The sequence below is a fragment of the Actinoplanes auranticolor genome (assembly GCF_018332655.1).
Taxonomy (GTDB): domain Bacteria; phylum Actinomycetota; class Actinomycetes; order Mycobacteriales; family Micromonosporaceae; genus Actinoplanes; species Actinoplanes auranticolor.
In genome coordinates this window covers 54,459-112,129 of record NZ_BOQL01000029.1, presented here as the reverse complement: position 1 = coordinate 112,129, position 57,671 = coordinate 54,459, and the positions used below count along the sequence as shown (strand labels likewise).

Here is a 57,671-nt window from a genome sequence, read left to right as displayed (position 1 = left end):
CACCGCGCCGCCCGCGGTGGGCGAGGTCGTCCGGCTGACCGGGTACGGCCTTACCGCCGGGGACGGCTCCGAGCCGGCGAAACGCCTCCAGACCGGGCAGTTCGTCATCGGTCCGACGAGTGATTCGCTCATCGAGACTTCCGGCAAGGCCCCGCGTGCGGATACCAGCCCGTGCCCCCACGACTCCGGGGGCCCGTACTTCCGGCAGCAGAGGGACGGGACCGCGGTCCTGGTGGCCGTGGTCAGCGGCGGGCCCCGGTGCCCTCACCCGGGGCCGGACTTCAGTGCCCGTACCGACAATCTCGCCGGCTGGATCGCCGGCACGATCAGCGGGCCCGGCTCGGGTGAGCGTCGCCTGACCTACTACGGCCTGAGCGCCCTCGTCGCGCTGGCGGCCGTCGTCGTGGTGCTCCTGGCGCGGCGGCGCCGGCCGGCGAGCCGGTGGTCACCGAGGTCAACGCCTTCCCGGGGATGACGGCCGAGTCCCCAGTTCCCGCAGGTCCGGCACCGGGCCGGCATCCCGTTCGCCGCCCTGCGGGGCTTTCTGGTCGCCGGCGTCACCCGGCCGCGGACCACCGGAGCCGGAGGTTAGGCTAACCTAATCCCGCGTCGGTGACGCGCGCCCTCGGGGCGTTCCACATCGGAGGTGCGGGACAGATGACGGCAGGGCTGCAGGGTGTCGAGGAGCTTCTCGCGCGGTGGAACAACCACACCCGTCCGGAGACGACTTCGACGGCGGTCGCTGATTTCGTCGCGCAGGCCCGGCGTACCCCCGATGCCCTGGCCCTGGTCGCCGGGGAGACCCGGCTCACCTACCGGGAGCTGAGCGGCCGGGTCTTCGCGGTCGCGCGGCACCTGCGTGAGCAGGGCGTCCGGGCCGAGGACGTCGTCGGCATCGGGATGCCGCGGTCCGCCGACATGGTCATCGCCGTCCTCGGTGTCATGGTCGCCGGGGGCGCGTTCGTCCCGGTGGACCCCGCCTGGCCGGCGCAGCGCCGCGAGCAGGTGCTGGCCGAGGCCCGGGCCCGGCTCGTGCTGACCGACCTGCCGCCGGGCGTGGCCGGGGACCCGGGAATCCCCGTGGCGCCCGGGCAGCTGGCCTACGTCATCTTCACCTCGGGCTCGACCGGCACGCCGAAGGGCGCGATGATCCGGCACGAGGCCATCGCCGAGCGGCTGCGCTGGCAGGTCGAGCACGTGCTGCACTTCGGCCCGGGCGACGCCTCGCTGTTCAAGGCCCCGCTGTCCTTCGACATCAGCGTCAACGAGATCCTGCTGCCGCTGGTCTCCGGCGGCTACGTGGTGGTGGCCGAGCCCGGCGGGGAGCGCGATCCGCAGTATCTGCTCGACCTGATCGCCACCGAGGGTGTGACCTTCGTCTACCTGGTCTCGTCCATGCTGGACGTCCTGCTGCAGCTGGCCCGCGGCACCCACCTGCTGGACGGCCTCAAGCACGTCTGGTGCGGCGGCGAGGTCCTCACCCCGGAACTGTTCGACCGGTTCCGCGCCCAGCTCAGCACCACGCTCTACCACGGCTACGGTCCCGCCGAGGCCACCATCGGCGTCTCGCACGTGATCTACCGCGACTCGGCCGAGCGGATCGCCACCTCGATCGGCCGGCCCAACCCGCACACCCAGCTCTACGTCCTCGACGACGAGCTGAACCCGGTCGGCGTCGGCGTCACCGGCGAGCTCTACGCCGCCGGCTTCCTGCTGGGCCGCGGCTACGTCAACGCGCCCGCGCTGACCGGCGCCCGGTTCGTCGCCAATCCCTTCGGTGCGGCGGGCGAGCGGATGTACCGCACCGGTGACCTGGCCCGGTGGCACGGCGACGGGACTCTGGAGTTCGTCGGCCGGGCCGACAACCAGGTCAAGATCCGCGGCATGCGGCTCGAGCTGGAGGAGGTCGAGGCGATCGCCGCGACGCATCCGGCGGTGCGCCAGGCCGTCGTGGTCGTGCACGACCGGCACCTGATCGGGTACGCCGTCACGACCACCCCCGTGACCCCGGACGAGCTGCGCGGCTGGTGCGCGGACCGGCTCCCGGAGTACATGGTCCCGTCCGCGTTCGTGCTGCTCGACGCGTTCCCGCTGACCGCCAACGGCAAGGTGGACCGGCGCGCGCTGCCGGCACCCGTCCTGGCCGGACCGTCCTCCCGGGCGCCGCGTACGCCCACCGAGGCCGCCCTCTGCGAGGTCTTCGCCACCGTGCTGGGCCTGGACACCGTCGGCGCCGAGGACGACTTCTTCGCGCTCGGCGGGGACAGCATCGTCGCCATCGGGGCCGTCCGCGCGGCTCGGCGGGCCGGCTTCACGCTGCGCGCCCGGGACCTGTTCGCCCACCCCACGCCGGCCGCGCTCGCCCTGGTCGTGGCCTCCGCGGCCGAGCCCGAGGCCACCACCGTGGACCGGGCCGGGCCGGTCCCGCCGACGCCGATCGTCGCCTGGCTGGACGAGGTCGGTTCGGCCACCGACGGCTTCTTCCAGGCCGTCACGCTGCCCATGCCGGAGGGCCTGACGCTGCCGGAGCTGTACGAGCTGGTGGACGGGCTGCTGGCCGCGCACGACGTGTTGCGCGCCTCGCTCGACGGCGCGGTGCTGACCGTCGCCCCGGCCGGGTCGGTCACTGCCGGCGACGTCGTCCGGGTCGGCGAGGACCTGGACGCGACCGCTGCGCGCCTGAGCACCGACCGGATGGTGGCCTTCTCCTACCAGGAGCAGGCCCGGCAGCTCATCGTGGCTGTACACCACGTCGTCGTGGACGGGGTCTCGCTGCGCGTGCTGGCCGAGGATCTGCGGACCGGGCTGCCGATCGCGCCCGCGCCGACCTCGTACCGGCAGTGGGCCACGGCTCTGTCCGGAGCGGACTTCAGTGCCGACGAGGCGCACTGGGCGACGGTGGCGGCCGAGCCGGTGCCGTTGCTCGGCAGCCGGGCGCTGGACCCGGCCCGGGACACCGTGGCCACCGAGGAGACGCTGACCGTCACGCTGCCGCCCGGCGTCACCGAGCGGCTGCTCAGCACCGTGCCCGCGGCCATCCACGGCGGCGTCAACGACGCGCTCGTGGCCGCCCTGGCGCTGGCGCTCTCCCCGGACGCGCCGTTGCTGCTGGAGCTGGAGGGGCACGGCCGCGAGGAGGACGTGGTCGACCTGGACCTGTCCCGCACCTTCGGCTGGTTCACCACGCTCTTCCCGGTCCGGCTGGACGTCACCGGGCTCTCCCTCGCGGCCGCGGTGAAGGCGGTCAAGGAGCAGCTGCGTGCGGTGCCGGCGAACGGCCTGTCCTACGGCGGTCTGCGGTATCTGGCGCCCCGGCCGGAGCTCGCCGTGCAGCCGCAGGTGCTCTTCAACTACCTGGGCCGGTTCGGGGCGGACGAGGAAGTGGTCGAGCGGCGAGACCCGCGCATGCCGTTGCCGCGGGCGCTGGAGGTCAACGCCGTCACCGTCGACACCGCGCTCTCCGCCACCTTCAGCTGGGCCGGCGGCGTGCTGACCAGGGCGCGGGTCCAGGAGATCGCCGGTCGCTGGGTCGAGCTGCTCACCGCGATCGCCGCTGACCCCGGCATCAGCGGGCACACGCCGTCAGACTTCCCCCTGGTGGGCCTGAGCCAGGCCGATGTGGACGCGCTCGGTGCGGACGTGACCGACGTGCTGCCGTTGACCCCGCTGCAGGCCGGCCTCTACTTCCACGCCACCTATGCGCCCGGCGCCGACCCGTACGTGGTGCAGCAGCTCATCGAGCTGGACGGGCCGCTGGACGAGGAACGGCTGCGCCGCGCCGCCGGGGAGCTCTTCGACCGGTATCCCAACCTGGGCGCCGCGTTCCGCCCGGTCGGCGACGGCGAGGTGGTGGCCGTCGTCGGCCCCCGCCCCGAGCTGCCGTGGCGGCTGGTGGTCACCGATGACGTCGACACCGTGGCCGCCGCCGAGCGCGCGCAGCCCTTCGACCTGGCCCGCCCGCCCGGCATGCGCTACGCGCTGGTCCGGCTGGCGGCCGACCGGCACGTGCTGGTGCAGACCGTGCACCACATCGTGGCCGACGGCTGGTCCGTCCCGCTGATCCTCAACGACCTGCTCGCCCGGTACGCCGGCCAGCCCCTGCCGCCCGCCCCGGCCTACCGCGACTTCCTGGCCCACCGCGGCACCGGCGACCCGGACGCCTTCGCGCGCCTGCTCGACGGCGTGGACGAGCCGACTCTGCTGGCCCCCGGCGCCGGCGCCCCCGCCGCCCGCCTCTCGGTGACCGTCGACGGCACCGGTGTGCAGGCCGTCGCCCGCGCGTACGGGATCACCGCCAGCAACGTGCTCGCCGCCGCCTGGGGTGTGCTCGTCGGCCGGGTGACCGGCCGCACCGACGTGGTCTTCGGCTCGACGGTCTCCGGCCGCGGCGGCGAGCTGCCCGGCATCGACGGGATCGCCGGCCTGCTGATCAACACCGTGCCGGCCCGGGTCCGCTGGACCGGCGCCGACAGCCTCGCCGACGTGCTGCGTGGTTTCGCGGCGAGCCAGCGTGAGGTGGTCGAGCACGAGCAGACCGCGCTGGCCGAGGTTCAGCGCCGGGTGGGTCTGCCCGAGCTGTTCGACACCCTGGTCGTGGTCGAGAACTACCCGGCCGCGGCCGCACCCTCGGACGGGGACCTGCGGATCGCCGGGATGCGCGTGATCGAGGCGCCGCACTACCCGGTCACGCTGATGGTCAGGCCGGGCGACACCATCGCCGTCGACCTCACCCACCGCCTCGCCCCGGCAACCGCGGAGCTGCTGCTGGAGCAGTACGTGCGGGTACTGACGGCGATCGCCGCCGACGCGTCCCGCCCGGTCGCCGCCCTCGACCTGCTCTCCGCCGATCAGCGGGCGGCCGCGCTGGCCCTGGGTCTCGGGGCGCCCGCGCCGGCCACCGGCACCGTGCCCGACATGATCGCGGCCGTCGACCCGGCCCGGACCGCCGTGCGGGGTGGCGCGGTGGAGCTCACCTACGCCGAGCTGTGGTCCCGCGCGGGCGAGGTGGCGGGCGCTCTGCACGCGGCCGGAGTGCGTCGCGGCGACGTCGTCGCGGTCGCCACCCGGCGCACTGCCGAGTTGCCGGTCGCGCTGCTCGGCGTGCTGCGCGCCGGGGCCGCGTACCTGCCGGTGGACCCGGGCTATCCGGCCGCCCGCATCGAATTCATGCTGGAGGACGCGGCGCCCGTCTGCGTGCTCGTCGACGACCCGAGCGCGCGGACGCTGCCCCCGCACGATCTGCCGACCGTCCGGGTCCGGACCGCTCGTGGCGCTGCGCCGGCTGTGACGCTGGAAGGGGACGACGCCGCGTCGGTGGTCTACACCTCCGGTTCCACCGGGCGGCCCAAGGCCGTCGTCGGCACCCACGCCGGCCTGGCCAACCGGCTGGCCTGGGCCCGCGACGCCTGGGACGGCGAGGTGCGGGTGGCGAAGAGCTCGATGAGCTTCATCGACGGCACCACCGAACTGCTCGGCGGGCTGGTCGCCGGGGCCACCGTCGTCGTCGCGGACGAGACCGCGGCGGCCGACGGCGCGGCCCTGGCCCGGCTCGTCGCCGAGTCCGGCGCGACCCAGCTGCTCGCCGTGCCGAGCCTGGCCGCCGCCCTGGCCGAGACCGCCCCGGACCAGGTCCGCGGGCTGCACCGGTGGATCACCAGCGGTGAGGCCCTGGACGCGGATACGGTCGCCGCGCTGGTGGCGGCCTCGCCCGGCGCCACGGTCGTCAACTCCTACGGCGCCTCGGAGAACACCGGCGACGTGCTCGCCGGGGTGGTCACCCCGGGAGAGCCGGTCACCCTGGGCCGGGCCGTGCCCGGGATGCGGATCTACCTGCTCGATGCCGCCCTCGAGCCGGTCGCGCCCGGCGCGGTCGGTGAGCTGTACGTCGGCGGCGTCCAGCTGGCCCGTGGCTACCGGGGCCAGGGCGGGGCGACGGCGGCCCGGTTCGTGGCCGACCCGTTCACGCCCGGCGAGCGGCTCTACCGCACCGGCGACCTGGGCCGCTGGCTCGGTGACACCGTGGAGTTCCTGGGCCGTAACGACGACCAGGTCAAGGTCAACGGGCACCGGGTGGAGCTGGCCGAGGTGGAGGCGGCGCTGCTGCGCCGCCTGGGGGTCCGCGAGGCGGTGGCGGTCGCGCGCAACCGCAAGAGCCTGCATGCCTATGTGGTCGGCGAGGACCTTGACCCGCAGGGTCTGCTCGCGACCCTGCGGGAGGAACTGCCGGCGTATCTGGTGCCCGCGACGGTGACCGTGCTGGACGCCGTACCGCTGCTGCCCAACGGCAAGCGGGACAGGCGCGCGCTGCCCGACCCCGCGGCCGCCGGGTCCGCCCCGCCGCGCACGCCGCGCGAGGCCGTGGTCTGCGAGCGCCTGGCGAGTGTGCTCGGGGTCGAGTCGGTCGGCGTGCACGACGACTTCTTCGCCGCCGGCGGGGACAGCATCACCGCCATCCGCCTCGTCAACCTGCTGGCCCGGGACGGGATCGTGCTCACCACCCAGGACATCTTCCGTACCCGGACCGCCGCCGCGATCGCCGCCACCGGCGAGGAGCCGGTTGCCGAGCCGGGCCCCGCGTCCGCCGCCGAGGTCTGGGAGCTCTCGCCGCTGCAGCAGGGCGTCTACTACCAGGCCACGTTCTCCGACGGCGCCAGCACCTACATCGCGCAGAACGTCTTCGATCTGGACCGGCGCATCGACGTGCCGGCCCTGGAGCTGGCCTTCGCCGCGCTGCTCGACCGGCACCCGACCCTGCGGGTCAGCTTCACCGGTGACCCGCGCCCACTGCAGACCGTCAACCCGGATGTGCCCGCGGTCGTCACGGTGCTCGACGGCGACCCGGAGCAGATCGCCGCCGAGGACCGGGAGCGCCCGTTCGACCTGACCGCGCCCCCGCTGATCCGGCTCACCGTCGTGCGCAAGCCGGACGGTACCGACCGGCTGCTGCTGACCTGCCACTTCTTGCTCTGGGACGGCTGGTCGCGTGAGCTGGTGCTGCGCGAGCTGTTCGCCCTGTACGACTCGCGCGGCACCCGCGGGGCCCTGCCGCTCGACGGCCCGGGCTTCACCGACTATCTGGCCTGGATCGCCGGGCAGGACACCACCGCCTCGGCCGCCGCCTGGAAGTCGGTGCTGGGGGAGCCGACCATCGTCGTGCCGGAGGCCGTCGGACGCGAACCGGTGCTCTCCGACCGCATCCTGGCCGCGCTGCCCACCGGCGTCACCACCCGGCTCAACGAGCAGGCCCGCCGGGCCGGCGTCACCCTGAACTCGGTGCTCACCGCCGCCCTGGGCCTGGTGCTGGGTCACCGCACCGGCCGCGGCGACGTCACCTTCGGCACCACCGTCGCCGGACGCCCGACCGACCTGCCCGGCATCGAGAACGTCATCGGCCTGTTCCTCAACACCGTGCCGGCCCGGGTCGCCGCCACCGGTGGCACGCCGGTCGTCGAGCTGGCCCGCCGGGCCCAGCAGGACCGGCTCGACCTGGCCCCGCACGAGTACCTCGGCCTCGGCGACATCCAGCGCGCAGCCGGCCACGACCAGCTCTTCGACACCCTGTACGTGCTGCAGAACTTCCTCGCCGACGACACCTTCGCCGACCTGGAGGCCGCCCAGGGCATCGTCGACGTCGAGTACACCGACACCACGCACTACCCGCTGACCTGGGTGCTCACCCCGGGCGCCAACCTGCGGATCAAGCTCGAGTACCGCCCGGACGTCGTCACCGGGGCCACCGCGAAGTCCATGGTGGACTCGCTGATCGCCGTGCTGCGTACGCTGGCCGACGGGCTCGACGTGCCCGCCGGTGCGGTGCCGCTGAGCGCGGCGGACTATCCGGCCGGCCGGACCGCGGAGATCCCCGACGAGACCATCGCCGAGATGCTGGCGGCCCAGGCCCGGCGCACCCCCGCGGCGGTCGCGCTGGTCGCGGGCGAGCAGCAGCTCACCTACGCCGAGCTGGACGCCCGTATCGACGCCGTCGCCCGCGGGCTGGTCGCCCGGGGTGCCGGGCCGGAGCAGATCGTCGCGCTGGCGCTGCCGCGCGGGGTGGACATGGTCGTCGCGCTGTTCGCCGTGCTGCGGGCCGGGGCGGCGTACCTGCCGCTCGATCTGGACCTGCCGGCCGAGCGGCGGCAGCAGATGATCGACGACGCCCGGCCGCTGCTGGTGCTGACCTCGCTGGACGGCCTGGCCCGCGACGAGGGGCCGGTGACCCACCCGGACTTCACCGGCGACCGGCTCGACCGGCCGGCGTACGTCATCTACACCTCCGGTTCCACCGGCAAGCCCAAGGGTGTCGTCACGCCGTACCGGGGGCTGACGAACATGCAGCTCAACCACCGGGCCGAGATCTTCGACCCGACCGTGGCGCGGGCCCGGGCGGCCGGCGTCGAGCGGCTGCGGATCGCGCACACGGTGAGCTTCTCCTTCGACATGTCCTGGGAGGAACTGCTCTGGCTGGTCGAGGGGCACGAGGTGCACGTCTGCGACGAGGAGCTGCGGCGGGACGCGACCGCGCTGGTCGCGTACTGCCACTCGCGCGGGATCGACGTCATCAACGTGACCCCGACGTACGCGCACCACCTGTTCGCCGAGGGCCTGCTCGACGGGCACCGGATGTGGCTGGTGCTGCTGGGCGGCGAGGCCGTCACCGAGGCGGTCTGGTCCCGACTCAGCGACCCGGACGGCCCGACCGGCTACAACCTGTACGGCCCCACCGAATACACGATCAACACCCTGGGCGCGGGTACGGCCGACAGCACCACCCCCACGGTCGGCAGGCCCATCTTCAACACCCGCGGCCACGTGCTGGACACCTGGCTGCGTCCCGTTCCGCCCGGCGTGGTCGGCGAGCTCTACATCGCCGGCGCCGGCCTGGCCCGCGGCTACCTGCACGCGCCCGGCCTGACCGCCACTCGCTTCGTCGCCGGGCCGGACGGCACCCGCCTCTACCGCACCGGCGACCTGGTCCGCGAGCGCCCGGACGGCAACCTGGACTTCCTGGGCCGCAGCGACGACCAGGTGAAGATCCGCGGTTACCGGATCGAGCTCGGTGACGTGGAGAGCGCGGTCGCCGCCGTGCCGGGCGTCCGCCAGGCCGCCGTGCTGGCCCGCGACGGCAAGCTGGTCGCCTACCTGGTCGGCCCGGTCGAGCCGGCCGAGGTCCGCGCGGCCCTCACCGAACGCCTGCCGTCCTACATGGTCCCGTCGCTGTACGCCGTCGTGGCCGCCCTGCCGCTGACCGTCAACGGCAAGCTCGACGCCGCCGCGCTGCCCCCGGGCGCCCCGGTCCTGTCGGCCGCCCGTGGCCCGCGGGACGAGCGGGAGAGCCTGCTCTGCGGCCTCTACGCCGACGTGCTCGGCCTGCCGCAGGTCGGCATCGACGACGACTTCTTCGCCATCGGTGGCGACAGCATCTCGTCGATCGCGGTCGCCGGCCGGGCCCGCAAGGCCGGTCTGCCCGTCACGCCGCGGGACGTGTTCCGCCGCCGTACCGTCCAGGCGCTCGCCGCCGCGCTGCCCGCGACGACCGTGGAGGTCCGCACCGACAGCGGCCTCGGCGACATCGTGCTGACCCCGATGCTGGCCGAGACCGTGAAGTCGGCCACCCCGCTGGGCCACTTCTACCAGTCGATGGCCTGGCACACCCCGGCCGCACTGACCCGCGCGCAGCTGGAGACCGTCCTGCAGGCGCTGCTGGACCGGCACGACCTGCTCCGGGCCACGTTCGACGGCACCCTGCACGTGCCGCCGCCCGGCCTGCGGGCCGGCGGACTCTTCGCCCCCGACGAGGACGAGGCGATCCGGCGGCTGGACCCGAGCCGCGGGATCATGCTGCAAGCGGTCTGGACCGGCCGCAAGCTGACGCTGGTCATCCACCACCTGGTCATCGACGGCGTCTCCTGGCGGATCATCACCGGCGACCTGGCCCGCGCCTGGGCCGACGTCCGGGCCGGCCGCCCGGTCGCGCTGGACGAGGTCGGTGCGTCGTTCCGCACCTTCGCCGCCACCGGGGCCGACTACTCGGACCAGGCCGGCTTCTGGCGCGCGACCCTGGCCGACCCCGGCCCCGATCTGGGCGACCGGCCGGTGGACCCGGCCGTCGACACCGCCGCCACGGTCCGCTCGATCACCGTGAGCCTGCCCGCCGACGTGACTGTGCCGCTGCTGTCGACCGTCCCGGCCGCCATGTACGGCGGTGTCAACGACGTGCTGCTCACCGGCCTGGCCGTCGCGGTCAACCGCTGGCGCGGGCTGGATGCCCCGGTGCTGGTCAGCCTGGAGGGCCACGGCCGTACCGGCGACCTCGACCTGTCCCGCACGGTCGGCTGGTTCACCGCCATCCACCCGGTGCGGCTCGACCCCGGCCCGGACGGCGACGTCGCCGCCGCGGCCCGCGCGATCAAGGAGCAGCTGCGGGCGGTGCCGGCCGACGGCATCGGGTACGGCCACCTGCGCTGGCTGCACGACGAGGACCTCGGCCCGGCGCCGCAGATCCTGTTCAACTACCTGGGCCGCTTCGGCGCCGAGGGCGGGGGTGACTGGAGTCCCGCCGCGCCGCTGCGCGAGGGCGTGGACCCGGCCAACCCGGCGATGCCGCTGGAGATCAACGCGCACGCCACCGGCGACGTCTTCACCGCGACGCTGTCCTGGCCGGCCGGCATCCTCGGTGAGGAGCGGGTCATCGCGCTGGGCGAGCAGTGGATGGCCGCCCTGCGTGAGCTGGCCGCCGCCGACCTCGCCGGGCACACACTGTCGGACTTCCCGCTGGTCACGCTGACCCAGGACGACGTGGACGCGTTCGCCGACGCCACCGACGTGCTGCCGCTGCTGCCGTTGCAGGAGGGCATGTACTTCCACTCGGTGACCTCCGAGGTGGACACGTACGCGGTGCAGCAGATCGCCGAGCTGACCGGGCAGGTCGACCCGGCCCGCCTGCGCCGCGCGGTCGAGGCCGCCGTCCGCCGCCACGACGCGTTGCGGGCCTCGTTCCGTGAGCTGCGCGACGGGCGCATCGTGCAGGTGATCAGCGCCGACGTGCAGGTGCCGTGGCGGGAGTACGTGGCGGACAGCCCCGAGCGCCTGGCCGAGATCGCGGCGGCCGAGCTGGCCCAGCCGTTCGACCTGGCCCAGGCCCCGGTGCTGCGGTACGCGCTGGTCTCGCTCAGCGCCACCGAGCACCGGCTGGTCGAGACGATGCACCACATCCTGGCCGACGGCTGGTCGTACCCGCTGGTGTTCTCCGACGTGGTGGCGGCGTACCACGGGCGGGAGCGGCCGGCCCCGGTCGCCACCTTCCGCGATCACGTGGAGTCCGTCGTCACCCGCGACCGTGAGGCCGCCCGCGCCGCCTGGGCCTCCGCCCTGGCCGACGCCGAACCGACCACCCTCTACCCGGACCTGACCACGGTGTCGCACCACGACAGCGCGTTCGCGGTCTTCACCCGCAGCCGCGAGCTGGCCGAGGTCGCCCGGACGCACGGCGTCACCGTCAGCACGCTGGTGCACGGCGCCTGGGGACTGCTGCTCGGCCGGCTGCGGGGCCGTGACCGCGTGGTGTTCGGCTCCACGGTCTCCGGCCGCGGCGGCGACCTCAGCGGCGTGGAGACCATCGTCGGGCTGCTCATCAACACCGTGCCGGTGCCGATGGCCTGGCGGCCGGACGAGCCGCTCGGCGACGTGCTGCGCCGCCTGCAGGAGCAGCAGACCGACGTGCTCGACGTGCAGCAGGTCGGCCTGGCCGAGCTGAACCGGCTGGCCGGCGTCCGGGAGCTGTTCGACTCGATGGTGGTGGTGGAGAACTTCCCGGCCGTCGAGGGCGGCGACGCCGAGGGCCTCGGCGTACGCGGCTTCACGGGTACGGACTCCCCGCACTACCCGGTGTCGCTGGTCGCCTTCCCCGGCGACGACCTGACGCTGGAGATCAAGTACGACGCCGCGATCGGGGCCGCGACCGCGGAACGGCTGGCCGGTCTCGTGCACCGGATCCTGGACCAGTTCGCCGACGGGATCGACCGGCCGGTGTCCACCCTGGACCTGGGCGCGACGGCCACCGGCGGCGAGACCGTCGAGGTCAGCGACACCACCCTCGACCTGTGCCTGGACCGCCCGGACGCCGTCGCGGTGACCGCCGGGGACAGCACGCTGACCTACGCCGGTCTGGAGGCCCGCTCGAACCGGCTGGCCCATGAGCTGATCGCCCGCGGCGTGGGCCCGGAGGCCCGGGTCGCCGTCGCGCTGCCCCGCGGCGCCGACCTGATCGTGGCGCTGCTCGCCGTGATCAAGGCCGGTGGCTGCTACGTGCCGGTGGACCTGGGCGCACCGGCCGCCCGGCAGGAGTACATCCTGGCCGACGCGGCACCGGTCTGCCTGATCGGCGACGGCGGTGTGCCGGTCGACGCGCCGGGCCGCCCGGACACCCGCCCGCAGGTGGCCCTGAACGGCGCGAACGCGGCGTACGTCATCTACACCTCCGGCTCGACCGGCAAGCCCAAGGGTGTCGTGGTGACCCACCGCGACGTGCTGGCGCTGTTCGCCGCGGCCGAGCGGCACTTCGGCTTCGGCCCGGACGACGTGTGGACGATGTTCCACTCGTACGCCTTCGACTTCTCGGTCTGGGAGCTGTGGGGCCCGCTGCTGTACGGCGGCCGGCTGGTCGTCGTCCCGCACGACGTGGCCCGGGACCCGCAGCGCTTCCGCAGCCTGCTGCGCGACGAGGGCGTCACCGTCCTCAACCAGACGCCGTCCGCGTTCTACCCGCTGATCGAGGCGGACGCGGCCGAGCCGGACCGGCTGCCGCTGCGCTACGTCGTCTTCGGCGGCGAGGCGCTGGACCTGTCCCGCCTGGTCGCCTGGTACGCCCGCAACACCACCCCGCAACTGGTCAACATGTACGGCATCACCGAGACCACCGTGCACGTCTCGTTCCGCGCCCTGCACCCGGACGACGTCAGCCGGCCCAGCGTCATCGGCGCCGCCCTGCCCGGCCTGACCGTGCACGTGCTGGACGCGTACCTGCAGCCGGTGCCCGAGGGCGTGACCGGCGAGATGTACGTGGCCGGTGACCAGCTCGCCCGCGGCTACCTGGACCGGCCGGCGCTGACCGCGTCCCGGTTCGTGGCCAACCCGTTCGGGCCGGGCCGGCTCTACCGCTCGGGTGACCTCGCCCGCTGGGAGGACGGCGAGCTGGTCTACCTGGGCCGCTCCGACCACCAGGTGAAGATCCGCGGCTACCGCATCGAGCTGGGCGAGATCACCGCGGCGCTGCTGGCGCTGGGCGGGGTCTCGGACGCGACCGTGATCGTGCGGGACGGCCGGCTGGTCGCCTACCTGGTCGCCCGGGCCGGCACCCGGCCGGACGCCGACGCGATCCGCGCGCACCTCGCCACGACCCTGCCCGACTACATGGTCCCGGCGGCGTTCGTGACGCTGGACGCGCTGCCGCTGACCGTCAACGGCAAGCTCGACCGCGACGCCCTGCCGGCGCCGGTCGCCGAGACCCGGGCAGTGCCGGCCGCCGCTGACGAGCCGGCCGCGGTCACCACGCTGCGGGAGCTGTTCGCCGAGGTGCTCGGTGTGCCGGTGCCGGCCGACGGTGACTTCTTCGCCCTCGGCGGGGACAGCATCGTCGCCATCCAGCTGGTCAACCGGGCCAAGCGCAGCGGCGTACGGATCTCCCCGCGCGACGTCTTCGTCAAGCGCACCCCCGCGGCGCTCGCCGCCACCGACACGAAGCCCGCCCCGGTGGCCGCGCCGAGCGACGGCGTCGGTGAGGTGGCGCTGCTGCCGATCGTGCACCGGCTGGCCGAGCTGGGCGGCGATGTCAGCCGCGTGCACCAGTCCGACCTGCTGCGCACACCGCCCGGCGCGACCGCGGCCCGCCTGCAGCAAGCGCTGGATGCTGTGGTGGAAAGGCACGACGCGCTGCGCCTGCGGCTGAGCCGCCCGGCACCGATGCTCTGGTCCCAGGAGGTCACCGCGACCGGCGGGGTCACCCTGACCACAGTGGACGGCATCGACCCCGCCGTCATCAAGCAGGCGGCCGAGGACGCCGTCGCCCGGCTCGACCCGGACGCCGGGCGGGTCCTCGAAGCGGTCTTCTTCGACGGCGGACCGGACGCCCAGGGCCGTCTGCTGCTGGTCGCCCACCACCTGGTAGTGGACGGCGTCTCCTGGCACATCCTCACCGAGGACCTGCGCCAGGCTTACGAGGGACGCACCCTCGACCCGGTCGGCACTTCGCTTCGCACGTTTGCGCGACTGCTCACCGAGGAGGCAGGTAGCGCGTCTCGCCTGGCCGAGTTCCCGGCCTGGCAGCGTGCCCTCGCGCCGGGGGGCGAACTCGTACCGGAGGCGCTTCCGGGCGGCCCGACCCGCGACCACGAGGTCCGCATCCCGGTGGACCCGGCCCTGCTCAGCGGTGATGTCACCGGCAAGCTGCTCGCCGCGCTGCACACCGCGGTCAACCAGTGGCGAGGTGCCGAGGCCGACCTCGTGGTCGACCTGGAACGCCACGGCCGCGAGCCGCTCGGTGATGCCGACCTGTCCCGGACGGTCGGCTGGTTCACCTCCATCGCCCCGGTCCGCCTGCCCGCCACCGAACCCGCCGGCGACGGCCTGGGCTTCGGCCTTCTGCGGTACGTCAACCCGCGGTCAGCGGCGGCGCTGGCCCGGCTCGGCACTCCGCAGGTGCTCTTCAACTACCTGGGGCGCTTCACCGAGGAAACCACGGACTGGTCGCCCGCGGACGAGGACATCAAGGTACGACTCGACGAGGTCACGCCGTACCTGTTGGAAGTCAACGTCTGGATCCGCGGCCAGGAGCTGCACGCGGTGCTGACCTACGCGGACGAAGGGCTGGGGCTGGATGCCACCCGGGCCATCGCGGGCGGCTGGGCGGCGGCGCTGTCCCCGGCCGAGCAGCAATGGCCGCTGTCGCCGTTGCAGGACGGGCTGTTCTTCCAGGCCAAACTGGCCGGGGACGCGGACGTCTACCTGGCGCAGAACGCCTTCGACGTGAACTACCGGATCGACGTGCCCGCCCTGGAACGGGCCTTCGCCGCGGTGCTGCGCGCGCACCCGGCCACCCGGCTGGCCTTCACCGACGAGGGCCGCGAGCAGCCGGTGGCCATCCTCGGCACCGACGTGCCGGCCACGGTCGCGGTGATCGAGCTCGACGACGAGGCCGGCCTGGCCGAGGTCGTGGCGGCCGACCGGACCCGGCCGTTCGACCTGGCCCGGCCGCCGCTGGCCCGGCTCACCGTGGTGCGGCGGCCCGGCGGACGGGACCGGCTGCTGTTCACCTACCACCTGCTGCTCTGGGACGGCTGGTCCCGCGAGCTGGTGCTGCGGGACCTCTTCGGCGCGTACGCGGGCCGGCCGGTGCCCGGGCCACGCGCCGGTTTCACCGACTATCTGAGCTGGCTGGCCCGGCAGGACAAGGAGGCGTCCGAGCGCGCCTGGGCCGAGCGGCTGGGCGAGCCGACGATCCTCTACCCGGCGGCCGCCGGCACCCAGCCGGTCCTGGCCACCAGCCTCGGCGTGCAGTTCACCGAGGCTCAGACCGCCCGGCTGGCCGAGCAGGCCCGCGCGGCCGGGGTCACCCTCAACGCCGTGCTGAGCACCGCGCTGGGCCTCGTGCTCGGGCATGCCTCCGGCCGCACCGAGGCCACTTTCGGCACCACGGTCGCGGGGCGTCCCACCGAACTGGACGGCATCGAGGAGGTCGTCGGCGTCTTCCTCAACACCGTGCCGCAGCGCGTCACCTTCGCCGCCGCCGAGCCGGTCAGCGACGTCCTGCGGCGGGTGCAGGCCGAGCGCATCGAGCTGATGCCGCACGAATACCTGGGCCTGGGCGACATCCAGCGCGCGGCCGGGCGCGGCCCGCTCTTCGACAGTCTGTACGTGCTGCAGAACTTCCTCGACGACGACACGTTCACCGACCTGGAGACCGAGCACGGCATCGTCGACATCGAGGCCGTGGACGCCACCCACTACCCGCTGACCTGGGTGGTCACCCCGGGACGGCAGCTGCGGGTACGCCTGGAGTACCGCTCCGACGTGGTCGCCGAGGCCGAGGCCCGGTCCCTGCTCGACCGGTTCGCCGAGGTGCTGCACACCCTGGACGCCGGCGCGCCGGTGGCCGCGGTGCCGCTGTCCGGGGCGCCGGCCCTGCCCGGCCACACCGCCGGGATCCCCGACGTGACCATCGCCGAGATGCTCGCCGAGCAGGCCGCCCGTACGCCCACCCGGGCCGCGCTGACCCACGACGGCGTGACGCTGAGCTACGCCGAGCTGGACGGCCGGGTCAGTGCCGTGGCCCGGGGACTGCGGTCGCTGGGTGCCGGCCCGGAGACGATCGTCGGGCTCGCCCTGCCGCGCGGCATCGACATGGTCGTGGCGCTGTTCGCGGTGCTGCGGGCCGGGGCCGCGTACCTGCCGCTGGACCTGGACCTGCCGGCCGAACGCCGCCAGGACATGATCGACGACGCCCGGCCGCTGGTCGTGCTGGAGTCGCTGGCCGGGCTGTACGAGGAGGTCGGCGAGCCGTGGCGGGCCGACTTCGCCCCGGGTACGCCCGGACGGCTGGACCGGCCCGCGTACGTCATCTACACCTCCGGGTCCACCGGGCGGCCGAAGGGGGTCGTGACGCCGTACCGGGGGCTGACCAACATGCAGCTCAACCACCGGGAGGCGATCTTCGCGCCGACCGTGGCGGCGGCCGGCGACCGGGTGCTGACCATCGCGCACACCGTCAGCTTCTCCTTCGACATGTCCTGGGAGGAACTGCTCTGGCTGGTCGAGGGCCATCACGTGCACGTCGCCGACGAGGAACTGCGCCGCGACGGCCGGGCCCTGGTCGCCTACTGCGCCGCCCACCGGGTCGACGTGGTCAACCTGACCCCGACGTACGCGCAGGCGCTGCTGGACGAGGGGCTGCTCGACAGCGGGCACCGGCCGTGCCTGGTGCTGCTCGGCGGCGAGGCCGTCTCCGAGAAGCTGTGGGCGGTCCTGCGCGACACCGAGGGTGTGACCGGCTACAACCTCTACGGCCCGACCGAATACACGATCAACACCCTGGGCGGGGGTACGGAGGACAGCGTCACCGCCACCGTCGGCCGGCCGATCTGGAACACCACCGGCCACGTCCTCGATGCCTGGCTGCGACCGGTCCCGCCCGGCGTCGCGGGCGAGCTCTACATCGCCGGTGCCGGCCTGGCCCGTGGCTACCTCAACCGGCCGGGCCTGACCGCCTCCCGCTTCGTGGCCGGACCCGACGGCAGCCGGCTCTACCGCACCGGCGACCTGGTCCGCGAACGGGCCGACGGCAACCTGGACTTCCTCGGCCGCACCGACGACCAGGTGAAGATCCGCGGCTACCGGATCGAACTGGGCGAGGTGGAGACGGCCGTCTCCGCGGTGCCCGGCGTCCGGCAGTCCGCGGTGCTGGCCCGCGACGGGGCGCTGCACGCCTACCTGGTCGGTACGGCCACACCCGCCGAGGTGAAGGCCGCCCTGGCCGAGCGCCTGCCGTCCTACATGGTCCCGTCGCTGTACGCCGTCGTGGACGTGCTGCCGCTGACCGTCAACGGCAAGCTCGACACTGCCGCGCTGCCCGTACCCACCCCGGTCGCCACCGGGTCGAGGCCGCCCGCCGACGACCGGGAGCGGCGGCTCTGCGAGCTGTGCGCCGAGGTGCTGGGCCTGCCGTCGTTCGGGGTCGAGGACGACTTCTTCGACGCGGGCGGGCACTCGCTGACCGCGCTGCGACTGCTCGGCCGGATCCGCACCGAGCTGGGTGGGGACCTGTCGCTGCGGGTGCTGTTCGATGCCCGTACCCCCGAACGGCTGGTCCGGGCCACCGCCGGCCCGGCGCAGGCCGCCCTGACCGCGCGGCCCCGGCCGGAGGTGCTGCCGCTGTCCCCGGCGCAGCAGCGGCTCTGGCTGCTCGACCAGATCGACCCCGGCTCCAGCGCCTACAACTATCCGCTGGTGCTGCGCCTGGCCGGCCGGATCGACGTGCCCGCGCTGTCGCTCGCCCTGGCCGACGTGGTGGCCCGGCACGAGGTGCTGCGCACACTGATATCCGGCGCAGCCCAGCACATCGCCGAACCCCCCGCCACCGTGCCGGTATCGGTCGGCGTGCCGGTGGGCGAGCTGGTCGCCCGGCCCTTCGACCTCGCCGCCGACCTGCCGATCCGGGCCGCCGTGATCGACGAGGGCGACAGCTCGGTGCTGGCGCTGGTGCTGCACCACATCGCGATGGACGAGTGGTCCGACGGCCCGCTGCTGCGCGACCTGAGCACGGCGTACCTGGCCCGCCTCGAAGGCCACGCACCCGCCTTCACCCCGCTGCCCGTGCAGTACGCCGACTACGCACTGTCCCTTCAGGAGGACCCGGCCGAGCTGGACTTCTGGCGTACGGCCCTGCGCGGGCTGCCGGACGAGATCACCCTGCCCGCCGACGCCCCGCGCAGCCCGGCCCGCACGACGGCCGGGCTGGTCAGTGCCGCCCTGCCCGCCACGCTGATCGACCCGCTGCGGGAGATCGCCCGCGCCGGGTCGGCCAGCCTGTTCATGGCGCTGCACGCCACGCTGGCTGTGCTGTTGTCCCGGCACGGGGCGGGCACCGATGTGCCGATCGGCAGCCCCACCTCCGGGCGGGGCGACGCTGCCCTGGACGACCTGGTCGGCTTCTTCGTCAACACGATCGTGCTGCGCACCGACCTGTCCGGCGAGCCGACGTTCGCCGAGCTGCTGCGCCGCGTACGGGCCGCCGACCTGGCCGCGTTCGAACATGCCGGGGTGCCGTTCCAACAGGTCGTGGAGCTGGTGAACCCGCCCCGGGCGGCGGGACGCAATCCGCTGTTCCAGGCGATGATCGGCTACTTCCACCGGCCGGCGGACGGCGGTCCGGTGCTGGGACTGCCGGTGCTGCCGGCCCCGGAGGTGGCGGCGGACCCCAAGGTCGACCTGAACGTCACCTTCATCGACGGCGGCCCGGACGGGGTCGAGGTGAGCCTGGAGTACGACGCGGGGCGCTTCCGTCCGGAGACGGCCGAGCGGCTGCTGGAGCGGCTCACCAACCTGCTGACGGCCTTCGCCGCGGATCCGGGGCAACCAGTCGGTACGGCGCCGTTGCTCACGGTTGCCGACCGTCGCGAGCTTGCCGCCGAAGCGTGGGTGCCGTCGGATACCCCGCCCTGGTTCACCGCGCTGGCCCGGCACGCCGGTGAGGCGCTCGTTGCGGACGGCGTCAGCTGGAGCTACGCCGAGCTGGACCGGGCCTCGGACGCGGTCGCTGCGCTGCTCGCCGCCCGGGGCATCGGCCCGGAGAGCATCGTCGGCATCAACCTGCCGCGCTCGGCCGAGCTGGTGGTGGCAGTGCTCGGCGTGGCCAAGGCGGGCGCCGCCTATCTGCCGCTGGACCCGGCCTTCCCGACGGCCCGGTTGGCCTTCATGGTCGCCGACGCTCAACCGGCTGCCGTCATCGGTGACACCGAGTTCGAGGGTGTGCCGACTCTCAGCGTGGGTGCTGCTCCTGCCGCCACCTTTGAAACGGTGACGGTCCAGCCCTCGCAGGCCGCGTACGTCATCTACACCTCCGGATCGACCGGACGGCCCAAGGGGGTCGTGGTCACCCACGGGGAGCTGGGGGCGTTCCTGGCCGCCGTACCGCTGGAGGCCGAGGATCGTCTGCTGGCGGTGACGACGCTGTCCTTCGACATCTCCGTGCTGGAGCTGATGGGCCCGCTGCTGGCCGGCGGCACCATCGTGCTGGCCTCGTCCGCCCAGGTCCGCGACCCGCTGCTGCTGGCCGAACTGCTGCGCGAGCAGCGGGTCACGGCGATGCAGGCGACGCCCTCGCTCTGGGCCGCCCTCCTCGAGTCCTCCGATGTGGACCTGCGGGGGGTGCGCGCGCTGGTCGGCGGCGAGGCTCTGCCGGTCTCGCTCGCTGCGGACCTGGTCGCCCGGGCGGCGGCCGTGGTCAACCTGTACGGCCCGACCGAGGTCACGGTCTGGGCCACCCGCGACGAGGTCACGGCGGACTGGGACGGCAGCATCGGCAAGCCCTTGCCCGGCACCGGCGCGCACGTGCTCGACGAGCGGCTCCAGCCGGTGCCGCCGGGCGTGGTGGGGGAGCTGTACCTCGGCGGCGCCCAGGTCACCCGGGGCTACCTGGGGCGGCCGGCGCTCACCGCGTCCCGCTTCGTCGCCGCCCCCGGCGGGCAACGCCTCTATCGGACCGGTGACCTGGCCGTCCGGCGCGACGGCCGGCTGGTCTACCTGGGCCGCACCGACCACCAGGTCAAGGTGCGCGGCTTCCGGATCGAGCTGGGCGAGATCGAGGCGGTCGCGCTGGCCCACCCGGACGTGACCCGCGCCGTCGTGGTGGCCCGCGGCGAGCGCCTGGTGGCGTACCTGACGACGACCGGCGGCACGGTGCCGGCCGGGCTCTGGGACGACGCGCTGCCGGCCTACATGGTCCCGGCGGTGTGTCATGTGCTGGACGCGCTGCCGCTGACTCCGAACGGCAAGGTGGACCGCGCCGCGCTACCGGACCTCGAGGTGTCGTCCGGTGGCACCGCGCCACGCTCCCGCCTGGAAGCCACGGTGTCCCGCATCGTGTCCGAGGTGCTCGGGGTGGCCGAGGTCGGGGTGCACGACGACTTCTTCGCGCTCGGCGCGCATTCGTTGCTGCTCGTGCGGCTGGCCACGGCGCTGCGGCGGGAGCTGGCTGTGGACGTACCGGTGGCCCGGCTCTTCACCGCGCCCACCGTCGCGGGCGTGGCCCGCCTGCTGGCCGACGACGCACCGGCCGGGGACGCTCTCGACCCGGTGCTGACGCTGCAGGTGGGCGCCGGCCTCCCGCCGCTGTTCTGCCTGGCCCCGGCGAGCGGGCTGGCCTGGCAGTTCGCCGGCCTGAAGCGGCACCTGCCGGCGGACCTGCCCCTGATCGGCCTGCAGAGCCCGCTGCTCTCCGGCGGCACGCTCCCTCCGACGCTCACGGAACTGGCTTCGACTTACGCCGACCTCGTGGACGCCCACCGGCCGGACGGCCCGATCCGGCTCCTCGGCTGGTCCTTCGGCGGGGCGCTCGCGCTCTGCGTGGCGGCCACGCTCACCGCGCGCGGCCGCACGGTCGACTTCGTCGGCATGCTCGACGCCCGCCGGGACGCCGCGCAAGCGCCGTCGACAGTCGCGGCCCTGCTCACCGAGATGGGGTACGAAGTCAGCAACGCCGACCTCACCCTGCCCGAAGCGGTCACCTTCGTCCGGGCGGCGGGCGGCGGCGTGGCGGCGCTGACGGACGAGCAGATCGCGCTGGTGCTCGCGAACTACCTCGAGGCGGACCGGTTGATGGCCGGAGCGGAGTACCCGCTCTACCCCGGCACGGTGTGCTACGTCGAGGCGACGGTGCCCGAACAGGGCTTCACCGGTCCGGGGGCGCCGCCATGGGAATCCGTGACAGGCGCGATGGAGGTGCACGAACTGGCGGTCCGGCACTCGGAACTGCTGGATCCGGCCACCCTGGAGCTGCTGGGCCCGCTGCTGGCGAGTCGGCTGCGGCTCAGCTGACCCGCGGCACCAGGGCGTCACCGAGCAGGCTGTGCAGCCCCCAGAGCACGAGGCTGAGCACCAAGGTGGCAAGGAAGCCGAAGCCGATCCCGGCCCACCACTTGAACCGCTTCTCCCGTACGGGGGCCCGGGACGACCACGGTCGTTCCCGGGTCAGCCACCACAGCAGCCCGAGCCCGAGCGGCGCCGTACCGACCAACCAGAACCAGAACCACCGGGTCCCGCCGGCCGGCGGTGCCGAGGCGGACACGAGCGCCCAGAGGAACAGGATGACCCCGGCCAGGCTCAACCCGGAGATCAAGGTGCCGACCGGCCAGGCTTCCGGCCCGTCGTGGGCGTGGAAGACCCGCAGTGCCGCCGCGAGCGACTCGCCCTCGGGGGTGACCGACCGCGGCTGAGCAGCGGGATCCACCACGTCAGCCGGCACGCCGCCGGGGACGGTGATGTAGTGCTGCCGCCCGTCGCCGGTGTTCCAGAGGAAAACGGGCCCATCGGTGTCGGCGGATTCGAGCTGCGGCCGCCCGGGACTGAACAACCCGGTGGCGTCGGACCAGCCGCGACCCCACTCGTACGTGGTGACCCGCCCGGCGGTCAGATCAGCCCGCGCGTCATCGAGGGTGCCCTCGCGGGGCGAGACCCACCAGGTGAGGGCGGCCCAGGCCACCCAGCCGAGCACGAAGGCGACCCGCAACACCTGCCACCAGAAGACCTTGGGCCGCCCGACCTCCCGCACCACCGCATCACCCGTCACGAGGTGATCGTTGCAGTATCGGACCACTCCGAGGAAAAGGGCGACCGGTTGCCCGGTCGCCCTTCCGCTGCAGATATCTCAGGTCAGGCTGCGTTCGACAGGTCCTCGACCTTGGTCGCCGGGTCCCCGTCAGTAGCGTTCTTGAGCTGCGGCACCAGCACCTCCAGCGCATACAGCAACGCATTGGGCCCGCTGTAAGCCAAGGCCCCACCCAGCGGCGTCGAGAACGACGTGTACAACGCCCGGTCCTCGGTAGCCACCGTCAACCGGCTGAAGGCCGGCGAGGCCAGCATGTCCTTCTTCGTCGCGCCGTTCACGAAGAGGACGTCCCGGTCCAGCAGGTCCAGCCGCTCCTCGCTGACGTCCTCCGACTCGGTCTGCGCCGCGAAGCCCAGCGCGTCGAACAGGGCCCGCCGCGGGTCCTTGGCCGGGATCAGCCAGTGCTGGCCCTTCTCCGGGCCGAAGTCCACCACCAGGGTCTTGCCGGCGAACTGCGGGTTCGCCGCCTTCGCCTCGTCGATCTTCGCGTTCACCTTGGCCACCAGTGCCTGGGCCTCGCTCGACATGCCGAGCGCCTTGCCCGTCGTCAGCGTCTGCACGTCCCACGGGGTCTGCTCGTCGGCGTAGTCCTTCGACTGGATCACCGTCGGGGCGATCTGGGAGAGCTTGTCGTAGGTCTCCTTGTTGATCGTCTCGTAGATCGCCAGGATCAGGTCCGGCTGCTGCTTGATGATCGCCTCGAAGTTGATCTCCGCCGAGAACGTGGTCAGCGGCTTGCCGGCCAGCGCCTCCTTGACCCACGGGTACGCCGGGTACTCGGTGAACCATTCGCGGGTGCTCACCGGCACCACGCCCAGGGCCAGCACCGGGTCCTGGTCGTTCCAGCCGACGGTGACGACCCGCTCGGGCTGCTTCTCGATCGTGGTGGAGCCGAACTTGTGCTCGATGCTGACCGGGAAAGCGGCGGCGGCCGAGCCCGAAGCGGCGGGCGCGGCGGCACCGTCCTCTTCGGACCCGCAGGCGGTGATGGTGGTGGCGGCGAGCAGACCGGCGGCGACGGCGGTGAGGGCGCGTCGCCAGCCGCCCAGGCGGCGGTTCATCTATGGGACTCCTTGCTGAGGGGGCGTTGGATCACTGATGAGGTTAGGCTAGGCTAACTTTGCTTCCGCGACGACCCCCTCGCGGGCCTCATCCACCCCAGGAGGACGACACATGCAGCGGACCCTGCTCGGCGGCAAGATCCACCGCGCCACCGTGACCCAGGCTGACCTGCACTACGTGGGCTCGATCACGATCGACAAGACCCTGATGGACGCGGCCGACCTGGTCGAGGGCGAGCAGGTCCAGGTGGTCGACATCGACAACGGCGCGCGGCTGGTGACGTACGTCATCGAGGGTCCGGCGGGCTCCGGAGTGATCGGCATCAACGGCGCGGCCGCCCGGCTCGTCTCGGTCGGCGACCTGATCATCATCATGTCGTTCAAGCAGGTCGACGAGCGCGAGCGGGCCGACTACGTGCCGCGCGTCGCGCACGTCAACGCGCAGAACCAGCTGATCGAGATCGGCTCGGACCCCTCGGCGCCGGTCCCCGGCGCGGACGACCAGATCTCCGGCAAGGTCCTGGTCCACTGAGGCCGGCGGGACCGGGGGCACTGCGATGGGCGCGCTGACGATCTGCCGGGACTGCTGCTGCGGCAGCGCCGACAAGCATCCGGAAACCGACCACGACGCCCAGCTGGAGGCGATCCGCGGCGCGGTGGGTGACAGACATCGGGTACGCGTGAGCGAGTGCCTGCGAGTCTGCGAACGCTCGAACGTGGTCGTGGTGCACCCGACCCCCGCCGCCCGCCGAGCCGGCGCCCGCCTGGTCCACCTGGGCGACGTCCTCGACGACACCCTGGTCGGCGCGGTGGCCGCCTGGCTGGACGCGGGCGGCCCCGGCATCGCGGCGGTCCCGGAGCCCCTGACCGCCCGCGTCTTCAACCCCGCCGACTACGCCGACTGACACACAGCGGCGGATCTGCGGGCAGCGAGCTCCAGGCCCGATCTCTACGCTCGCGCCATGACTGATTCCGCGCTGCCCTCGGCCGCGGTCCCCGGGGTGGCGGTCCGGCGCTCGAGACTGCCCCTCCTGTTGGCACTGACGGCCGGCCTGCTCGTCGGTGCGGCGGCGACCTCGTACCTGACCCACGACAGGGGCGTCCCCGACATCGTGCAGGGAACGGTCAGCGGGGTCGCGGCCGTGTCCGATCAGGGGGATGTGCAGGCCATCGCGTTCAGATTCGACGGCCGTGACTACGCGGGCCCCGGTATGGGCGAAGGCATCCCGGTGGTCCCCGACGTGCCGTGGACCGACGCGGCCGGCCAGGACCATCAGGGCGACCGGCCGTCCTGTCTGGCCGCCGGGGCGTACGGCCGGCGGGTCGAGCTGGGCGTTCTTACGGTCGGCGGAGAAGGCCCCTGGACCACCCAGCTGGTCGTCTGGGTGCACTGTCTTCAGTGACCGGACGCGACTCCTAGTTCATCCGCAGCGGCGCGGCCACGAGCACCACGCACGCCAGCACCGCGATCCCGGTCCGGACCCCGCGCAGTTCCCGCCACCACGGCAGCAACCACAGCGCCAGCCACAGCACCCCGAAGACGGCAATGTGCTGACTGACCATCTCGAGGGAGATCTCCTCGCACCGGTTGTCGGCCACCGTCTCCGCGCACACCTCGGGAACTTCGCCCAGGCCGCCCCACAGCACCATCAGCAGCCCCACGGACGCCGCCACCGCCGGCCCGAGCACCAGCGTCATCAGCGGCGTCAGCAACCACCCGGCCAGATCCCGGCGACGGTCCGTTCGCGGGCCAGGAGGCACATTCTGCATGCCCGAACCGTAGCGACCTTCGTCAGACCGGGTAGTCGGTGCGGTGCGCGTAGGTGAGCTGGTCCGGGGAGACGCCCCACTCCCGGAGGATCCGGCCCAGGCGGCCCTCGTCGCCGGCCCGCGCGCTCCGCGCCTCGGTCATGCCGTCGTCAGGTCCGAAGCACCAGTCGTTGTCGATGTAGGTGTTGTCGAACTCCCGGTGCAGCACGGTGAAGGCGCCCTCGGGCAGCGGGTAGACCGCGACCCAGGCGCGGCGGCCTGCTGCCGCGGCGGGCACCTCGGCGACGATGAGCCGGCCGCGCCGAAGAGCGGTGCGCAGGGCGAGGGGCCAGTCGTCGGTCACGGCCGGAATTGAATCACGGGGACCGTCCGCCGCCTTAAGCTGCTGCTGTGTCTGATGCTGCGGTGGGGCGACGAGTGCTGGTGACCGGCGCGCGGCGGGGGATCGGCGCCGCGATCGCCGTCGATCTGGCGGTAGCCGGCTGGACGCTCCTCCTGCACCACCTGGACGCCGCCGACGAGGCCGAATCCGTGGCGCAGCAATGCCGGGACCGTGGCGCCCGCACCGAGATCCTCGAGGCCGATCTCGCCGATCCGGCCGCCGTCTCCGCCCTCGCCGAACGGGCCGGCCCGGTCGACATCCTCGTCAACAACGCCTCGCGCGCCTCGAACGTCGCCGTCGACGCCTTGTCGCTCGACGAGTGGCAGGAGACGTTCGCCGTCAACGTGACCGCGCCGATGCTGCTCGCGCAGGCGTTCGGTGCCGGGATGGCCGCCCGGGGCTGGGGGCGCATCGTCAACGTCACCTCGGCCACCGTGGCGCTGGGCGGGCCGTCCGGGCCGTCGTACGTCTCCAGCAAGGCCGCCCTGGTCGGCCTCACCCGCTCGCTGGCCCGGGCCTTCGGGCCCGCGGGGGTCACCGTCAATGCGCTCTCGCCCGGCGCCGTCCTGACCGAGCGCGAGCGGGAGATCCTGGGCGACGACCCGCATCCGGGGCTGGTCGCCGCCCAGGCCGTGCCGCGCACGCTGGTCCCGGCGGACCTGCTCACCGCCGTACGGTTCCTGGTCGCCGACGGGTCGGGCGCGATGACCGGGCAGGTCGTCGAGGTCGGCGGGGGACTGGTGCTGGGTTAGCGGTCGGGGTGGCTGGTCAGGTAGCCACCCATCGTCGTGAAGTACTCCTGCGCCGGCATCTCCACGCCCTCGTCCGTGCGGACCGAGCGGATCAGCAGCGCCTTGCTGCGGCCGCGGCGGGCTTCCGCGCCCGCCACGACGGCCACGCCGTCGCCCTCGCGGAAGAAGATGCGGCCCGGCGTGCCGCCGTAGACCGCCTGCGAGACCGCGGCGGTGACGATTTCCAAGCGGCGTCCCTTGTGGAAGCAGAAAGCCTGGGGGTACGGCGCCGACTGCGCCCGGACCAGCCGTTCCAGTTCCTCGGCCGACCAGGTCCAGTCGATGCGGATGTCCTCCTCCGACCGCTTGTGGAAGAAGCTCGCCTTGGAGCGGTCCTGCGGCACGAAGTCGCGGCGGCCGCTCGCGATGGCCGCCAGGCCGTCGACGGTGATCGGGCCGAACAGCTCCAGCGTCTTGTGGAACAGGTCCGTCGTGGTGTCGGCCGGGCCGACCGGGACGGCGCGCTGCAGCACGATCGGCCCGGCGTCCAGTGTGTCGTCCATCATGTGGGCGGTGACGCCGACCTCGCGCTCGTCGTTGAGCAGAGCCCAGATCAAGGGCGAGAAGCCCGCGTACGCCGGCAGCAGCGCGTCGTGCACGTTGAGGGTGCCGAACGGCGGCAGGGTGAAGATGCGCGGCGGGATCCAGGTGCGCCAGTTGGTGGCCACGATGACGTCCGGCGCGACCTGCTTCAGCGCCTCGTACAGCTCCTCGTCGTCGGGGCGTTCGCGCAGCATGACCGGCACGCCGTGGGCCTCGGCGAGCTCGGCGACCGAGTCGGACCAGACCTTCTCGTACGCGCCCTCGCCGACCGGGTGGGTGACCACCATGACCACGTCGTGCGCCGAATCCAGCAACGCCTGCAGGGTCCGGTGCCCCCAGGTCTGGAAGCCGAACATGACGACGCGCATGAATTTTTCTCCCTCACTCGGCGCTGCGGACGCCTCCGCAGATGCTTAGGTTAGGCTAACCGAAATCTGGGGTCAGGTCGGCCCCGCCGTGGAGGGGACGGACATGTCTGAACCTGAACTCGATGTCGTGGGGATCGGCTTCGGCCCGTCCAATCTGGCCATGGCCATCGCCGTGTCGGAACACAACAACGGGCGGGGTCCGGATGCGAGGGTGCGCACCCGGTTCCTGGAACGGCAGGCCGGCTTCGGCTGGCACCGCGGCATGCTCCTCGACGACGCCACGATGCAGGTCTCTTTCCTCAAGGACCTGGTGACGCTGCGGAACCCGACCAGTGAGTTCACCTTCCTGCGCTATCTGCACAGCCAGGGCCGGCTCATCGATTTCATCAACCACAAGAACCTCTTCCCGCTGCGGGTCGAGTTCCACGACTACTTCGCGTGGGCCGCCGCGCAGGTCGACGACCAGGTCACCTACGACGCCGAGGTGCTGTCGGTGACCCCGGTCGCGGCTCCCGGCGGCGACGTGATGGCAGTGGACGTGCTGTCGCGCCACGGCGGGCAGCTCAGCACCCACCGCGCCCGCAACCTGGTGATCGGGACCGGGCTGCGCCCGCGCCTGCCCGAGGGCGTGACGGCGTCCGACCGGATCTGGCACACCAGCGACCTGCTGCACAACATGCCGAAGCTGCGCGGCACGGAACCGCGCCGGATCGTCGTGGTCGGTGCCGGGCAGAGCGCGGCCGAGGCGGTCGCGACCCTGCACCGCGAGTTCCCGACGGCGGAGATCTGCGCGGTCTTCTCCCGGTACGGCTACTCGCCCGCCGACGACAGCAGTTTCGCCAACCGCATCTTCGACCCGGCGGCGGTCGACGACTTCTACGTGGCCCCGGAGGACGTGAAGCGGCAGCTGATGGGCTACCACGCCAACACGAACTACTCCGTGGTGGACATGGACCTCATCGACGACCTGTACCGGCGGGCGTACCAGGAGAAGGTGCTCGGCAAGCAGCGGCTGCGGATGCTCAACGTGTCCCGGCTGACCGAGGTGGCCGACGGGCCGGACCAGGTGGTGGCGAGCGTGCGTTCGCTGGTCACCGGGGAGACCGTACGGCTGGCGGCGGACGTGGTGGTCTGCGCGACGGGCTACCACCAGGCCGACCCGTACGCGATCCTCGGCGAGCTCGCCGACCTGTGCCACCGCGACGAGCAGGGCCGGGCGCGGGTCGAGCGCGACTACCGCGCCGCGACCGATCCGCGCCTGCGGGTGGGCATCTATCTGCAGGGCGGCACCGAGCACACCCACGGCATCACGTCGGCGCTGCTGTCGAACACCGCGATCCGGGTCGGCGAGATCCTGGAGTCGGTGGTGGCCCGCCGGTCAGCGCCCGCGCTGGTCAGCGTTTAATCATTTCTTCATACGCATAATCATGCATAGGATCGGATCATGTTCGATCCTATGCAGGGTGCGCGGGCGGTCCGGATAGAACGGTCGGCCGCGGCGGCGTGGCCGGCTGGTCGCACGGAGGCCGCGGCGGGCTGGCTGCTGCGGCACACGCCGGGTGTGGCCCGGCGGCGGTCCAACTCGGCCCTGCCGCCGGCGCCGGACCGGCATCCGGAACGCAGCCTGGACGTGGTGGAGGCGTTCTACCGCGCGGCCGGCCTGCCGGTGACCGTCCAGGTCGGTCCGGCCGAGCAGCATCGGGAGCTGGATGCGGCACTCGCCGCCCGCGGCTACCGCCGCGAAGCCCCCACCCTCGTCCTGACGGCAGCCACGGCCGACGTGATCGCCGCCACGGACCCGGTCCTGAGCCTGACGGTCGAAGGCGTGCCGAGTGCCGCGTGGCTGGCTGCTCATCAGTCGCTCAACGGCCCCGGGGACACCTCCGCCTTGGCCCGGCAGGTCCTCGCGCGGGTACCGGCACCGGCCGCGTTCGTCCGGGCTGAGGTCGAGGAGCGGGACGCCGCGATCGGGATGGTCGTCGCCGACGGCGAGTGGGCCGGAGTGTTCTGCATGGCGACGAGCCCAGAGCACCGGCGTCGCGGGCTGGCGCTCGCCGTTCTCGGGGCCGCGGCGCGCTGGGCGGCGGGCCGCGACTGCGCCGAGCTGTACCTCCAAGTCGAAAAGGCCAACATCGCCGCCCGTGAACTGTACTCCCGGGTAGGTTTCGCCCATTCCCACCACTACCACTACCGGGTGCTCGGCGGCGCTGTCAGCTAACATTGCACTGCGTCAATCCCCGCTTCCTCACAGTGGTAGATATAACTCTGCGTGACTGATCATGAGGGGTCTGGTAAGACTAATTTCCACAGTCGGCTAGTCCGATTAGTCAGTTCGCAGTGTGATCGTTGTCTTGTCGCGTGTCGTAGCGCACACTTTCGTCCGCGCGTCCGCCCCCTCCCCTGGCGCGAAGGAACCCATATGACACAGCCCCGCCAGCTCCCACCAGCACCGGCTCCGCATGCTCGCAAGCGCAGCCCGATTCCCTGGGTGATCTTCGCCGTACTCGTCGTCGTGGCCGGCATCGTCCTGGTGCCCAAGCTCCTCGACGACGGCAACGCCGACAACGGAACGCTGCCCGTCGCGGCGGCGGAACAGGATCCGCTGCTCGTCGCGGTGCAGAAGTGCGACCCGGCCAAGACCGGCATGAAGCTCTCCGACAACAACCGCAAGCTGACCGTCAAGGGCGCCGGTGAGAAGTCCTCGGACGGCCTCTCGGCAAGTGCCCTGACCTGCGTCTTCGACACCCTGCAGGTGCCCGGTGCGCTGGTCGACCGGATGTACGGCACAGTCGAGGACGACGGCGGGCTGCAGGGCGACTGGCCCGGCTACGCGGTCTCCTGGACCAACGACCAGGACGAAGGCCTGAAGCTGACGGTCACCCGCAGCTGACGCCCACGAGGAACGGGCCACGACCGGTTACCGGTCGTGGCCCGTTTCCGTGCGTCGGACTCTCAGAACGAGAGGGTGGCCGTCAGCCGGGGGTCGTCGAGCGCGTGCGCCGCGGTCACCTCGTACGTGCCCGCGACGGTGTGCCAGCCCTCCTCCCAGACCTGCCAGGTGCGCGGCGGCAGGGGGACACGGACCGTCACCGTCTCGCCGGGGTGGGCCTCGACCGGCGCGAAACCGGCCAGCCATCGGGCCGGCCGCTCCGGGAGCCCGCCGGCCGGGATGTCGGCTGCCGCGGGCTCGCCGTCTGCTCCGGCGTACACCTGGACGACCTCGCGGCCGAACCGGGCGCCGGTGTTCGTCAGCGTCACCGTCGCCTCGGTGGCCGACACCGACAGCGTCTCGTACTGCCAGCTGGTGTAACCCAGGCCGTGGCCGAAGGCGTACAGCGGGGTGGTGCCGGCCCGCTGCCAGGCCCGGTAGCCGATGAAGACGCCCTCGTCGTAGGCGACCACGCCGTCGCGGGGGACCACGTGCAGGATCGGGCAGTCCTCCTCGCGGCGCGGCCACGTGGTGGGCAGCCGGCCGCCCGGTTCGGTGACGCCCAGCAGCACGTCGGCCAGCGCCGCCCCGGCCTCCTGCCCCGGGAACCAGGTCAGCAGCACCGCCGCGACGTCGTCGGCCCAGGGCAGCAGCACCGGGGAGCCGGCGTTGACCACCACGACCGTGCGCGGGTTGGCCGCTGCCACCCGTACCACCAGCTCGTCCTGCCGGCCCGGCAGCGAGAGTGACGTGCGGTCGAAGCCCTCGGACTCCACCTGCTCGGTCGTGCCCACGACGACCACCGCGACGTCCGCAGAGGCCGCGAGCGCCACCGCTTCGGAGATCATGCTGTCCGCCGAGACGCCCGGCGCCCGGTGGCCCAGCGTCGCGCTGACCGTGTGGGCCATGCCCGGCTGGATGCTCTGGCGCAGCACGATCTCGACCGGCTCGCCGGCCGTCAGCTGGACGACCGCGCGCTGCTCGCGCGGCGAGAGCAGCAGGTCGGCGCGGGTGGCGCCGGGCGGGTGCAGCGTCCCTTCGTAGAGCTGCTGGGCGCCCACCCGCAGGTCGAACGTGCCGAAGCCGGACACCGCGAAGGTGTGCTCGCCGTCCTGCTCGGGCGTGAAGGTCGTGCGCATCTCCAGGCCGGTCACGACGGCCGGGTCCAGGCCCGCGGGCAGGTCGCCGATCCAGCGCACCGCGGCGGTGTCCACGCTGAACCGGTGCCCGGCGCCGAGCAGCTCGATCGACGCCGGCTGCGGCAGCGCGGGCAGGAACGGGCGCGGGTCGGCGCCGACGGCGTGCACCACGTCCACCCCGGGCAGGGCTCGGCTGAGGCCGTCCAGCGGGGAGATCACGTGCGGCGGCACCACCTGCGCGCTGCCGCCGCCGAGCACCCGGGCGTCGGTGGCCAGCGCCCCGATCACCGCGACCTTCGTCAGCGCCGCCGCCTCCAGCGGCAGCGTGAACCGCTCGTTGCGGGCCAGCACGAAGGACCGGGCCGCGACCTCGTGCGCCACGGCGTCACCGTCGAGGTCCGGCGGGGGAGTCAGGACCGCCGGGGGTACGCCGTCGAGCACGCCCACCCGGCCGGCCAGCCGCAGCACCCGCCGTACCTTGTCGTCGATCAGCTCCTCGGCCACCTCGCCGGCCCGCACCGCCGCGACCAGCTTGGCCCCCCACGGGTTCTCCATCGCCGGCATGGCGATGTCCAGCCCGCCGAGCGCGGCCGGAACCGTCTCCCGGGCCGCCCGCCAGTCGGAGACCACGATGCCGTCGAAACCCCACTCGTCCTTGAGGATGTCCGACTGCAGCCGGCCGTTGGACGCCATCGGCTGGCCGTTGACGCCGTTGTAGGCGCTCATCAGACCCCAGCCGCCCGCCGCCACGACCCGCTCGAACGGCGCCAGGTACACCTCGCGCAGGGCCCGCTCGCCGATCCGCACGTCGACGGTCATCCGGTCGGTCTCGAAGTCGTTGCCCACCAGGTGCTTGACCGTGGTGCCGACGCCGTGCTCCTGCACACCGGCCACAAAACCGACCGCGATCTCGCCGCTGAGCAGCGGATCCTCCGAGTAGCACTCGAAGTGCCGGCCGCCCAGCGGGGTGCGCTGCAGGTTGACCGTCGGGCCGAGCAGCAGGTGCACGCCCTTGCGCCGGGACTCCTGACCGAGCAGGTGGCCGGCCTTGCGGGCCAGGGCCGGGTCCCAGGTGGCGGCCAGGGCGGTCGGGCTGGGCAGGGCGATCGACGGGTCGTCGGGGGCCCAGCCGGTGCCGCGGACGCCGATCGGCCCGTCGGACATCACCAGCGAGCGCAACCCGATCTCCTCGATCGCGGGCAGTGACCAGAAGTCCTGGCCGCCCAACAGCGACACCTTCTGTTCGAGGGTCAGCCGGGCCAGCAGGTCATCCATGGAAGCGCTCCCATCACGTTGCCGAGTCAACCCGCAGCGGAAAACCCAGGCAAGATCGATTTAAGCAGGATCCTACGTGCGCAGGTACGAGGCCCCGTTCAGGTCGATGATCGTCCCAGAAGCCCACTCCGCCTCGGCCGACGCCAGCCAGTGCACCGCGCTCGCGATCTCCTCCGGCCGCGCCACCCGGCCGAACGGGCTCTGCGCCCGGATCGCGTCCCCGCGCGGCGACTTCAGGTGCTCGTTGGTCATGTCGGTCTCCACGAACCCCGGGGCCACACAGGCCACCCCGATCCCGTACGGGGCCAGCGCCACCGCCAGCGACTGCGCCATCGAGTTCAGGGCCGCTTTGCTGGCGCCGTACGCGGGCTGGTCCGGCTCGCCCCGGAACGCGCCGCGCGACGACACGTTGATGATCCGGCCGCCGCGCTCGCGCATGTGCTGCGCCGCAGCCCAGGACGCGTTCGCCGCACCGAACAGGTTCACGTCGAAGGTGGCCCGCCAGTTGGCCAGCCACTGCTCGTAACCGGTGCCGAAGATCGGGTGCGGGCGGTCCGTGGGGCCGAACACGCCGGCGTTGTTGACCAGCACGTCCAGGCCGCCCAGCCGCTGGGCCGCCTCGTCGACCATGGCCCGTACCGCCGTGGGATCGGCCAGATCTGCCCGGACCACGACGTGGCCGCTGCCCGGCAGCGCGGCCGCGAGCTCCCCGGCCAGCGCGGCCGAGTCCCGGTGATGGATGGCGACCCGGTCGCCGGCCCGGGCGAACCGGGTCGCGACGGCCCGGCCGATGCCGCGGGAGGAACCGGTCACGAGGATCGCGCGTCCTGTCATGAGCTCACTCTAGGATCTTCGGCGTGGACAACGACTGCCTGTTCTGCCGCATCGCCGCCGGGGAGATCCCCGCGACCGTCGTGCACGAGACCCCCACCACGCTGGCCTTCCGCGACATCGATCCGAAGGCCCCGGTGCACGTCCTGGTCATTCCCCGGGCCCACCACCGGGACGTCGTCGCGCTCGCCGCCGACCCGGGCGCGGCGGCCGACGTGCTCGCCACCGCCGCCGCGGTCGCCGAGGCCGAGGGGCTCACCGGCGACGGCTTCCGGCTGATCTTCAACACCGGCAGCCACGGCGGTCAGGAGGTCTTCCACGTGCACGCGCACGTCGTCGGGGGCAAGCCGCTCGGGCCGATGGTGTCGCGGTGACGCCCGAGCAGCGCCTGGAGCGCGCCGTCCGCAAGGTCCAGGCCGACGCCCGGGTGCCCGCCCTCTCCGTCGCCCTGCACCGCGCCGACCGCAGCCTCTGGACCTGCACCGTCGGCACCTCCGGCGACCCCGCCCGCGCACTCGACGCGCAGAGCCGGTTCCGGATCGGCTCGGTCACCAAGACCTTCACGGCGGTACTGGTCATGCAGGCCCGCGACGACGGCCTGCTGGATCTCGACGATCCGATCGCCACCCGTCTCGACGTGCCCGCGCACGGCACGGCCACGATCCGCCGGCTGCTCTCGCACACCGCCGGCTTCCAACGTGAGCCGTACGGCGACCTGTGGGACGTGCTGGTCGCCCCGGACGACGCCGCCCTGCTCGCCGACCTGGCCCGGGCCGAGCGGGTGCTGCCCAACAACCGCCGCTACCACTACTCCAACCTGGGCCTGGCCGTGCTCGGTCAGCTCGTGGCCAAGCTGCGCGGCGGCACCTGGGCCTCGGTGCTGCGCGAGCAGATCCTCGAACCGCTCGGCCTGACCTCGACCACCGTCGAGCCGACCGGCGACGCCGTGGTCGGCTACCTGGTCGACACCTACTCCGACGCCGCCCGCCCGGAACCGCAGCTCGACATGGGCGGCGCCGCCCCGGCCGCGCAGCTCTGGAGCACCGCCGGCGACATGGCCCGCTGGGCCGCCTTCCTGGCCAGCCCGGAGATCGTCGACCCGGACGCGCTGGTGCTGGCGCCCGAGACCCTCGACGAGATGCGCTGGCCGCAGACCACGACCGACGAGACCCTCTGGTCCGGCGGCTTCGGCCTCGGCCTCATCCTCGCGCCGCAGGGCCGCCGGGTGGTGCACGTCGGGCACGACGGGGCGATGCCCGGCTTCCTCGCCGGTGTCTACGGCCGGCGCGGCGGCGAGGGCAACCCGGGCGCGCTCGGCGCCGCGGTGCTGGGCTCCTCGGGCACGGCCACGGAGATCAACGAGCTGGTGCACGAGCTGCTCGCGCTGGCCGTCGAGGCCGATCCCGCCGACGTCCGGGCCTGGTCGCCGGGGCGGGCCGCCCCGCCGGCGTACCGCTCGGTGCTCGGCCCCTGGTGGAGCGAGGGTTTCGCGCACGTCTTCAGCTGGCACGACGGCGCGCTGCAGTCCCGCGTGGCCGACGCGCCGGCCGACCGGCCGCCGTCGGTCTTCCGGCCGCTGCCCGACCGGCCGGACGTGCTCCGGACGGTCTCCGGCCGCGAGGCGGGCGAGCTGCTCCGGCTGACCCGCGACGCCGACGGCCGGGTGGTCCGGATGCACTGGGCCACCTACCGGTTCACCCGGGTGCAGGAGACGTTCGACGGCGTGCCGGTCTCCGAGGGCTGACCCGCTGTTCGCGGCCCGGCCGACCCGCCGATAATGGCATCGGCGCGGGTGCCGCCGACCGGATACGATGGCACGATCCTTACGGGCCGCCGGAGAGGCGGGCCTCTCCGAACCGGGACGAGAATGAGAGCAGGTGGCTGAGGCCTCACGGCCGCCCCTATGACCGGCACCGATCGCAGCAACGCTGCCGCCCGGGCGCAGACCAGGATCTCGGTCTCCGACCCGAAGATCATGGTGAACCTGCTCGGCGCCAAGGACGAGATCCTGCGGCACATCGAGCGGACCCTCACCAGCGACGTGCACGTCCGCGGCAACGAGATCACCATCACCGGCGTGCCCGCCGACAACGCCACCGCCGAACGCCTCTTCTCGGAGCTCATCGAGCTGATCGAGAGGGGCGAGACGCTCAGCGTCGACGCCGTCCGCCGCACCGTCGCGATGCTCGAGCAGAACACCGCCGAGCGCCCCGCCGAGGTGCTGACCATCAACATCCTCTCCCGGCGCGGCAAGACCATCCGTCCCAAGACGCTCGGTCAGAAGCGCTACGTCGACGCCATCGACGAGAACACGATCGTCTTCGGCATCGGCCCGGCCGGCACCGGCAAGACCTACCTGGCGATGGCCAAGGCCGTCCAGGCGCTGACCGCCAAGCAGGTCAACCGGATCATCCTGACCCGTCCCGCGGTCGAGGCGGGCGAGCGGCTGGGCTTCCTGCCGGGCACGCTGAACGAGAAGATCGACCCGTACCTGCGGCCGCTGTACGACGCGCTGCACGACATGCTCGACCCGGAGTCGATCCCGCGCCTGATGGCGGCGGGCACGATCGAGGTGGCCCCGCTAGCCTATATGCGGGGTAGGACTTTGAACGACGCGTTCATCATTCTGGACGAGGCGCAGAACACGACGCCCGAGCAGATGAAGATGTTCCTGACCCGGCTCGGCTTCGGCGCCAAGATCGTGGTCACCGGCGACGTCACCCAGGTCGACCTGCCCGGCGGCACCACCAGTGGGCTGCGCATCGTGCGGGAGATCCTGCAGGGCGTCGACGACGTGCACTTCTCCGAGCTGACCAGCTCCGACGTCGTCCGGCACCGGTTGGTCGCCGAGATCGTCGACGCGTACGCCCGTTACGACGTCGAGCAGGAACAACAGGCCACGCAGTCCGTCCATGCCGTGCCGGGCCGGGCCGCCAGCGGTGGCCGCCCGAACCGCCGGCGCTGATAAGGGGTTACGCACTACATGTCCATCGAGATCGCCAACGAGTCGGGAGTCGAGGTCGACACCGACGCGATCCTGGCGGTGGCCCGGCACGCGCTCGAGGAGATGGGGGTCAACCCCCTCGCCGAGCTCTCGATCCTGCTGGTCGACATCGACTACATGACCGAGCTCAACCATCGCTGGATGGGCAGTGACGGCCCCACCGACGTGCTCGCCTTCCCCATGGACGAGGGCAGCGTCGACCACGGTCCCGGCGAGGCCGGCACGGGTGAGCCGGCGCTGCTCGGCGACATCGTGCTGGCCCCCGAGGTCGCGGCGAAACAGGCCGCGGTGGCCGGGCACACCCCCGCCGACGAGCTGCACCTGCTCACCGTGCACGGGGTCCTGCACCTGCTCGGCTACGACCACGCCGAGCCCGAGGAGGAGCGCGAGATGTTCGCTCTGCAGGCCCGGCTGCTGCAGAGCTGGCGCTCCGGACGGCGGGCCGGCTGATCCCCGTGGAGCCGTCCTTATTCGCGGCCGGCCCGGCGAGCGGCCTGCCCGACGTGCAACTGGTCACCTACGCCGCGGTCCTGGTCTTCCTGGCCGGCCTGGCGTCGATGACCGACGCGGCGCTGGCCACCGTCTCCTCAGCGCGAGCCGCAGAGATGGCCCGCGAGGGCCAGCGCGGGGCCGCGGCCCTGGAAGCCGTCGCCGGTGACGTCGTCCGGCACCTCAATCTCCTGCTGCTGCTCCGGCTGCTCTGCGAGCTGACCGCGACCACGCTGGTCGCGCTGGTCGCGGTGGACAGCTGGGGCGCCGGCTGGCGGGCCGCGCTGGTCACAGCCGGTGCGATGACGCTGGTCAGCTTCGTCGTGGTCGGGGTCGCACCGCGTACGGTCGGGCGCCAGCACGCGTACGCGGTGGGCAAGGCCGCCGCGCCGCTGGTCCGCTGGCTCGGCCGGGTGCTGAATCCGCTGGCCTCCCTGCTGATCCTGATCGGTAACGCGGTCACGCCCGGCAAGGGCTTCCCCGAGGGCCCGTTCGGCAGCCAGGTCGAGCTGCGCGAGCTGGTCGACCTGGCCGAGCAGCGCGGCGTCGTGGAGCACGGCGAACGCGAAATGATCCACTCCGTCTTCGCGCTGGGTGACACCATCGCCCGCGAGGTGATGGTGCCGCGTACCGAGATGGTGTGGATAGAAGCCCCCAAGACGCTGCAGCAGGCGCTGTTCCTCTTCCTGCGGTCCGGCTTCTCCCGCATCCCGGTGATCGGTGAGAGCGTCGACGACGTGCTCGGCGTGCTCTACCTCAAGGACGTCGTGCGCAGCACCCAGAACGGCGACCCGGCGGCCTCGGCCATGCCGGTCGCCGAGCTGATGCGCGGGGCCACCTTCGTGCCCGAGTCCAAGCCGGTCGACGACCTGCTGTCGGAGATGCAGGCGGCCCGCACCCACCTGGTCATCGTCGTCGACGAGTACGGCGGCACGGCCGGCCTGGTCACCATCGAGGACATCCTCGAGGAGATCGTCGGCGAGATCACCGACGAGTACGACGTCGAGCGCCCGCCCGTGGAGCACCTGGACGACGGTTCGGTGCGGGTCACCGCCCGGCTGCCGATCGAGGACCTGGGCGAGATCTTCCACGTCGAGCTGCCGGCCGACGAGGTCGAGACCGTCGGCGGCCTGCTCGCCCAGACGCTGGGCCGGGTGCCCATCCCGGGCGCGTCCGTCGACGTCGGCGGGCTGCACCTGATCGCGGAGGGCACCACCGGCCGCCGCAACCGGATCGACTCGGTGCTGGTGTGCCGGGTCGAAACCGCCTCAGACGAAGCTGAGGACACCGAGAACGTTCCCGAGACCGAGGAAAGACAGCACGCTGATGCCTGACCAGACCAGTCCCGCCGGACCCGCCGTCCCCGCCGCCGAGGGCGAGCTCACCGCCGAGGACGCCAAGCTGGTCACGCTGGCCCGCGGCGCCCGCGCCCGGGTGGGCGCCGTCGAAGGAGCAGCCGTACGCGACCAGGACGGCCGCACGTATGCGGCAGCGACCGTGGTCCTGCCCAGCCTGGCGGTGACGGCCCTGCAGCTCGCGGTGGCCTCCGCGGTGGCGGCCGGCGCGACCAAGCTGGAAGCGGCGGCGGTGGTGACCGAGGCGTCGACGCTGGACGGCGCGGGGCACGCGGCGGTACGCGACCTGGCGGCCGACGCGCCGATCCACGTGGCTGCGCCGACCGGGGCCCTGCTGGGCACGGTGACGGCGTGACGACGGCTGGCGAGGGTTCGGGCCGGAGCGGCGCTGAGTCCGCTGAGGGTGGGGCGCGCGGTAAGGGTGGGCGCTCAGCTTCGGCGGGAAGTGGTGAGCGTTCGGGGGCGCGGGAGGCTCGTGCCGCAGGTGGTCGCGGTGCTGGAAGTGCCGGGGACACTGGTGGCGCCCGCGGTGCTGGAGGCGCCGGCGCTCGCAGCGCTGCCGGTGCGGGGTCCGCTCGCGGCGCCGGGGGCGCCGGAGGCGTTGGCGGTTCCCGAGGCGCTGGAGGCGTCGCTGGGCGCGATGGTGGCGCCCGCGGTGCTGGTGGCGCCCGTGGCGCCGGAGGTGCCGGGGGAGCCGGTAGGCCTGCGGGTGGCGCCAGGGCTGGGCGGCAGGTGCTGCCGACGCGGTCGGATGCTGTCAGTGAGACCGGGGAGCTTAGGCCGGCGCGTTCCAAGCCCAAGTGGAGTCCGCGGACGGCGGCCGGTGGGACCGGGCGTTCGCAGGCGGCTGCGGCCGCTGGGCGGGCGCGGGGTGCCGGGGCCGGGGATGAGCGGCGGGCTGCGGGTGGTCGCGGGGTTCGGGCTGGTGCCGGGACCGGCGCTGACGGCGGTGGCGCTGAGCGTTCTGTGGGTGGCGGTGCCGACGAGCAGCGGCTGACTGCGGGGGAGCGGAACGAGCTTCGGCGGCAGGAGCGGCGTGCGGCGCGGCGGGAGCAGAGTGGTGCTGCGGGCGGCGGAGCGAAGCGGGGCGTCGGTGCGGTCAAGCGTGGCGAAGCCCCAGGTGCGGCCAAGCGCGGCGAAGCCGCAGGTGCGCCGAACCGGAGCGAAGCCGCGGGCGTGGCGAAGCGGAGTGAAGCCGGAGGTGCCGCGGATCGCGGCGAAGCCGGGGGCGGTGCCAAGCGAGGCGAAGCCGCGGGCGCGAAGCGCAGCGCAGCCGGCGCGGCTGAGGCCAAGCGCGGCGCCGCGAGCGGCGGCGCCGACGGCGCGAAGCGCAGCGGAGCGGGTGGGCGCGGTAGCGGCGCGGCCGCGGGCGCCCGCGGAAGCGCAGGGACCACGAGCGGCGAGACCGGTCCGGCGGCGAAGACCTCGTCCGCAGCGGACAGTGCCGGTGTTTCCGTGCCGGCTGCCGCGATGACGGGTGCTGGTGCGGACGGCGGGGCTGCCGCAGGCGACCTGAGCCCGGGGCCACGGGCTTCCGGCGGGGTCGTGGATGCGCGTACCGGAAGGAAGAAGCATCGGCACAAGGCCGCCAGCCGGGAGATCAAGGTCGCGGATGATGTTTACCGCGCCGGATTTGCCTGTTTTGTCGGTCGGCCCAATGCCGGGAAGTCGACCTTGACCAATGCGATCATCGGTCAGAAGATCGCCATCACGTCCAACAAACCGCAGACCACCCGGCATATCATTCGCGGCATTCTGCACCAGGAGAACGCACAGCTCGTTCTGGTCGACACCCCCGGCCTGCACCGTCCCCGGACCCTGCTCGGCGAGCGCCTCAACGACCTGGTCCGCGAGACCTGGAGCGAGGTCGACGTGATCGGCATCTGCTTCCCGGCGGACGAGCCGGTCGGCGCCGGTGACCGGTTCATCTCGGCCGAGATGGCCGAGCTGAAGGCCACCGTCATCGCGGTCGTCACCAAGGTCGACCTGGTCGATCCGGCGACGCTGGCGCAGCGGCTGCTGGACGTCAGCAAGCTCTACGACTTCGCCGACATCGTGCCGGTCAGCGCGGTCTCCGGCCATCAGGTGGAGACGCTGGTCGACGTGATCGTCAAGCAACTGCCCGAATCGCCGCCGCTCTATCCGGACGACGTGCTGACCGAGGAGCCCGAGCAGGTGCTCATCGGGGAGCTGATCCGGGAGGCCGCCCTCGAGGGGGTGCGCGACGAGCTGCCGCACTCGATCGCCGTACTGGTCGAGGAGATGATCGTCGAGGGGCGGTCGTTGAAGATCTACGCGAACCTGTACGTCGAGCGGGACAGTCAGAAGTCGATCGTGATCGGCGCCAAGGGCGCCCGGCTCAAGGATGTCGGCACCAAGGCGCGGGCCGAGATCGAGCAGTTGCTGGGCCGCAAGATCTATCTGGATCTGCACGTGCGGATCGCCAAGGAATGGCAGCGCGACCCCAAGCAACTTCGACGTTTGGGTTTTTAGCCGCGTTTGTGGTTCATATCACCGGATGCCGGTTTCGGTTTGCTTTGTGGGGGCTTATTTAGATAGCCCTTTACGTCATGCGGAATCGGTACCTGGACCTGTTGCGTGCCATCGCCATCGTCCGGGTGGTCGTCTACCACTCCACCGGGTGGGTCGCGCTGACCATCGCCTTCCCGGCCATGTCGGTGATGTTCGCGCTGGCCGGCTCGATGATGGCGGCCTCGCTCGACCGGTCCGGGCCGCTCGCCGTCGAGCGCCGGTTGCGCCGCCTGCTGCCGTCGCTGTGGGCGATGTCGGCGATCGCCGTGCCCGCGATGCTGCTCACCGGCCTCGCCTGGGACTGGAAGATCCTGTACTGGGCGTTCCCGGTGCAGGACCCGCCGGCCAACGGCTGGGGCTCGATGGCCCTGAGCGCCACCTGGTACCTGCGGGACTTCCTCTGGTTCGTACTGCTGTCGCCGCTCGCCCTGCCGGTCTTCCGCCGCTTCCCGAAGCTGTCGCTGGCGACGCCCTACACCGCGCTGGCCGTCATCACCCTGCTCGGCCTGACCCCGCACGCGATCGTGCGGGACATGGCGCTCTACGGCGGCGCCTGGCTGCTCGGTTTCGCCCACCACGACGGGATGCTGCGCCGGCTCGCCCGGCGCCGCCTGGCCGGCGTGGCCGGGCTGCTCGCGACGGCCGGCGCCGGGTGGGTGCTCACCCATCCCGGACCCCGGGGGTACGACCTCAACGACATCCCGCTCGGCAACGCGCTCTGGTCCGCCGCGTTCATCCTGATCGCGCTCGGCTTCGCCCCGGCCGTCCCGGCGGCCCGCGCGTCCCGGCTGGTCACCGCGCTCAACGCCCGGGCCCTGACGATCTACCTCTGGCACGTGCCGATCATCGTGGCCGTCACCCGGATCGGCGAGACGCACGGCCTGCCGGTCCGCGGCGCGACCGGGATCGGCTGGCGGCTCGTGGTGATCGCCGCGCTGGTCGCGGTGGCCGTCGCGCTCTTCGGCTGGGTCGAGGACTTCGCCGCCGGCCGCCGGCCCGTGCTGCTGCCCGGCGGCCGGCGACGCCGGCCGGTCGCCGCGCCGGTGTCACCCGCCGTCGGGCAGATCTCCGAGACCGTGCGTACGTGATCCGCGCGGCCGGTCAGCTCTCGCAGCCGGCGCGGCCGTGGTCCCGGAAGTACTCGGTGACGTCCTCGGGCACGCCGTCGCAGTAGCCACCGCTGCCGCCGGTGAAGGTCTGCCACGCGCCGCCGGTGTAGCGGAAGGTCTCGACCTCGGTGTCAGCGCCGGAGCCGGCAGCGCGCCGGGTGGAGATCGCGTAGTCCTGGTAACACGTGATGCCGGTCAGCTCCTGCTCACCCCAGCTCGGGTGCTCCTTCTTGATCGCTGCCCGCAGGGTCCCGGCGGTCACCGGGCAGTTCGCCGAGGCGCCCTTGTCCTGCGACTTCTTGGTGCTGCCGCCGGCCTTGTCGGTCGGCGTCGGGTCGGCCGGCGGGGTGGTGGCGCTGACAGCCGGTGCGGCCGAAGGTGCGGCGGCCGGTGCCTTGGCGGCGTCGGGGCTGGCGGTGCTGCTGCAGGCGGCGAGGCCCGCGACCAGGAGAGCACCCAGGGCGACGACCGGAACAGAACGTGTGAACATGTGTATTGCTCCCCGTGCGAGTTGTGCGATGCCGGGAAGCATAGGAAGCTAGTTGATCTTTGTCCTCCTCCCTTCGTGCCACCGTCCACGTCGGCCGGTCGCCGCGCCGATGTCCCCCGCGGGCGGGGAGATCTCTGGGACTGTGCATACATGACGATCACGGCCGCGCACGTGCGCCGGACGTACTACACGCTCGGGCTCGGCAACACCCTGGCGGCCTCGCTGATCTGGGGCGTCAACACGCTCTTCCTGCTGGACGCCGGGCTGACCAACTTCCAGGCCTTCGCCGCGAACGCGTTCTTCACCGCCGGCATGGTGCTGTTCGAGGTGCCCACCGGCATCGTCGCGGACTCCTGGGGGCGCCGGGCGTCGTACCTGCTCGGCACGGTGACGCTGGCCGCCACCACCGTGCTCTACGTCTGGCTGTGGCGCGTCGAGGGGCCGTTCTGGGCCTGGGCGGTGTCTTCGGCGCTGATCGGGCTGGGCTTCACGTTCTTCTCCGGCGCGACCGAGGCCTGGCTGGTCGACGCGCTGCGCGCCACCGGCTACACCGGGAGCCTGGATGCGGTCTTCGCCCGGGGGCAGGTCTTCATGGGCGTCGGGATGCTCGTCGGCGCGGGTGGCGGCGGGTATCTCGCCCAGTTCGCCGGGCTCGGGGCGCCGTACCTGCTGCGGGCCGCCGTGCTCGTGGTGATGCTGGTGGTGGCCGCGCTGCTGATGCACGACCTCGGGTTCACCCCGGACCGCGGCGGAGGCTACCGGGCCGAGGTACGCCGCATCGCCGCCCACTCGGTCGAGTACGGCCTGCGGGTCCGCCCGGTGCGCTGGCTCATGCTGGCCGCGCCCTGCACCGGTGGCGCGATGATCTACGTGCACTACGCGTTGCAGCCGTACCTGCTGCAGCTGTGGGGTGACGAGGCCGCGTACGGGATCGCCGGGATCTCGGCGGCGTTGCTGGCCGCCGCGCAGATCGTCGGCGGGCTGGTCGCACCGGCGCTGCGGCGGGTCTTCGCCCGGCGCACCTCGATGCTGCTGGCCACCCTCGGCGGCAGCGTGCTCGCGGTGCTGCTGATCGCCCTGATCCCGAGCTTCTGGGTGGTGCTGGCGCTGGTGGTGGCCTGGGGACTGCTCGCCGCGGCCGGGCAGCCGGTGCGGCAGGCGTACCTGAACGGGATGATCCCCTCGCAGCAGCGCGCGACCATCCTGTCCTTCGACTCGCTGATGGCCTCGACCGGCGGCGTCGTGACCCAGCCGGCGCTGGGCCGGGCCGCCGACGTCTGGGGCTACCCGGCCTCGTACCTGATGTCGGCCGGGGTCGCCGCGCTCGCGCTGCCGTTCGTCTGGCTGTCCCGGCGGGAGAGGCACCCCGCCGACACCCCTTAGCTGCCCGGGATGGCGGTGATGGTCGCGTCCCCGCTGCCGGTCTGCACCTCGATGACGTTCTTGGCCGTCGCGTCGTTGACGACGCCCAGCAGCTCCGCGTCGCCGGAGCCGGTGCGGGTCTTCACCTGGTAGGCGCCGTCCGGCACCATCAGCTCGATGTTGCCGCTGCCGGTGCGGGCGGTCACCGAGGCCACCTGGGTCACCTCGACCGTGACGTCGCCGGAGCCGGTCTGGGCGCGGACGGCCTTGCCGCCGCTCAGGCCGCGGGCCTCGACGTCGCCCGAGCCGGTGACCAGCGTCGTCTCGCCCAGCAGGTCGTTGGCCAGGATGTCGCCCGAGCCGGCTTTCAGCGACACCGCGCCGCTCGCCCGGTCGACGGCGGCGCCGCCGGAGCCCACGGTGACGTCCGCCGAGCCGATGTCGCTGAGCGTGAGGTCGCCGGAGCCGAGCTTGCCGCGCACCGCCACCCCGGTCGGGGCCTGGATCTCGTACGACACCTGGCAATGCGGCCCGCAGTTGGTGTCGAGCGTCAGCACCGTGCCGGTCAGCTCGTACGAGGCCCGCGGGTCGTCGGAGCCGTTGCTGCGCACGATGCGCTTGATCCGGGTGTCGGCGATCGCGGCCGTCGTCACGGTGACGTCCCCGCTGCCGCCCGTCAGGACGATCTCGGAGACCTTCACCTTCTCGGTGTCGTCGTAGGTCAGCCGGGCGCCGATCCCTCCGCCACAGCCGGCCAGGGCGGCCGCGGTCACGGCGATCAGGGTGACGGCGCCGGCGCGCCGGGCGAGAGTCGGGGTCATGCCTGTGACGCTAGGGGGCGCCGGCACCCGGGCACCATCGGTCCTCCCACTGAGGCGGCCCCGAGAAGACCCTGAGATCCGGGTCAGGGTCTGTCGTACCCACCAGGCAGAATGACTGCGTGCCCGCCGGATACCGACGCCATCTCTACCGCGACGACGCGGTGGTCCTGCGCGTACAGAAACTCGGCGAGAGCGACCGGATCATCACCCTGCTGACCCGGCGGCACGGGCGGCTGCGCGCGGTCGCCCGCGGGGTGCGCCGCACCAGCTCCAAGTTCGGCGCCCGGCTGGAGCCCTTCGGCCACATCGACCTGCAGCTCGCCGGCTCGCCCGAGGGCGTCGGCAGCAGCCTGCACTCGGTCAGCCAGGTCGAGGCCCTGATGCTGTACGGCAAGAAGTTCCTCACCGACTACCCCCGCTACACCGCGGCCAGCGCCATCGCGGAGACCGCCGAGCGGCTCTCCCCGGTCGAGCGCGAGCCCGCCCTGCGGCTGTTCCAGCTCACTCTCGGCGCGCTCAAGGCCCTGGCGGCGGGGGAGCACGCCAGCAGCCTGGTCCTGGACGCCTATCTGCTGCGCGGCATGTCCTTCGCCGGCTGGGCGCCCGCTCTGGGCGAGTGCGCGGTGTGCGGCAGCCCGGGGCAGCACGGCGCCTTCTCGGTGCCCGCGGGCGGCGCGGTCTGCCCCGACTGCCGGCCGCCCGGCGCGGCCCACCCGGCCCCGGCGACGGTCGCCCTGATGCAGGCCCTGACCAGCGGCGACTGGCAGCTCGCCGACGCCACCGAGCAACCGGTACGCCGCGAGTGCAGCGGGCTGGTGGCAGCACACCTGCAGTGGCACATGGAGCGCAACCTGCGCGCGCTGCCACTGGTCGACCGACGGGAGAGCACTTCGTGACGCGTCCGCCCACACCGCACATCTCCGGCGCCCGGCCGCCCGCTCTGCCCGCCGCGGCGGTGCCGAAGCACGTGGCGGTGGTCATGGACGGCAACGGCCGCTGGGCCAAGGAGCGTGGGCTGTCCCGCACCAAGGGTCACGAGCAGGGGGAGTATTCGCTCTTCGACACCATCGAGGGCGCGATCGAGCTGGGCATCCCGTATCTGTCGGCGTACGCCTTCTCCACGGAGAACTGGAAGCGCTCGCCGGAAGAGGTCCGCTTCCTGATGGGCTTCAACCGCGACGTCATCCGCCGCCGCCGCGACCAGCTCGTGGAGCTCGGCGTCCGGGTGGTCTGGTCGGGCCGCCCGGGCCGGCTGTGGAAGAGCGTGATCTCCGAGCTGCAGACCGCGGAGGAGATGTCGAAGGACAACAAGACCCTGACCCTGCAGTTCTGCGTCAACTACGGCGGCCACGCGGAGATCGCGGACGCGGCGGCGGCGATCGCCCGGGACGTGGCGGCGGGCAAGCTCAGAGCCGACAAGGTCAACGAGAAGACCCTGCGGAAGTACCTGTACCACCCCGAGATCCCGGACGTGGACATGTTCCTGCGCCCGTCCGGCGAGGAACGCACGTCGAACTTCCTGCTCTGGCAGTCGGCGTACGCGGAGCTGGTCTTCCTGGACACGCTCTGGCCCGACTTCGACCGCCGCCACCTCTGGTACGCCTGCGAGCTGTACGCCCAGCGCGACCGCCGGTTCGGGGGCGCGATCCCGAACCCCGTCGCCCCGCAGTGAGCCATCGCTACCTCTACCTGGCCCGCCACGGCGAGGCAGTCAGTGAGGAGGCCGGCCTCAGCGATCCGGGCCGCCGCCAGGCCGAGCTGCTGGGCGCCCGGCTGGCTGGCGTGCCGTTCGCCTCGGTGACGCACAGCCCGCTGCCCCGTGCGGCGGAGACGGCGGCAGCTTGGCCGCAAGCGCAATCGTCGGACGTCGTGGGTGACTACCCGCCGTGGGTGCCGGCTGACGTGCCGGCCGCGTTCTCGGCGCTGACCGAGGGCTGGGGTGCCGACGAGCTGCGGGACGGGCCGGAGTTGGCGCAGCAGGCGCTGGCGCGTTTCGCGGTGCCGGCCGAGCAGGAGACGTACGAGCTGGTCATCACCCACAGCTTCCTGATCGCGTGGTTCGTGCGGGACGCACTGGGGGCGCCGCCGGAGCGGTGGATGGGCATCAACACGGGCAACGCGGCGCTGACGGTGATCCGCTACAGCGAGCAGCGGCCGCCGGCGTTGATGCTGTACAACGACATGGCCCATCTGCCGCCGGAGCTGCGCTGGACAGGCTTCCCGCCCCACCTGCGCGTGCGTTAGCGCCGGCGCCTCAGGCGGTGATGACCGCGACGGCCGCGTCCACGTCGGACAGGTCGGGCAGCACGGCGTGGGCGCCGGCCAGCACCAGGTCGGCCATGCTGGTCGAGCCGGTCGCCACCCCCACCGCGAGGGCGTCGTTGGCCAGCGCGGCCGACACGTCGTTGGCCGTGTCGCCGATGACCACGGGCCGGAAGCGCTCGCCGTACTTGGCCTCGGCCCGTTCCAGGCACCGCCGCACCAGCGTCGCCCGCACGCTGTCGTCGGTGCCGTAACCACCGATCTCCACGTCGAAGGCACCGGTCAGCGCGAACGCCTCGATCTTGGCCGCGGCGACCTGCGGCACGTTCCCGGTGACCAGCGTCTGCACCACGTCCGGCCGGCTGCCCAGTTCGTCGAGCACAGCGCGCACCCCGGGCAGGAGCGCACCCTGCTCGGCGAACTGGTGCCGGGAGACGTGCACCTCCTCGACGTACCGGGCGAAGAACCGCTCGGGCGTGCAGTCGGTGACCCCGTGGGTGGCGAAGACCTCGGCGCAGATGTCCAGGTCGGTCCGCCCGCCGAAGTTCGGGGTGGCCCGCCACGCCACCCCGGTGAGCTCGGTGAACGCGGCCTTCCAGGCCCGCGCGGCGACCCCGCCGCCGCGCAGCAGCGTGTAGTCGATGTCCCACATGACCAGCCGCTTCACTGCCCGGCCAGCCGCCGCTCGATGTGCTCGACCTTGCCGTGCAGCGCATCAGCGACCCCGGGCCGGATATCGGCCTTGAGGGAGACGGTCACCCGGGGCGCGTGCGCGGCGACGGCGTCGACGGCCTGCTTGATGACGGCCATGACCTCGTCCCACTCACCCTCGACGGTGGTGAACATGGCATCGGTGCGGTTGGGGAGCCCGGAGGCCCGGACCACGCGGACGGCCTCGGCGACCAGATCGCCGACGGAATCACCCACGCCGAGCGGCGTGACGGAAAAGGCAACCAGCATGGTTCCCAATCTAGATCAGCGGATCGCCGGCGGGTGCCTCCGCGATGTCGGAGACGATGTCGCTCTGCGTGGACGGATACGCCACCGCACTCCCGGTCACCTGGCGGATGACACCGTCGAGGACGTCGAACGTCTCGGCGTACCCGGAAGGTGCCGAGGCCGGCAGGTGCCAGGGCAGGACGACGGACGCCGACCCGTCCCGCGTCTCGACGGTCAGGCGGCGCAGCCCGGAGCCGGCGGCCGGCGGCGCGGCCGGCCCGGCGGGGAACCCGGCGCGTTCGAGCGAGTCCCGCAGGGCGTCCAGCGCGGCGGGCCGGACCCGGCCGGTCCAGGCGCGCGCGGCCAGCGGCCCCGGGAAGACGTGCTGCAACGAGACCGCGCCGTCCGGCTCGATCAGCAGCTCACTGCGACCCCAGGGATCACCGGGGTCCTCCTCGTTGCCGACGCTGTACCGATACCGCCGAGCCGCCATGCCGGCGATCCTAGGCCCGCTGCCGGGGCCCGGTCACCGGTCCGGCGCCGAGGGTGCGTCAATCCGCCCAGCTCGCGCCCAGGTAGGACAGGCCGAGGGCGAGGGCCGCCGACGCCGCGGCGAACGCCGTCACGCCGGCCGGCACCTCCCCGGCCCGGAGCGCCCACATGGCCAGGCCGGTGACCGCGATCGCGTCGCCCAGCGCCGCCAGGCCGAGCAGGGAGAAGTCCCGCACGAAGGCCAGAACGGCGGTGACCAGGGCCAGCCCGCCACCCAGGATCGCCATCGTCCCCGCCGTGCCCTGGGCGCCCACGATCGCGAACCCGCCCGCGAGGGCGGCGAGGCCGGAACCGCCGACGGCCACGCCCAGCAGCAGGGCGTTCGACCGCAGCAGGGCGACACCGGCGACGATGACGGCCACGCCGATGCCGATGATCGACGCGCAGGTCACCGCCGGGCCGCCGGGCCAGGCGGCGACACCGGCCCGCAGGAGCGCGGTGCCGAGGCCGGCGCCCGTGACTCCGGCCAGCAGCGTGGCGCCACCCGCGCCGGGCGCCAGCCGGCCCACCGCGGCGACGACCAGCACGGCGGCGGCGACGCCGGCCGGGATCTGCCACGCCGGTCGCAGCGCCGCCGACGCCGCGATCAGGGCCAGAGCGAGCGGGACCAGGACGGCGACGGGCCGCGGGCGGGCCCGGCTGATCGTCGCGGTCAGGCCGGCGACCAGCAGGGCAACCGTCAACCAGCGGTACGGGGTGGTCGCGCCGGACAGGTTCACGAGCTGGTTCCCGGCCGCGGCCCCGAGCAGGTACGCGGGCCGGCCCGCGGCGGGCTTCCGGCTACTCATGACGCCCCCCGGTCACGTCGACGGCCTCCCAGCCGCGCCGGACCGAGCGGCGGCATCTCGCGGGTTCGTCGCCCATCTCGACGTACAGGGCGGTCAGCAGGGGGATGCCGTGGGCCAGGGTCTGCCGGGGCAGCGGGCCCGGGGTGACCAGCGAGACCAGGCCGTGGCCGATGACCCAGCTCTGGATGGCCAGCTCCAGCGGGTCGGTCCCGGCGCGGAAGCGGCCGGCCGCCCGGCCCCGGCCCGCCGCCTGGACCAGGTATTCCAGCGTCTCGTCGGCCGCCTCGGCGTCCTCGAGCTCGTAGGTCGCGTCGAACATGACCCGGTACAGGTCCGGGTGGTCGAGGGCGTTGCCGAGGTACGCGGCGACCAGCGCGGTCAGGTCCCGGACCGGGTCCGCGGACGTCGTCACCGCCGCCAGCCGGCCGGCCAGGCGGGTGAAGCCCTCCTGCCGCAACGCTTTCCACATGCCGTCCATGCCGCCGAACCACGTGTACACGGCCATGGTGGACACGCCGGTCCCGGCGACCAGGGAGCGCAGGGTGATCGGCTCGCGGGTCCGCAGCATGTGCCCGGCCCGTTCGAGGAGCAGGGTGCGGACCGCCGGGTCCTTCGTCCTCGCCATGGCCTCAGGATACATAGCATTGCACTGCTATAGTTTGAGCTCCCGAGCCCACGGGCTCCCGACACATGGAGGCAGCATGGCCGTCACGCTGGTGAACCCCGAAGGACTGCCGAAGGTCGACATCTACCGGCAGGTGTCGATCGCCACCGGTTCGCGGATGGTCTTCATCGCCGGTCAGATCGCCCGCGATGCCGACGGCGGCCACGTCGGTGAGGGCGACTTCGCCGCCCAGGTCGAGCAGTGCTACCTCAACATCGGCACCGCCCTGGCCGAGGTCGGTGGCACCTTCGACGACGTGGTGAAACTGACCGTCTACCTCGTCGACTGGACCCCCGACAAGATGCCCCTGTTCGCGGAAGGCGTCGCCCGGGCCGCCGCCAAGCTGGGCGTCACCCCGATGGCGCCGCTGACCGGGATCGGCGTCGCCGCGCTGGCCGAGCCGGACGTGCTGGTCGAGGTCGAGGCGACCGCGATCCTCCCCTGAGGGCCCACCCGGGTGGGAGCACGGCGGCATGCGCCGGGATGTGCTGGACCTGATCGACCACGTGGTCCGCGACGTCTCGCTGAGCGAGGACGCGATGCGCTGGGCGCCGGACAGCGTGGCCGACCTGCGGCTCCTCATCCACCGGGAGTGGCCCGCCCGGCGGCAGGCGACGCAGCGCGCGGGAGCGCCGGGCAGCCCGTTGTTCTGAGTCAGTGCGCCGCGCAGCACGGGGTCGGGTGCCGGGTCTCGAACGGCACCAGCCGCCCGCCCGCCGCCGGCGTGGTGATCAGCGTCAGCACCCCGGACCGCCACTGGGGACGGACGAAGTCGCCGGTGTCGATCAGGGTGGCCGGGTCCGCCGGGCCGCCGCCGAGGATCTCGACCTTCTCGATCGCGCTCAGCTCCAGCACCTCGGCAACGCTCAGCGTGCCGACCAGCAGTTCCACGCCCGGATAGAGCACCGCGCGACCCGAGCTGCGCGCCCGGTGCTCGGCAACGGCCTCCGCACACTCGGAGCTCAGCCCCATGGGCGCGGCACCGAGCCCGCTGGGCGCGTTGCCGAGGTCGGTGGGCGCAGTGCCGGCGAAGTCGGGTGTGGTGCCGGCGAAGACGAGGCTCAGCGCCACGTGCGGCCGCGGCATGCGGACGAGATGCGTGAACGCCAGCACCGGCGCCGGCGAGAGTGACGCGAGCCAGTGCTCCGCCGCGACGGTGTCGGAATGCTCCAGAGAGATCCCGTGCACCGGCAGGCCCGCGAGATCGGCCAGAGCCGGGGCGGCCGCCGCCGGGGTGGTGGCGGCGGCCGCGGACCGGTGGGTCGTCACCGGGGCAGGACCCAGATCGGGTTGGTATAGAACCACAGGTCGCCCCACGGGTCGGCGTCGCCGATCACGTCGAGCTTCGGACCCGCGGGGTCCACCGCCGCGCCCATCAGGCCCGGCTGGGTGCGCTTGCCGTCCGTGCCGCGCAGGCGCAGGTAGAACGGCTTGTCCAGGCGGCCGAGCTGGTAGGTCACCGACAGCTTGCGAGCGCCCGGCGACACCTCGTACGACTTCACCACCTTGGTGTTCGGCGCCGTGAAGGTGTCGCGCTCGGCGACCGGGCCGGTCACCGAGCCGACGATGACGTCCACCCGGGACAGCACCGGGACGAACTGCGCCCAGTTCGGCACGTCCTGCAGGTCGATCTCGAGGGTCAGCTCGGTCGCCGTGCCCCGCCTGACGTGCAGGACACCGCCCAGCGGCGTACCCGTGGCGGCCCGGCGATCGCCCGCCACCCGGACCCGCGCGTCCAGGCTCTTGATCAGGCGGCCGTGGTCGACCCACACCCGGCCGGCCCGCAGGCCGTCCATGACCGCCTTGTACGAGAACGACGTCGAGCCGACGTTGGTGCGGCCGTAGAACCCGGGCCAGAAGTCACCCGCGCCGGTGTTGACCTTGCCGGTGTAGACCGGGTCGTTGTAGCGGCCGTTGGCCTCGAAGTCGCTGCCCGGGCCGCGGTCCGACTGGTCCAGGTAGTTGACGTGGCTGTCGGAGTTGACCGTGACCCACCAGGCCCGGCCCTCGGACAGCAGGCTGTCCCACAGGCCGCCGACGGTGGCGGTCATCCAGTCGAAGCCGCCCCAGGTGCGGTAGGTCTCCAGCGGGTAGCCCTGGAACGACGCCGCCGACGGGTTGTTGTCGTAGAAGCCGCGCGCGCCGCCCCGGCCGTTCGGGGCGGGGATGCCGGCGGCCTGGTGGCCCGGTGCGCCCTCCATCCCGATCGCGATCGTCGGATCGGCGTCGCGCCAGTTGCGGATCTCGTGCGGTGAGTCGATGCCGCGCCGGGCCGGGTGGTTGGCCAGGAACAGCGCGCCCTCGACCTTGCGCCGCCGGACCTGCTCGCCGAGGAACTTGATGCCGGCGATCGCCTGCGCCTCGTTCTGCTCGTTGGTGTTGGTGGCGGGCAGCTGCGAACCGTCGAAGGTCTGCTCGAACTGCTTGAGCACCGCGACCTCGTGGCGGCCCGGGTGCACGAAGACGGTGGCGTGCTCGGCGGCCGGGATGTTCCACTCCAGGCCCTGGAAGGTCAGCAGGTCCGGCAGCTCCTTGCGGGTGGCCAGGATGTCCGGGTTGACCTTCTCCACGCCGATCTTGGCGTGCGCGTTGCTGCCGTGGTCGGTGATGACGACCCAGTCGAGGCCGAACGCGCGCCCGTGCCCGGCCTGGTCGATGACCCGGTACAGGCCGTCGGAGCTGTGCTGGGTGTGGATGTGGTGATCGCCGGCCAGCCAGCGGAAGCCGCCCTTGGCGGTGCCACCGCCGGCCGGGCCGTGCGAGTGCGGCAGCCCGGCGGCCGCGGCCGCGGACGGCGTGGCCAGCACCGACGCGGCCGCGCCGGCGCCGAGCAGACCGGCGCTGCGCAGAAAACCGCGGCGGGAGACGTCCGAGGGCGACAGCTCGCTGTCCGGGACGCTCAGGTCAAGAGCCGGGGGTACGTCGCCGGCCCCGCCGGCGTCGTGCGAGTGATCGTGATCGTGGTGGTGATGGCCGTGACCCATGTCCCATGGCTCCCGAAGATCGACAAGGGGATGACCTGGCCAATCTCGCGCCCGCACGGCAACGCCGGATGGCGCCGGGGTGACCGCCGGACGAACACGGAAGGGTTTCATGCACAGCCGCGCATCAAAAGGCGCGGGTGGGACGAACTGTCGCAGCTGGACGATCGGACCGGACGTCAGCCGACGATCGGCCGGAACACGTCCGAGCAGGACCGTGGTGGTCAGGGCGGCGGCGGAGACCAGCGTCGCGCCGATCAGGAAGTTCCTGACGGGTAGTAGCGCATCGATGACACAATGTATTCATGGCTGTGGCGAGTATCGATGCATCCGCGTCTCCTGGTCTGAGCCGGCACGCCGCCGCCGTCGTACGTCTGACCTTCGCGGCCCTGGCGCTCGCCGCGCTCATCCTGGGCTACCACGGACTCGACCGCTACTTCGTCGAGCAGCAACTGCCCGGGCGAACGTTCCTCAATCTCCTCTACTTCGATCTCCAGCTCTTCGTCCTCGGTGCCGATCCGCTCCAGGACGCCACGGACTTCCCGCTGACGTTGCAGATCGCCCGCTTCGCGGCACCGGCGGTGACCCTGTTCGCGCTGACCGAAGCGGTCCGGCTGCTGCTGGCCACCGAGCTCCGCCGGATGCGCGCCCGCAACGCCCGCGGCCACGCCATCGTCTGCGGCGACTCGTCCGCCGCCGCCGCGCTGGCCCGGAACCTCGCGATGGCACAGCGCAAGACCGTGGTGATCCGCAGTCGTCCGATCGGACCACTGGAGATGCGCCGGGGAAACCTGCTGGGCGTGACCGGCGATGCCACGGACCCGGACGTGCTCCGTGGCGCCGGCGCGGACCGGGCCACCGTCATCTATGCCTGCACCGACGACAGCGCGACCAACGTGGCCATCGCCGCCGCCGCGGGCCGGGTGGTCGACGACGACTCCGGCCCGGCGACCGTCTACGCCCAGATCCATGACCCGGATCGGGCCATGGCGTTGCAGGCCCGGCGGCTGGGGGTCGACGCCGCTCCGGGACTGCGGCTCGACTTCTTCAATCTCGACCAGCTCGCCGTGCAGGTGCTGCTCGCCCAGCGGCCGCTGGAACCGATCGGGCCGGATCTCCCCAGGCTCCTGGTGGCCGGGGACGCGCCGTTCGCCCGGGCGTTGCTGGTCTCGCTGGCCCGGGACTGGCGGCTGCGGCGCAGCGGCCACCGGACGCGGATAGCGGTCGACTTCGTCCGGCCCGGCGCGGTGGCCGCTCTCGCCGCGCTGCACAGCCGCTACCCGGTCCTCGAGCAGGCGTGCACAGTCACGGCGCACGAGACGGATGTGCCCACCCTGCTCGCTGAGCATCCCGAGCTGGCGTACGACGACGCCTACCTCTGCTACGAGGACGAGGAGTACGGCCTGCAGGTGGCCCTTACCGCGTACGAGCTGTGGCACCGCGTCGCCGGAACCGTACTCGTGCCGGTCGACCGCCTGGCGGGTCTCACCGATGCCTTCGGCGACGAGTACGGCCGCCCTCTCCTCGACCAGGTGCACGGAAAGATCAAACTCTTCCCCAAGCACAGCAGCGCGTGCGACCCGGCACTCATCGCCGAGGATCTGGTGGAACGGCTCGCCCGGCTCATCCACGAGCGCTACGTGATCGAGTGCCGGGAACACCCGGGCGAGCCCACCGACCCGGCCGCACTGGTGCCATGGGTGAACCTCGACGAGGAACGCCGGGGCTTCAACCGGTCACAGGCCGGATCCATCGGTACGAAGCTGAACGCCATCGGCTGCACGATCGTCGCTCGCAGCGGGCCGGGCGACTTCACTCTGTCGCCGGACGAGGTGGAGCAGCTCGCTCAGGACGAACAGCAGCGCTGGCTGAGCGAGGCCACCGCGGCCGGCTGGCGGTACGGTCCCACTCGTGAGCCGTGGGCGAAGCTGACGCCGTATCTGCTCGACTGGGCCGAGTTGCCCCACGAGCGCCGCGAGAAGAGCCGCGCGGCGGTGCGGGAGCTGCCGGCCATCCTGGCCGACGCGGGATTCCAAGTGGTCAGGATCTCCGATCCGCAGCGCGGCCGGACGGCCCACCTGGTGTGACGCGGTGGGCCGGGCCGGCCTTCACCGCCGGTCCTAGGTGGGCGGCGGCTCGATGTCACATTCCAGCCGCACTCCCGCGGCGGCGGCCCGGGCGTCGGGATGATCGGCGCCCACGAGCGCGGCGAGCCGCTCGACGGCCTCGCGGTGACGGGGGTGCCCCGGTGCTCCTGTGTCGAGAGCGAGGTTGGTGGCGCAGATCCAGGTCTCAGGATGGTCGTCGCCCCGGACCCGGCGCAGGCCCTCCAGGGTGGCGGTGCCCAGCGCGACGGCGTCCTTGCCGATGTGGTGGTGGGCCAGGTCGTTGCCGAGCCCGATCGCGGTGACCAGCGCATGGGGGTGGTCCGCGCCGAGCACCCGGACGGTCTGCTCATGGGTGAGCTCGTCGATGTTGTGCGCCTCCCGCCACTGCCCGAGTGACCGCAGCACCACGGTCAGATTCGTCGAGGCGGCCAGGGTCAGCGGGTTCTGCTCCCCGAACAACCGCCGGTACCGGTCGAGCGCCTCGGTGGCGAGCCGTCGCGCTCCCACCGCATCCCCGACGGCACGCAGCGTGTTCGCATAGGTCATGATCGAGGCCAACGTCAGATGATGGTCCGGCCCGTATCGCCGCTGGCAGGTCCGGTAGTTGTCCGTCGCCTCCGCCAGCGCCTCGTCCAGCCGGCCCAGCTTGCGCAGACCCACCGCGATGGCCCGCTGAGCCACCGTGATCTCGTTGGCGTTGAACCGTGGCATGTTCCGGCGCTGCTCGTCGACCGCCTCGCTGAACCGGCCGAGGGCGAGCAGGTCCCACACCTGGTTGCGGACGGCGACGCGGGTGCGTTCGTTCTCCCGGCCGGCGATACGGGTGAGGGTCCGCACCAGCTCCTCGTCGTGTCGGAGCGCAGCCGCCGGGTCGCCCAGCAGTCTCAGGTTGACCGTCAGATTGCCCAGCGCGTCCGTGGTGCGGGTGTCGTCCGCGCCGTGCAGGCGCTGGAGGACCTCGACCCGGCGACGGTCCTCGTCGAGCGCCCGCCGGTAATCCCCCGCGAATCTCAGGTAGAACGCCAGAACCCCGGCTGTCGCCAGGGTGTCGGGATGATCCGGACCGTAGGTCCGGCTGCTCCGGAGCAGGTCCAGCAGTTCGATGATCATGTTGCGGGACTCGGCGTACGCACCGAGCGAACGGAGGGCGTTGGCGAGGTGGCGGGTGGCCCGGACGGTGAGCTCGTGCTCCGCCCCGAGCCCGCCGTCCGCCGGATCCGCCCGCCAGGCTTCGACGGCGCTGCCTCCCAACCGTGCGGAAGCCTCGAAGTCACCGATACGTTCCAGGTAGCGGATCTGATGGAGTACCGCCTCCCGGGCCGCGGTCTCGGTGGAGTGCAGGGCATCGGACGAGATCAGGTGCGGCCCGATCTCGCCGTGCTGGCTCCAGGTGCGCGAGTCGTCGGGCTTGCCCGGGTCGGCGGCGGCCAGTAGCCGGTGCACGTCGAGGCGGCGGACCCGGGCGTCCGCGTCGCTCAAGCCGTCGCGGACCACGCGTTGCACCAGGCGATGCATCTGGAGCTGCTGCCCGTCGCTGCTCACCTGGGCCAGGCCGTACCGGCCCAGGTGCAGCGCCTGTTTGCTCAGGTCGTCGGTGCGGTAGAGCACCCGGCCCAGCGGCGGGGTGACCCGGGCGTCCCGTCCCAGGTGGAGCAGGGAGACCGGCACCGGCAGGGGCGCCATGAACGCCAGGAGCTCGAGCAGCTGGGACGCCGCCACGGACTCCGCCCGCAGCCGTCCGGCGGCGACGTTGACGAACGTGGTGACCGTCGTGGTCCGGGAGCCGCGCCTGCCACCGGCCGCGAGCAACTCGTCGAAGTGCTCGGCGAACAGCCGCAGGTACTCCGCCACCGGCATCCCCGTCGCGGTCTGCATCGCACAGACCTGGTCGAGCGCCAGCGGGAGGTCGCCGAGCTGCTCGGCGAGGGCGTCACAGTCGTCGGCGGGCGCGGTCACGCCCCACTCGCGCAGGAAGGCGATGCTCTCCTCGCGGGAGAAGACGTCGACGTTCAGGGCGTGCTCCCAGGCGGAGTTACGGGAGGTGACGAGCACATGTCCGCCGGTCGCGGGAAGAAGCAGGCCCAGGTCCGTCGGTTGATCGGCGTTGTCGTAGACCAGCAGCCAGCGCAGCGCGCTCGCCTCGAGGGTGGTCAGCACGTCGCGGACGGTCTGCCGCATGTCGTTGGACGCGGTGATGCCCAGCTGGTCGCCCAGTGCCGCGAGGGCCGCCATCGCCTGTGAGGACTGCTCGGCCGGCACCCACCAGAGCACGTCGTACTCGGCCGCCCAGCGGTCGACGTACTGCAGGGCGAGCTGGGTCTTGCCGACGCCGCCGACGCCGACGAGGGGCAGCGGTGCGTAACCCGGGCCGGTCAGCGTGGCCCGGATCCGGTTCAGCAGGTCACGGCGGCCGGTGAAGTGCGGGGCCGGGCCGGGGACGTTGGTCAGCATCGCGGTGGTGGCGGGCGGAGCCGCCGGAACCGGGACCGGCCCGCCGGCGACCACGAAATCGCTCCGCACGCGGGCCGGGAGCACGGCCGCGGGACCGTCGTCGGCCGCCAGCCAGAGCTGATGGAAGCGGCGGACCTCCCGGTCGGGGTCCAGCCCGGTCACCGACCACTCGGCGAGCTGGCGGACCACGCATTCGACCTTGACCCACTTCGGCAGGCCGCTGCCGCGGAGCATCGCGCTGATCGTCTCGTGACTGACCGTGTCGCGCATGTCCTCGTGATCGCGGATCGCGGTGCTGATCCG

At 72.8% G+C, this 57,671-nt stretch carries 43 protein-coding genes (2 of these 43 cut by a window edge); 26 read left to right on the top strand and 17 right to left on the bottom strand.

Annotated elements, in window-relative coordinates:
* Positions 1–475: the 3' portion of a S1 family peptidase gene (locus tag Aau02nite_RS19480; protein WP_212989926.1), read on the top strand. Its footprint begins 434 nt before the window's first position; the window shows 475 of its 909 coding nt (coding positions 435–909); its start codon lies beyond the left edge, outside the window; it ends in the stop codon at positions 473–475.
* Positions 476–657: 182 nt separating this feature from the next.
* Positions 658–21,582, top strand: coding sequence for a non-ribosomal peptide synthetase (locus Aau02nite_RS19475; protein WP_212989925.1), 20,925 nt, complete (start codon positions 658–660; stop codon positions 21,580–21,582).
* Here Aau02nite_RS19475 and Aau02nite_RS19470 read toward each other — a convergent pair.
* Together Aau02nite_RS19470 and Aau02nite_RS19465 are read right to left on the bottom strand one after the other, a co-directional pair.
* Positions 21,575–22,333, bottom strand: coding sequence for a hypothetical protein (locus Aau02nite_RS19470; RefSeq protein ID WP_212989924.1), 759 nt, complete (start codon positions 22,331–22,333; stop codon positions 21,575–21,577). The two genes, Aau02nite_RS19475 and Aau02nite_RS19470, sit on opposite strands and share 8 nt — an antisense overlap.
* 83 nt (positions 22,334–22,416) lie before the next feature.
* Positions 22,417–23,433 (bottom strand): ABC transporter substrate-binding protein, encoded by a 1,017-nt coding sequence (locus Aau02nite_RS19465; protein ID WP_212989923.1) that lies wholly within the window; start codon positions 23,431–23,433, stop codon positions 22,417–22,419.
* Positions 23,434–23,545: 112 nt separating this feature from the next.
* On the opposite strand from Aau02nite_RS19465, the gene panD reads away from it, so the two are divergent.
* From panD to Aau02nite_RS19450, 3 genes are read left to right on the top strand one after another with little or no spacing between them, the layout of a single operon-like run.
* Positions 23,546–23,965, top strand: coding sequence for an aspartate 1-decarboxylase (gene panD, locus Aau02nite_RS19460; protein WP_212989922.1), 420 nt, complete (start codon positions 23,546–23,548; stop codon positions 23,963–23,965).
* Positions 23,966–23,999: 34 nt separating this feature from the next.
* On the top strand, positions 24,000–24,338 hold the full coding sequence (locus Aau02nite_RS19455) for a hypothetical protein (RefSeq protein WP_212989951.1): 339 nt from the start codon (positions 24,000–24,002) through the stop codon (positions 24,336–24,338).
* A gap of 57 nt (positions 24,339–24,395) precedes the next feature.
* A complete protein-coding gene (locus Aau02nite_RS19450) occupies positions 24,396–24,836 on the top strand; it encodes a hypothetical protein (RefSeq protein ID WP_212989921.1) in 441 nt (146 codons plus the stop codon).
* A gap of 13 nt (positions 24,837–24,849) precedes the next feature.
* Here the strand turns inward: Aau02nite_RS19450 and Aau02nite_RS19445 are convergent, their stop codons facing one another.
* Together Aau02nite_RS19445 and Aau02nite_RS19440 are read right to left on the bottom strand one after the other, a co-directional pair.
* Complete coding sequence (locus Aau02nite_RS19445; RefSeq protein WP_212989920.1) at positions 24,850–25,203, bottom strand: hypothetical protein; 354 nt, start codon at positions 25,201–25,203, stop codon at positions 24,850–24,852.
* Positions 25,204–25,225: 22 nt separating this feature from the next.
* Positions 25,226–25,546 (bottom strand): hypothetical protein, encoded by a 321-nt coding sequence (locus tag Aau02nite_RS19440; RefSeq protein WP_212989919.1) that lies wholly within the window; start codon positions 25,544–25,546, stop codon positions 25,226–25,228.
* Positions 25,547–25,593: 47 nt separating this feature from the next.
* On the opposite strand from Aau02nite_RS19440, the gene Aau02nite_RS19435 reads away from it, so the two are divergent.
* Positions 25,594–26,337, top strand: a complete 744-nt coding sequence (locus tag Aau02nite_RS19435) for an SDR family NAD(P)-dependent oxidoreductase (protein WP_212989918.1) — start codon at positions 25,594–25,596, stop codon at positions 26,335–26,337.
* On the opposite strand, the gene Aau02nite_RS19430 is transcribed toward Aau02nite_RS19435, so the two are convergent.
* Positions 26,334–27,287, bottom strand: coding sequence for a methionyl-tRNA formyltransferase (locus Aau02nite_RS19430; protein ID WP_212989917.1), 954 nt, complete (start codon positions 27,285–27,287; stop codon positions 26,334–26,336). The two genes, Aau02nite_RS19435 and Aau02nite_RS19430, sit on opposite strands and share 4 nt — an antisense overlap.
* Positions 27,288–27,390: 103 nt before the next feature.
* Here Aau02nite_RS19430 and Aau02nite_RS19425 point away from each other — a divergent pair, with 103 nt between their 5' ends.
* The 3 genes from Aau02nite_RS19425 (at position 27,391) to Aau02nite_RS19415 (ending at position 30,177) form a co-directional block, all read left to right on the top strand.
* Positions 27,391–28,692 carry a lysine N(6)-hydroxylase/L-ornithine N(5)-oxygenase family protein gene (locus Aau02nite_RS19425; protein WP_212989916.1) on the top strand — a complete coding sequence of 434 codons (1,302 nt, stop codon included), beginning with the start codon at positions 27,391–27,393 and terminating at the stop codon, positions 28,690–28,692.
* Positions 28,693–28,731: 39 nt separating this feature from the next.
* Positions 28,732–29,505, top strand: coding sequence for a GNAT family N-acetyltransferase (locus tag Aau02nite_RS19420; RefSeq protein WP_212989915.1), 774 nt, complete (start codon positions 28,732–28,734; stop codon positions 29,503–29,505).
* Between the two features lie 201 nt (positions 29,506–29,706).
* A complete protein-coding gene (locus Aau02nite_RS19415; protein ID WP_212989914.1) occupies positions 29,707–30,177 on the top strand; it encodes a hypothetical protein in 471 nt (156 codons plus the stop codon).
* A 62-nt stretch (positions 30,178–30,239) separates the two neighbouring features.
* Here the strand turns inward: Aau02nite_RS19415 and Aau02nite_RS19410 are convergent, their stop codons facing one another.
* Together Aau02nite_RS19410 and Aau02nite_RS19405 are read right to left on the bottom strand one after the other, a co-directional pair.
* Positions 30,240–32,630 carry a beta-glucosidase H gene (locus Aau02nite_RS19410; protein ID WP_212989913.1) on the bottom strand — a complete coding sequence of 797 codons (2,391 nt, stop codon included), beginning with the start codon at positions 32,628–32,630 and terminating at the stop codon, positions 30,240–30,242.
* A 72-nt stretch (positions 32,631–32,702) separates the two neighbouring features.
* Complete coding sequence (locus Aau02nite_RS19405) at positions 32,703–33,464, bottom strand: SDR family NAD(P)-dependent oxidoreductase (protein ID WP_212989912.1); 762 nt, start codon at positions 33,462–33,464, stop codon at positions 32,703–32,705.
* 23 nt (positions 33,465–33,487) lie between these two features.
* Here Aau02nite_RS19405 and Aau02nite_RS19400 point away from each other — a divergent pair, with 23 nt between their 5' ends.
* The 9 genes from Aau02nite_RS19400 (at position 33,488) to Aau02nite_RS19360 (ending at position 41,929) form a co-directional block, all read left to right on the top strand.
* Positions 33,488–33,835: an HIT domain-containing protein gene (locus Aau02nite_RS19400; protein WP_212989911.1), complete on the top strand. Its 348-nt coding sequence runs from the start codon at positions 33,488–33,490 to the stop codon at positions 33,833–33,835.
* Positions 33,832–35,205: a serine hydrolase domain-containing protein gene (locus Aau02nite_RS19395; RefSeq protein WP_212989910.1), complete on the top strand. Its 1,374-nt coding sequence runs from the start codon at positions 33,832–33,834 to the stop codon at positions 35,203–35,205. The genes Aau02nite_RS19400 and Aau02nite_RS19395 overlap by 4 nt, the downstream gene beginning before the upstream one ends.
* 159 nt (positions 35,206–35,364) lie before the next feature.
* A complete protein-coding gene (locus Aau02nite_RS19390; RefSeq protein WP_212989909.1) occupies positions 35,365–36,426 on the top strand; it encodes a PhoH family protein in 1,062 nt (353 codons plus the stop codon).
* Positions 36,427–36,444: 18 nt separating this feature from the next.
* Positions 36,445–36,915, top strand: a complete 471-nt coding sequence (gene ybeY, locus Aau02nite_RS19385; protein ID WP_212989908.1) for an rRNA maturation RNase YbeY — start codon at positions 36,445–36,447, stop codon at positions 36,913–36,915.
* A 5-nt stretch (positions 36,916–36,920) separates the two neighbouring features.
* Positions 36,921–38,288, top strand: a complete 1,368-nt coding sequence (locus tag Aau02nite_RS19380) for a hemolysin family protein (RefSeq protein WP_212989907.1) — start codon at positions 36,921–36,923, stop codon at positions 38,286–38,288.
* Positions 38,281–38,664, top strand: a complete 384-nt coding sequence (locus Aau02nite_RS19375) for a cytidine deaminase-like protein (protein WP_212989906.1) — start codon at positions 38,281–38,283, stop codon at positions 38,662–38,664. Before Aau02nite_RS19380 ends, Aau02nite_RS19375 begins: the two co-directional genes overlap by 8 nt.
* A gap of 468 nt (positions 38,665–39,132) precedes the next feature.
* Positions 39,133–39,306 (top strand): hypothetical protein, encoded by a 174-nt coding sequence (locus Aau02nite_RS19370; protein ID WP_212989905.1) that lies wholly within the window; start codon positions 39,133–39,135, stop codon positions 39,304–39,306.
* Between the two features lie 602 nt (positions 39,307–39,908).
* Positions 39,909–40,802, top strand: coding sequence for a GTPase Era (gene era, locus Aau02nite_RS19365; RefSeq protein WP_212989950.1), 894 nt, complete (start codon positions 39,909–39,911; stop codon positions 40,800–40,802).
* A 77-nt stretch (positions 40,803–40,879) separates the two neighbouring features.
* Positions 40,880–41,929, top strand: a complete 1,050-nt coding sequence (locus tag Aau02nite_RS19360) for an acyltransferase family protein (RefSeq protein WP_212989904.1) — start codon at positions 40,880–40,882, stop codon at positions 41,927–41,929.
* Between the two features lie 13 nt (positions 41,930–41,942).
* On the opposite strand, the gene Aau02nite_RS19355 is transcribed toward Aau02nite_RS19360, so the two are convergent.
* A complete protein-coding gene (locus Aau02nite_RS19355; protein ID WP_212989903.1) occupies positions 41,943–42,440 on the bottom strand; it encodes a hypothetical protein in 498 nt (165 codons plus the stop codon).
* A 150-nt stretch (positions 42,441–42,590) separates the two neighbouring features.
* On the opposite strand from Aau02nite_RS19355, the gene Aau02nite_RS19350 reads away from it, so the two are divergent.
* A complete protein-coding gene (locus Aau02nite_RS19350) occupies positions 42,591–43,823 on the top strand; it encodes an MFS transporter (RefSeq protein ID WP_212989902.1) in 1,233 nt (410 codons plus the stop codon).
* Here Aau02nite_RS19350 and Aau02nite_RS19345 read toward each other — a convergent pair.
* Positions 43,820–44,623, bottom strand: coding sequence for a DUF4097 family beta strand repeat-containing protein (locus Aau02nite_RS19345; protein ID WP_212989901.1), 804 nt, complete (start codon positions 44,621–44,623; stop codon positions 43,820–43,822). The genes Aau02nite_RS19350 and Aau02nite_RS19345 overlap by 4 nt on opposite strands.
* Positions 44,624–44,742: 119 nt before the next feature.
* Between Aau02nite_RS19345 and recO the strand changes: the two genes are divergently transcribed.
* From recO to Aau02nite_RS19330, 3 genes are read left to right on the top strand one after another with little or no spacing between them, the layout of a single operon-like run.
* Entirely contained in the window at positions 44,743–45,519 is a 777-nt protein-coding gene (gene recO, locus Aau02nite_RS19340) for a DNA repair protein RecO (RefSeq protein WP_212989900.1), read from the top strand.
* A complete protein-coding gene (locus Aau02nite_RS19335; protein WP_212989899.1) occupies positions 45,516–46,295 on the top strand; it encodes an isoprenyl transferase in 780 nt (259 codons plus the stop codon). The genes recO and Aau02nite_RS19335 overlap by 4 nt, the downstream gene beginning before the upstream one ends.
* Complete coding sequence (locus Aau02nite_RS19330) at positions 46,292–46,867, top strand: histidine phosphatase family protein (RefSeq protein WP_212989898.1); 576 nt, start codon at positions 46,292–46,294, stop codon at positions 46,865–46,867. The genes Aau02nite_RS19335 and Aau02nite_RS19330 overlap by 4 nt, the downstream gene beginning before the upstream one ends.
* Before the next feature lie 10 nt (positions 46,868–46,877).
* Here Aau02nite_RS19330 and Aau02nite_RS19325 read toward each other — a convergent pair whose 3' ends face one another.
* From Aau02nite_RS19325 to Aau02nite_RS19305, 5 genes are read right to left on the bottom strand one after another with little or no spacing between them, the layout of a single operon-like run.
* A complete protein-coding gene (locus Aau02nite_RS19325; RefSeq protein ID WP_246595271.1) occupies positions 46,878–47,552 on the bottom strand; it encodes an HAD family hydrolase in 675 nt (224 codons plus the stop codon).
* On the bottom strand, positions 47,549–47,845 hold the full coding sequence (locus Aau02nite_RS19320; protein WP_212989897.1) for an MTH1187 family thiamine-binding protein: 297 nt from the start codon (positions 47,843–47,845) through the stop codon (positions 47,549–47,551). Before Aau02nite_RS19320 ends, Aau02nite_RS19325 begins: the two co-directional genes overlap by 4 nt.
* Before the next feature lie 10 nt (positions 47,846–47,855).
* Positions 47,856–48,317 (bottom strand): hypothetical protein, encoded by a 462-nt coding sequence (locus Aau02nite_RS19315; RefSeq protein ID WP_212989896.1) that lies wholly within the window; start codon positions 48,315–48,317, stop codon positions 47,856–47,858.
* Between the two features lie 58 nt (positions 48,318–48,375).
* Positions 48,376–49,164 carry a hypothetical protein gene (locus Aau02nite_RS19310; protein ID WP_212989895.1) on the bottom strand — a complete coding sequence of 263 codons (789 nt, stop codon included), beginning with the start codon at positions 49,162–49,164 and terminating at the stop codon, positions 48,376–48,378.
* Positions 49,157–49,789 carry a TetR/AcrR family transcriptional regulator gene (locus Aau02nite_RS19305; RefSeq protein WP_212989894.1) on the bottom strand — a complete coding sequence of 211 codons (633 nt, stop codon included), beginning with the start codon at positions 49,787–49,789 and terminating at the stop codon, positions 49,157–49,159. Before Aau02nite_RS19305 ends, Aau02nite_RS19310 begins: the two co-directional genes overlap by 8 nt.
* A 76-nt stretch (positions 49,790–49,865) precedes the next feature.
* Between Aau02nite_RS19305 and Aau02nite_RS19300 the strand changes: the two genes are divergently transcribed.
* Both Aau02nite_RS19300 and Aau02nite_RS19295 read left to right on the top strand, forming a co-directional pair.
* Entirely contained in the window at positions 49,866–50,273 is a 408-nt protein-coding gene (locus Aau02nite_RS19300) for a RidA family protein (protein WP_212989893.1), read from the top strand.
* A gap of 28 nt (positions 50,274–50,301) precedes the next feature.
* The gene (locus Aau02nite_RS19295; RefSeq protein ID WP_212989892.1) at positions 50,302–50,481 is read left to right on the top strand and encodes a hypothetical protein; all 180 of its coding nucleotides are present in this window, start codon (positions 50,302–50,304) and stop codon (positions 50,479–50,481) included.
* A gap of 1 nt (position 50,482) precedes the next feature.
* Here the strand turns inward: Aau02nite_RS19295 and Aau02nite_RS19290 are convergent, their stop codons facing one another.
* Positions 50,483–51,097, bottom strand: coding sequence for a hypothetical protein (locus tag Aau02nite_RS19290; RefSeq protein ID WP_246595270.1), 615 nt, complete (start codon positions 51,095–51,097; stop codon positions 50,483–50,485).
* Positions 51,094–52,812: a CehA/McbA family metallohydrolase domain-containing protein gene (locus Aau02nite_RS19285; protein ID WP_212989891.1), complete on the bottom strand. Its 1,719-nt coding sequence runs from the start codon at positions 52,810–52,812 to the stop codon at positions 51,094–51,096. The genes Aau02nite_RS19290 and Aau02nite_RS19285 overlap by 4 nt, the downstream gene beginning before the upstream one ends.
* On the opposite strand from Aau02nite_RS19285, the gene Aau02nite_RS19280 reads away from it, so the two are divergent.
* Together Aau02nite_RS19280 and Aau02nite_RS19275 are read left to right on the top strand one after the other, a co-directional pair.
* A complete protein-coding gene (locus Aau02nite_RS19280; RefSeq protein WP_212989890.1) occupies positions 52,783–53,088 on the top strand; it encodes a hypothetical protein in 306 nt (101 codons plus the stop codon). The two genes, Aau02nite_RS19285 and Aau02nite_RS19280, sit on opposite strands and share 30 nt — an antisense overlap.
* A gap of 26 nt (positions 53,089–53,114) precedes the next feature.
* Positions 53,115–54,896 carry an NAD-binding protein gene (locus tag Aau02nite_RS19275; RefSeq protein ID WP_212989889.1) on the top strand — a complete coding sequence of 594 codons (1,782 nt, stop codon included), beginning with the start codon at positions 53,115–53,117 and terminating at the stop codon, positions 54,894–54,896.
* A 33-nt stretch (positions 54,897–54,929) separates the two neighbouring features.
* On the opposite strand, the gene fxsT is transcribed toward Aau02nite_RS19275, so the two are convergent.
* Positions 54,930–57,671, bottom strand: the 3' portion of a protein-coding gene (fxsT, locus tag Aau02nite_RS19270; protein ID WP_212989888.1) for an FxSxx-COOH system tetratricopeptide repeat protein. It continues 105 nt past the right edge of the window; the window shows 2,742 of its 2,847 coding nt (coding positions 106–2,847); its start codon lies beyond the right edge, outside the window — the gene reads right to left on this strand; it ends in the stop codon at positions 54,930–54,932.

Excerpts from the sequence above, each read along its gene's own strand:
- Aau02nite_RS19475 (WP_212989925.1), top strand. The coding sequence starts at position 658 with ATGACGGCAGGGCTGCAGGGTGTCGAGGAGCTTCTCGCGCGGTGGAAC.
- Aau02nite_RS19465 (WP_212989923.1), bottom strand. The coding sequence starts at position 23,433 with ATGAACCGCCGCCTGGGCGGCTGGCGACGCGCCCTCACCGCCGTCGCC.
- panD (WP_212989922.1), top strand. The coding sequence starts at position 23,546 with ATGCAGCGGACCCTGCTCGGCGGCAAGATCCACCGCGCCACCGTGACC.
- Aau02nite_RS19450 (WP_212989921.1), top strand. The coding sequence starts at position 24,396 with ATGACTGATTCCGCGCTGCCCTCGGCCGCGGTCCCCGGGGTGGCGGTC.
- Aau02nite_RS19445 (WP_212989920.1), bottom strand. The coding sequence starts at position 25,203 with ATGCAGAATGTGCCTCCTGGCCCGCGAACGGACCGTCGCCGGGATCTG.
- Aau02nite_RS19430 (WP_212989917.1), bottom strand. The coding sequence starts at position 27,287 with ATGCGCGTCGTCATGTTCGGCTTCCAGACCTGGGGGCACCGGACCCTG.
- Aau02nite_RS19425 (WP_212989916.1), top strand. The coding sequence starts at position 27,391 with ATGTCTGAACCTGAACTCGATGTCGTGGGGATCGGCTTCGGCCCGTCC.
- Aau02nite_RS19420 (WP_212989915.1), top strand. The coding sequence starts at position 28,732 with ATGTTCGATCCTATGCAGGGTGCGCGGGCGGTCCGGATAGAACGGTCG.
- Aau02nite_RS19415 (WP_212989914.1), top strand. The coding sequence starts at position 29,707 with ATGACACAGCCCCGCCAGCTCCCACCAGCACCGGCTCCGCATGCTCGC.
- Aau02nite_RS19410 (WP_212989913.1), bottom strand. The coding sequence starts at position 32,630 with ATGGATGACCTGCTGGCCCGGCTGACCCTCGAACAGAAGGTGTCGCTG.
- Aau02nite_RS19405 (WP_212989912.1), bottom strand. The coding sequence starts at position 33,464 with ATGACAGGACGCGCGATCCTCGTGACCGGTTCCTCCCGCGGCATCGGC.
- Aau02nite_RS19390 (WP_212989909.1), top strand. The coding sequence starts at position 35,365 with ATGACCGGCACCGATCGCAGCAACGCTGCCGCCCGGGCGCAGACCAGG.
- ybeY (WP_212989908.1), top strand. The coding sequence starts at position 36,445 with ATGTCCATCGAGATCGCCAACGAGTCGGGAGTCGAGGTCGACACCGAC.
- Aau02nite_RS19375 (WP_212989906.1), top strand. The coding sequence starts at position 38,281 with ATGCCTGACCAGACCAGTCCCGCCGGACCCGCCGTCCCCGCCGCCGAG.
- Aau02nite_RS19360 (WP_212989904.1), top strand. The coding sequence starts at position 40,880 with ATGCGGAATCGGTACCTGGACCTGTTGCGTGCCATCGCCATCGTCCGG.
- Aau02nite_RS19355 (WP_212989903.1), bottom strand. The coding sequence starts at position 42,440 with ATGTTCACACGTTCTGTTCCGGTCGTCGCCCTGGGTGCTCTCCTGGTC.
- Aau02nite_RS19350 (WP_212989902.1), top strand. The coding sequence starts at position 42,591 with ATGACGATCACGGCCGCGCACGTGCGCCGGACGTACTACACGCTCGGG.
- Aau02nite_RS19345 (WP_212989901.1), bottom strand. The coding sequence starts at position 44,623 with ATGACCCCGACTCTCGCCCGGCGCGCCGGCGCCGTCACCCTGATCGCC.
- Aau02nite_RS19320 (WP_212989897.1), bottom strand. The coding sequence starts at position 47,845 with ATGCTGGTTGCCTTTTCCGTCACGCCGCTCGGCGTGGGTGATTCCGTC.
- Aau02nite_RS19315 (WP_212989896.1), bottom strand. The coding sequence starts at position 48,317 with ATGGCGGCTCGGCGGTATCGGTACAGCGTCGGCAACGAGGAGGACCCC.
- Aau02nite_RS19310 (WP_212989895.1), bottom strand. The coding sequence starts at position 49,164 with ATGAGTAGCCGGAAGCCCGCCGCGGGCCGGCCCGCGTACCTGCTCGGG.
- Aau02nite_RS19305 (WP_212989894.1), bottom strand. The coding sequence starts at position 49,789 with ATGGCGAGGACGAAGGACCCGGCGGTCCGCACCCTGCTCCTCGAACGG.
- Aau02nite_RS19300 (WP_212989893.1), top strand. The coding sequence starts at position 49,866 with ATGGCCGTCACGCTGGTGAACCCCGAAGGACTGCCGAAGGTCGACATC.
- Aau02nite_RS19295 (WP_212989892.1), top strand. The coding sequence starts at position 50,302 with ATGCGCCGGGATGTGCTGGACCTGATCGACCACGTGGTCCGCGACGTC.
- Aau02nite_RS19285 (WP_212989891.1), bottom strand. The coding sequence starts at position 52,812 with ATGGGTCACGGCCATCACCACCACGATCACGATCACTCGCACGACGCC.
- Aau02nite_RS19275 (WP_212989889.1), top strand. The coding sequence starts at position 53,115 with ATGGCTGTGGCGAGTATCGATGCATCCGCGTCTCCTGGTCTGAGCCGG.